Source organism: Saccharibacillus sacchari (assembly GCF_037722395.1).
In the GTDB taxonomy this organism is placed as follows: Bacteria; Bacillota; Bacilli; order Paenibacillales; family Paenibacillaceae; genus Saccharibacillus; species Saccharibacillus sacchari_A.
The window spans coordinates 1-57,671 of the sequence record NZ_JBBKAR010000035.1; the positions used below are offsets into that span (position 1 = coordinate 1).

53 protein-coding genes and 1 tRNA gene (1 of these 54 running past the window's edge) are annotated in these 57,671 nt (G+C 52.6%); 45 read left to right on the forward strand and 9 right to left on the reverse strand.

Annotation, left to right across the window (positions count from 1 at the left end; genetic code table 11):
• Window positions 1–366: 366 nt before the first annotated feature.
• The 8 genes from WKI47_RS13525 to dnaA all read right to left on the reverse strand — a co-directional run bounded on the left by WKI47_RS13525 (window position 367) and on the right by dnaA (window position 11,401).
• A complete protein-coding gene (locus WKI47_RS13525; protein WP_340227674.1) occupies window positions 367–1,458 on the reverse strand; it encodes an HD-GYP domain-containing protein in 1,092 nt (363 codons plus the stop codon).
• Window positions 1,459–1,744: 286 nt separating this feature from the next.
• Window positions 1,745–4,285, reverse strand: a complete 2,541-nt coding sequence (gyrA, locus tag WKI47_RS13530) for a DNA gyrase subunit A (protein WP_340227676.1) — start codon at window positions 4,283–4,285, stop codon at window positions 1,745–1,747.
• 467 nt (window positions 4,286–4,752) lie between these two features.
• Window positions 4,753–6,669 carry a DNA topoisomerase (ATP-hydrolyzing) subunit B gene (gene gyrB, locus WKI47_RS13535; RefSeq protein WP_340227678.1) on the reverse strand — a complete coding sequence of 639 codons (1,917 nt, stop codon included), beginning with the start codon at window positions 6,667–6,669 and terminating at the stop codon, window positions 4,753–4,755.
• A gap of 161 nt (window positions 6,670–6,830) precedes the next feature.
• Window positions 6,831–7,082 carry an extracellular matrix regulator RemB gene (remB, locus tag WKI47_RS13540; RefSeq protein WP_340227679.1) on the reverse strand — a complete coding sequence of 84 codons (252 nt, stop codon included), beginning with the start codon at window positions 7,080–7,082 and terminating at the stop codon, window positions 6,831–6,833.
• Between the two features lie 29 nt (window positions 7,083–7,111).
• A complete protein-coding gene (recF, locus tag WKI47_RS13545) occupies window positions 7,112–8,221 on the reverse strand; it encodes a DNA replication/repair protein RecF (RefSeq protein ID WP_037286088.1) in 1,110 nt (369 codons plus the stop codon).
• Window positions 8,222–8,377: 156 nt separating this feature from the next.
• A complete protein-coding gene (gene yaaA / locus WKI47_RS13550) occupies window positions 8,378–8,596 on the reverse strand; it encodes a S4 domain-containing protein YaaA (RefSeq protein ID WP_340227680.1) in 219 nt (72 codons plus the stop codon).
• Between the two features lie 149 nt (window positions 8,597–8,745).
• Complete coding sequence (dnaN, locus tag WKI47_RS13555; RefSeq protein ID WP_340227681.1) at window positions 8,746–9,888, reverse strand: DNA polymerase III subunit beta; 1,143 nt, start codon at window positions 9,886–9,888, stop codon at window positions 8,746–8,748.
• 157 nt (window positions 9,889–10,045) lie between these two features.
• On the reverse strand, window positions 10,046–11,401 hold the full coding sequence (gene dnaA / locus WKI47_RS13560; protein ID WP_340227682.1) for a chromosomal replication initiator protein DnaA: 1,356 nt from the start codon (window positions 11,399–11,401) through the stop codon (window positions 10,046–10,048).
• Window positions 11,402–12,122: 721 nt separating this feature from the next.
• On the opposite strand from dnaA, the gene WKI47_RS13565 reads away from it, so the two are divergent.
• The 43 genes from WKI47_RS13565 to greA all read left to right on the forward strand — a co-directional run bounded on the left by WKI47_RS13565 (window position 12,123) and on the right by greA (window position 55,228).
• The gene (locus WKI47_RS13565; RefSeq protein ID WP_340227683.1) at window positions 12,123–12,368 is read left to right on the forward strand and encodes a hypothetical protein; all 246 of its coding nucleotides are present in this window, start codon (window positions 12,123–12,125) and stop codon (window positions 12,366–12,368) included.
• A gap of 108 nt (window positions 12,369–12,476) precedes the next feature.
• Window positions 12,477–12,611, forward strand: a complete 135-nt coding sequence (gene rpmH, locus WKI47_RS13570) for a 50S ribosomal protein L34 (RefSeq protein ID WP_018976936.1) — start codon at window positions 12,477–12,479, stop codon at window positions 12,609–12,611.
• 69 nt (window positions 12,612–12,680) lie between these two features.
• Window positions 12,681–13,058, forward strand: coding sequence for a ribonuclease P protein component (gene rnpA / locus WKI47_RS13575; protein ID WP_340227684.1), 378 nt, complete (start codon window positions 12,681–12,683; stop codon window positions 13,056–13,058).
• 129 nt (window positions 13,059–13,187) lie between these two features.
• A complete protein-coding gene (locus WKI47_RS13580) occupies window positions 13,188–14,075 on the forward strand; it encodes a YidC/Oxa1 family membrane protein insertase (RefSeq protein ID WP_340227685.1) in 888 nt (295 codons plus the stop codon).
• A 76-nt stretch (window positions 14,076–14,151) separates the two neighbouring features.
• Window positions 14,152–15,009, forward strand: coding sequence for an RNA-binding cell elongation regulator Jag/EloR (jag, locus tag WKI47_RS13585; protein WP_340227686.1), 858 nt, complete (start codon window positions 14,152–14,154; stop codon window positions 15,007–15,009).
• 207 nt (window positions 15,010–15,216) lie between these two features.
• Entirely contained in the window at window positions 15,217–16,593 is a 1,377-nt protein-coding gene (mnmE, locus tag WKI47_RS13590) for a tRNA uridine-5-carboxymethylaminomethyl(34) synthesis GTPase MnmE (RefSeq protein WP_340227687.1), read from the forward strand.
• A gap of 357 nt (window positions 16,594–16,950) precedes the next feature.
• Entirely contained in the window at window positions 16,951–18,837 is a 1,887-nt protein-coding gene (gene mnmG, locus WKI47_RS13595) for a tRNA uridine-5-carboxymethylaminomethyl(34) synthesis enzyme MnmG (RefSeq protein ID WP_340227688.1), read from the forward strand.
• A 2-nt stretch (window positions 18,838–18,839) separates the two neighbouring features.
• Window positions 18,840–19,562 (forward strand): 16S rRNA (guanine(527)-N(7))-methyltransferase RsmG, encoded by a 723-nt coding sequence (gene rsmG / locus WKI47_RS13600; RefSeq protein WP_340227689.1) that lies wholly within the window; start codon window positions 18,840–18,842, stop codon window positions 19,560–19,562.
• A gap of 387 nt (window positions 19,563–19,949) precedes the next feature.
• Window positions 19,950–20,774: a nucleoid occlusion protein gene (gene noc, locus WKI47_RS13605; protein ID WP_340227690.1), complete on the forward strand. Its 825-nt coding sequence runs from the start codon at window positions 19,950–19,952 to the stop codon at window positions 20,772–20,774.
• 34 nt (window positions 20,775–20,808) lie between these two features.
• Entirely contained in the window at window positions 20,809–21,570 is a 762-nt protein-coding gene (locus tag WKI47_RS13610; protein WP_340227691.1) for an AAA family ATPase, read from the forward strand.
• Window positions 21,571–21,574: 4 nt separating this feature from the next.
• Window positions 21,575–22,417 carry a ParB/RepB/Spo0J family partition protein gene (locus WKI47_RS13615; RefSeq protein ID WP_340227757.1) on the forward strand — a complete coding sequence of 281 codons (843 nt, stop codon included), beginning with the start codon at window positions 21,575–21,577 and terminating at the stop codon, window positions 22,415–22,417.
• Between the two features lie 43 nt (window positions 22,418–22,460).
• Window positions 22,461–23,630 (forward strand): aminotransferase class V-fold PLP-dependent enzyme, encoded by a 1,170-nt coding sequence (locus WKI47_RS13620; RefSeq protein WP_340227692.1) that lies wholly within the window; start codon window positions 22,461–22,463, stop codon window positions 23,628–23,630.
• A 227-nt stretch (window positions 23,631–23,857) separates the two neighbouring features.
• A complete protein-coding gene (locus tag WKI47_RS13625; protein WP_340227693.1) occupies window positions 23,858–24,364 on the forward strand; it encodes a DUF4446 family protein in 507 nt (168 codons plus the stop codon).
• A gap of 14 nt (window positions 24,365–24,378) precedes the next feature.
• The gene (locus WKI47_RS13630) at window positions 24,379–24,621 is read left to right on the forward strand and encodes a DUF3343 domain-containing protein (RefSeq protein ID WP_425355463.1); all 243 of its coding nucleotides are present in this window, start codon (window positions 24,379–24,381) and stop codon (window positions 24,619–24,621) included.
• Between the two features lie 134 nt (window positions 24,622–24,755).
• Entirely contained in the window at window positions 24,756–25,883 is a 1,128-nt protein-coding gene (locus tag WKI47_RS13635) for a mechanosensitive ion channel family protein (RefSeq protein ID WP_340227695.1), read from the forward strand.
• An 18-nt stretch (window positions 25,884–25,901) separates the two neighbouring features.
• Entirely contained in the window at window positions 25,902–26,108 is a 207-nt protein-coding gene (locus tag WKI47_RS13640) for a DUF951 domain-containing protein (protein ID WP_340227696.1), read from the forward strand.
• Window positions 26,109–26,149: 41 nt separating this feature from the next.
• Window positions 26,150–26,806 carry a hypothetical protein gene (locus tag WKI47_RS13645; RefSeq protein WP_340227697.1) on the forward strand — a complete coding sequence of 219 codons (657 nt, stop codon included), beginning with the start codon at window positions 26,150–26,152 and terminating at the stop codon, window positions 26,804–26,806.
• Window positions 26,775–26,865, forward strand: a tRNA-Ser gene (locus WKI47_RS13650). The genes WKI47_RS13645 and WKI47_RS13650 overlap by 32 nt, the downstream gene beginning before the upstream one ends.
• Before the next feature lie 166 nt (window positions 26,866–27,031).
• Window positions 27,032–27,322, forward strand: coding sequence for a 30S ribosomal protein S6 (gene rpsF, locus WKI47_RS13655; protein WP_037286125.1), 291 nt, complete (start codon window positions 27,032–27,034; stop codon window positions 27,320–27,322).
• Window positions 27,323–27,355: 33 nt separating this feature from the next.
• A complete protein-coding gene (ssb, locus tag WKI47_RS13660) occupies window positions 27,356–27,913 on the forward strand; it encodes a single-stranded DNA-binding protein (RefSeq protein ID WP_340227698.1) in 558 nt (185 codons plus the stop codon).
• A gap of 21 nt (window positions 27,914–27,934) precedes the next feature.
• The gene (gene rpsR / locus WKI47_RS13665) at window positions 27,935–28,210 is read left to right on the forward strand and encodes a 30S ribosomal protein S18 (protein ID WP_018976953.1); all 276 of its coding nucleotides are present in this window, start codon (window positions 27,935–27,937) and stop codon (window positions 28,208–28,210) included.
• Window positions 28,211–28,932: 722 nt separating this feature from the next.
• A complete protein-coding gene (locus tag WKI47_RS13670) occupies window positions 28,933–30,699 on the forward strand; it encodes an ABC transporter substrate-binding protein (RefSeq protein WP_340227699.1) in 1,767 nt (588 codons plus the stop codon).
• Between the two features lie 91 nt (window positions 30,700–30,790).
• Complete coding sequence (locus WKI47_RS13675) at window positions 30,791–31,753, forward strand: ABC transporter permease (protein WP_340227700.1); 963 nt, start codon at window positions 30,791–30,793, stop codon at window positions 31,751–31,753.
• A gap of 64 nt (window positions 31,754–31,817) precedes the next feature.
• A complete protein-coding gene (opp4C, locus tag WKI47_RS13680; protein ID WP_340227758.1) occupies window positions 31,818–32,699 on the forward strand; it encodes an oligopeptide ABC transporter permease in 882 nt (293 codons plus the stop codon).
• A gap of 34 nt (window positions 32,700–32,733) precedes the next feature.
• Window positions 32,734–33,720 carry an ABC transporter ATP-binding protein gene (locus WKI47_RS13685; RefSeq protein WP_340227701.1) on the forward strand — a complete coding sequence of 329 codons (987 nt, stop codon included), beginning with the start codon at window positions 32,734–32,736 and terminating at the stop codon, window positions 33,718–33,720.
• Window positions 33,717–34,727, forward strand: coding sequence for a dipeptide ABC transporter ATP-binding protein (locus WKI47_RS13690; protein WP_340227702.1), 1,011 nt, complete (start codon window positions 33,717–33,719; stop codon window positions 34,725–34,727). The genes WKI47_RS13685 and WKI47_RS13690 overlap by 4 nt, the downstream gene beginning before the upstream one ends.
• Before the next feature lie 248 nt (window positions 34,728–34,975).
• The gene (locus WKI47_RS13695) at window positions 34,976–35,929 is read left to right on the forward strand and encodes a D-alanyl-D-alanine carboxypeptidase family protein (protein ID WP_340227703.1); all 954 of its coding nucleotides are present in this window, start codon (window positions 34,976–34,978) and stop codon (window positions 35,927–35,929) included.
• Window positions 35,930–36,219: 290 nt separating this feature from the next.
• Window positions 36,220–36,651 carry a CBS domain-containing protein gene (locus tag WKI47_RS13700; protein WP_340227704.1) on the forward strand — a complete coding sequence of 144 codons (432 nt, stop codon included), beginning with the start codon at window positions 36,220–36,222 and terminating at the stop codon, window positions 36,649–36,651.
• A gap of 86 nt (window positions 36,652–36,737) precedes the next feature.
• Window positions 36,738–37,664 (forward strand): DUF2232 domain-containing protein, encoded by a 927-nt coding sequence (locus WKI47_RS13705; protein ID WP_340227705.1) that lies wholly within the window; start codon window positions 36,738–36,740, stop codon window positions 37,662–37,664.
• A gap of 12 nt (window positions 37,665–37,676) precedes the next feature.
• Window positions 37,677–39,668 (forward strand): DHH family phosphoesterase, encoded by a 1,992-nt coding sequence (locus tag WKI47_RS13710; RefSeq protein WP_340227706.1) that lies wholly within the window; start codon window positions 37,677–37,679, stop codon window positions 39,666–39,668.
• Entirely contained in the window at window positions 39,665–40,108 is a 444-nt protein-coding gene (gene rplI, locus WKI47_RS13715) for a 50S ribosomal protein L9 (protein WP_340227707.1), read from the forward strand. The genes WKI47_RS13710 and rplI overlap by 4 nt, the downstream gene beginning before the upstream one ends.
• Window position 40,109: 1 nt before the next feature.
• A complete protein-coding gene (gene dnaB / locus WKI47_RS13720; RefSeq protein WP_340227708.1) occupies window positions 40,110–41,474 on the forward strand; it encodes a replicative DNA helicase in 1,365 nt (454 codons plus the stop codon).
• Window positions 41,475–42,291: 817 nt separating this feature from the next.
• Window positions 42,292–43,578 (forward strand): adenylosuccinate synthase, encoded by a 1,287-nt coding sequence (locus WKI47_RS13725; RefSeq protein WP_340227709.1) that lies wholly within the window; start codon window positions 42,292–42,294, stop codon window positions 43,576–43,578.
• A 227-nt stretch (window positions 43,579–43,805) separates the two neighbouring features.
• Window positions 43,806–45,464 carry a M23 family metallopeptidase gene (locus WKI47_RS13730; protein WP_340227710.1) on the forward strand — a complete coding sequence of 553 codons (1,659 nt, stop codon included), beginning with the start codon at window positions 43,806–43,808 and terminating at the stop codon, window positions 45,462–45,464.
• Window positions 45,465–45,993: 529 nt separating this feature from the next.
• Window positions 45,994–46,737, forward strand: a complete 744-nt coding sequence (gene yycF, locus WKI47_RS13735) for a response regulator YycF (RefSeq protein WP_340227711.1) — start codon at window positions 45,994–45,996, stop codon at window positions 46,735–46,737.
• Window positions 46,738–46,740: 3 nt separating this feature from the next.
• Window positions 46,741–48,603 carry a cell wall metabolism sensor histidine kinase WalK gene (walK, locus tag WKI47_RS13740; RefSeq protein WP_425355462.1) on the forward strand — a complete coding sequence of 621 codons (1,863 nt, stop codon included), beginning with the start codon at window positions 46,741–46,743 and terminating at the stop codon, window positions 48,601–48,603.
• Window position 48,604: 1 nt separating this feature from the next.
• The gene (locus WKI47_RS13745; protein WP_340227712.1) at window positions 48,605–49,903 is read left to right on the forward strand and encodes a YycH family regulatory protein; all 1,299 of its coding nucleotides are present in this window, start codon (window positions 48,605–48,607) and stop codon (window positions 49,901–49,903) included.
• Window positions 49,904–49,948: 45 nt separating this feature from the next.
• Window positions 49,949–50,686 carry a two-component system regulatory protein YycI gene (yycI, locus tag WKI47_RS13750; RefSeq protein WP_340227713.1) on the forward strand — a complete coding sequence of 246 codons (738 nt, stop codon included), beginning with the start codon at window positions 49,949–49,951 and terminating at the stop codon, window positions 50,684–50,686.
• A gap of 38 nt (window positions 50,687–50,724) precedes the next feature.
• On the forward strand, window positions 50,725–51,540 hold the full coding sequence (locus WKI47_RS13755; RefSeq protein ID WP_340227760.1) for an MBL fold metallo-hydrolase: 816 nt from the start codon (window positions 50,725–50,727) through the stop codon (window positions 51,538–51,540).
• Between the two features lie 157 nt (window positions 51,541–51,697).
• On the forward strand, window positions 51,698–52,927 hold the full coding sequence (locus tag WKI47_RS13760) for a S1C family serine protease (RefSeq protein WP_340227714.1): 1,230 nt from the start codon (window positions 51,698–51,700) through the stop codon (window positions 52,925–52,927).
• A gap of 333 nt (window positions 52,928–53,260) precedes the next feature.
• Window positions 53,261–53,431: a CxxH/CxxC protein gene (locus WKI47_RS13765; protein WP_340227715.1), complete on the forward strand. Its 171-nt coding sequence runs from the start codon at window positions 53,261–53,263 to the stop codon at window positions 53,429–53,431.
• 174 nt (window positions 53,432–53,605) lie between these two features.
• On the forward strand, window positions 53,606–54,673 hold the full coding sequence (locus tag WKI47_RS13770) for a YdcF family protein (RefSeq protein ID WP_340227716.1): 1,068 nt from the start codon (window positions 53,606–53,608) through the stop codon (window positions 54,671–54,673).
• Window positions 54,674–54,748: 75 nt separating this feature from the next.
• Window positions 54,749–55,228 carry a transcription elongation factor GreA gene (gene greA, locus WKI47_RS13775; RefSeq protein WP_340227717.1) on the forward strand — a complete coding sequence of 160 codons (480 nt, stop codon included), beginning with the start codon at window positions 54,749–54,751 and terminating at the stop codon, window positions 55,226–55,228.
• A gap of 99 nt (window positions 55,229–55,327) precedes the next feature.
• On the opposite strand, the gene WKI47_RS13780 is transcribed toward greA, so the two are convergent.
• Window positions 55,328–55,795, reverse strand: a complete 468-nt coding sequence (locus tag WKI47_RS13780; RefSeq protein WP_340227718.1) for a MarR family transcriptional regulator — start codon at window positions 55,793–55,795, stop codon at window positions 55,328–55,330.
• 235 nt (window positions 55,796–56,030) lie between these two features.
• On the opposite strand from WKI47_RS13780, the gene WKI47_RS13785 reads away from it, so the two are divergent.
• Both WKI47_RS13785 and rlmH read left to right on the forward strand, forming a co-directional pair.
• Complete coding sequence (locus WKI47_RS13785; protein ID WP_340227719.1) at window positions 56,031–56,990, forward strand: zinc-binding alcohol dehydrogenase family protein; 960 nt, start codon at window positions 56,031–56,033, stop codon at window positions 56,988–56,990.
• Window positions 56,991–57,219: 229 nt separating this feature from the next.
• Window positions 57,220–57,671: the 5' portion of a 23S rRNA (pseudouridine(1915)-N(3))-methyltransferase RlmH gene (gene rlmH / locus WKI47_RS13790; RefSeq protein ID WP_340227720.1), read on the forward strand. It continues 28 nt past the right edge of the window; 452 of the gene's 480 nt are visible here — the first part of the coding sequence; its start codon is at window positions 57,220–57,222; its stop codon lies off the right edge, out of view.

Genomic DNA, 57,671 nt, shown 5'->3' on the forward strand with positions numbered 1-57,671 from the left:
CTCAAGAACCTTTATTCTCACGATGATCTTCATCATCGCGACTCACTTACTGTTCAGTTTTCAAGGAGCAAACTGTGTTTCTCGTTTCTGCCGCTCAGTGTTTCGCTCGCAGCAGCAACTCTTATATATTAGCATGTTCGTTTTCGTTTTGCAAGTCTTTTTTGAAATCTTTTTTTCAGCTTCTTGCGAAGCTTAATTTCCGACTTCATTTCGACCCGCTCACTTGTTCGAACCGCACCGGCGCTCTCTCAAGGCCGTTCCTAGAATATATCATGCTGGTATTCAGATAGCAAGCTTTTTTTCAATAAAAACCTCTTTTCTATGAAAAAAGGCTCCTGATCGCTCAGAAAGCCTCATTATATGGCGCTATAGCACTTCCAGGATGAATAGTTTGCGTTCCTGGATTAGGTTGATGATCTCTCCATTGATAGAAACAATCGGTCTTGTTGGCTGGTGAGCATCGGCATACACGATCTCGCCCATCTTGCGGTTACTCAGCTTCACACGGGTGCCCAGCGACAACTGCGTGGTGTGCTTGATCAAGGTACGTACAATCGCAGGGTCCAGCTTCCCGAAAGAATCTTGCTCCAATTGCTCAAGCACCAAATAAGGCGACGTAGAGCCTTGGTAGCGTCGATCAAGCGTCATAGCATGGAAGATATCGGCTACCGCTACGATTTTCGCATAGATGTGCAGCTTCTCTCCTGTTGATCCGAATGGGTATCCGCTGCCGTCGATACGTTCATGATGCTGCAAGGCTGCCAGTAGAACCCCTTCTTGCAACGCGGTTGCATTTTTCAGCATTTGATAGCCGTACGTCGTATGGTTGTTCATCTCTGCTTTTTCTTCCGGACCGAGTTGATCTGGTTTATGCAGAATGCTAGGCGGAATTTTGACTTTGCCAATATCATGCAGCAGTCCAGCCAATGCGACTTGAATCCAGTTCTTCTGCGGAATATCAAGCCAGCGTGCAAGCATATATGAAGTCAATGCACACAATACGGCGTGATGGTACACATAATCGTGCTTGTCCGGCATACGCGGGGTAAAGCCCAGAATCCGATACCCTTGAATCTGATCGATCAACTTTTCCAGCTGTGCGCGCCATTGAAAGATTGGCATCTCCATCGCCAGGACAGACGGAAATCCTGTTTTAATTAACGCGACCATCTGCTCGTATTCCTCGATAAAGCTTTGTTCCCTACGGCTAGGAATATTTCGGCCCGCTTCAACATTTGGAGTTGCGGAGGACTTGCCATTTTGTTCTGAAGCCGTTTTCTCGCTGTCCCCTGCGACGCCTTGAAGCTCTACGTAGTCGATCATAAATGCTTGTAAAACTTCTAGATCTTTCGGAAGCAGCACTCTTCCTTTTTGAAAAAGCAGATTGCCTTTATCCGTATAAACATTGGCTACGATTCTTTTCCCTGCTTCAAGCTCGCTCACGGGTGTACTCACCATGGCATTGCACCTCCTCTATTGCGGTCGTTCGATTTTTCCGAATTGAATAGTTTTCCTGACTACAGGCTTTTCTCCCTGTTTCGGATTAAGCGTGGCAGCCAGCAATATTCGTTTGCTTGTCGCCGTATACCGCTTGCTTACCATTTCGATTATATGCCGTGATACCAAGCGCAACAATACCAAAAATATCCGAAATCGGTCTTGCGTCCATTTTTTTATGGAAAAGGGGTTTTTTATACAAAAAAAGAAGGTTCAACAGAACCTTCTTTTTTACTACCGGTTTAAATTATTCAGCTGACTCTTCATCGGTCTCAGCCGCGTTTTCCGTAACTTCGTCCGAAATCACTTCTCCCGCTTCGCCTTCGACAAATTCACCGTCAACCAATTCGTCTTCGTCGACTTCTTCGCTTTTATCGATCCGACAAACGGTCGCTACCGCTTCATCTTCGCGAATATTGATCAACTTAACGCCTTGTGCATAACGACCCATCGAAGAAATGCCGTCCATGCTCGTACGAATCAATGTGCCGCCATTTGTGATAATCATCAGATCCTCTTCCGATTTCACGACCTTCAAGCTGGCAACCGGTCCGTTTTTGTCCGTAACGTTGATGGTTTTGATCCCTTTGCCGCCACGGGTCTGAACGCGGTACTCGCTGATCGGCGTACGCTTGCCGTAGCCTTTGCCTGTTACGATGAGTACTTCGCGATCAGGCTTCACGACGTCCATGCCGATTACGGTATCTTCGTCTTCGAGCGAGATGCCTTTGACGCCGGTCGCGCCGCGTCCCATCGAACGAACGTTGCTTTCTTTGAAACGAATCGACAGACCCGAAGCCGTACCCATGATGATCTCCTGCTCGCCGTCCGTCAGCTTGGCTCCAATCAGCGAATCATCTTCACGCAGCGTGATCGCGATTAGGCCACCTTTGCGGATATTGCCATAGTCGGTCAGCGGCGTCTTTTTCACAATGCCTCGGCACGTCGCAAAGAACAGGAAGCGGTCTTCCTTGAACTCATTCACCGGGATAACGGCATTGATCGATTCGCCTTGCTCGATCTGGATCAAGTTGATGACAGGTGTTCCCCGCGCCGTACGGCTGAGTTCCGGAATCTCGTAAGCCTTGATCCGGTAAACTTTGCCGCGATCCGTGAAGAACAGCAGGTGATTATGGGAGTTGGTTGCGAAAAGATGCTCGACAAAGTCTTCATCTTTCGTGCCCATGCCCATAACGCCGCGTCCACCGCGCTTCTGGCTACGGTATGTGCTTGCAGGCAGACGCTTGATATAACCGGTATGGGAAATGGTAATCACCACTTCTTCCTGCGGAATCAAGTCTTCGTCCAAAATGCTGTCTTCGCCGATCGTGATCTCCGAACGACGTTCGTCCGCATAACGCTCCTTGATATCGTTCAGCTCGTCGCTAATGATTTGAAGCAACAGCACTTCGTCGGCGAGAATCGCTTTGTATTCGCTGATTCTGGCCAACAGCTCGTTGTATTCCGCTTCGATCTTCTCGCGTTCCAGACCGGTCAGACGTTGCAGACGCATATCGAGAATCGCCTGCGTCTGTTCCTGGCTCAGCGAGAAGCGCTCCGTCAGTTGTTCGCGGGCGGCATCTGCTGTTTGCGAACCGCGGATGATCGAAATAACCTCGTCCAGATGATCAAGAGCTTTGCGCAAACCGTCCAGAATATGGGCGCGAGCTTCGGCTTTTTTCAGATCAAACTCGGTACGGCGGCGCACGACCACTTTCTGGTGCTCCAGATAGTGGTATAGCACCTCTTTCAGATTGAGAATCTTCGGCTCGTTGTTCACGATCGCCAGCATGTTCACGCCGAACGTCGATTGCATCGCCGTATGACGGTACAAGTTGTTCAGCACCACGCTAGGGTTGACGTCACGACGAAGCTCAACGACAATACGCATCCCGTTGCGGTCCGATTCGTCCCGCAGGTCGGTGATGCCGTCCAGACGCTTCTCACGCACCAGCTCGGCGATCTTCTCTACCAGACGGGCTTTGTTGACCTGATAAGGAATCTCGGTTACGACGATGCGCGCTTTGTTGCCGATTTCTTCGATCTCCGCTTTGGCACGCATCGTGATCGAACCGCGACCTGTCTGATACGCTTGGCGAATGCCCGAACGTCCCAGAATGTATCCGGCAGTCGGGAAGTCCGGGCCTTGAATATATTCCATCAAATCGAGCGGCGTGAGGTCCGGGTCCTGAATCAGAGCCTGTACGCCATCGATGACTTCGCCCAGGTTATGCGGAGGAATGTTCGTTGCCATACCCACCGCGATCCCCGATACGCCGTTAACCAGCAAGTTCGGATAGCGAGCCGGCAACACGACAGGTTCTTGTTCTTCGCCGTCGTAGTTATCCTGGAAATCAATCGTTTCTTTGTTGATATCGCGCAGCAGTTCCATCGCAAGCTTCGACAAACGAGCTTCCGTGTAACGCATTGCGGCCGCGCCGTCACCGTCTACAGAACCGAAGTTGCCGTGACCGTTAACAAGCATGTAGCGCATCGAGAAATCTTGCGCCATACGTACCATCGTTTCGTATACGGCAGAGTCACCGTGAGGGTGATACTTACCGATGACTTCGCCGACGATTCTCGCTGACTTTTTGTGAGGCTTATCCGGCGACATGCCCAGTTCCGACATTGCGTACAATACGCGACGGTGAACCGGCTTCAATCCGTCCCTGACATCGGGCAGCGCGCGGCTGACGATAATACTCATTGCGTAGTCCATAAAGGATTCTTGCATCTCTACGCTTATATCCCGGTCTACGACCTGCGATTTTTGTTCTTCCGCCATGACGGCCTCCTTCTATCTTGGATACACTCCGATCTCTGTTTGGTGCCTGAGGGAATGGGGTGCATCATAGGTACCTGCATAAGCATGCGGTTCATTCTTTTGTTTGTATTTGAAAATAAATCTTGAAAACACCTTCCAAATGCCCGAAATCCGGGGCTTCCACATCCTTATTATTATACCATTAATCCAAACAAATGTCCGTATTTTATGGTGGAAAAGCACCTTGAAACTAGGGCGTGTTTGAAAACTCAACGACGTGCATCTTTTACCGCCTTTTCGCCCGCTATCGCGTCACGGTTTCTTGACGTGCCCCGGCACGACTGCGAAACCCTTCCTTGTTGCGAACGAAAATCCGGCAAAATCTGCTTCCTTCGGAGTTTTCAAACACGCCCTAAAAAGAAAAGGCGAACCCTCAGCGGGGTCGCCTCTTCTGAAAATCGTACCCTTTCAGCGGAAACGAACTTTCGTTAAATATCCAGGTTTTTCACGTAACGCGCATGTTCGTTGATGAAATCGCGACGTGGTTCGACATTGTCGCCCATCAGCGTATCAAACATCGTATCGGCAAGCATCGCATCGCCGATCGAGACTTGAAGCATCGTGCGGGCATCCGGGTCCATCGTCGTTTCCCACAGTTGTCCCGGGTTCATCTCGCCCAGACCTTTGTAGCGCTGCACGTTGACTTTCGCGCCTTCGCCGAAGCCTGCGATCATCTCGTCACGCTCTGCTTCGCTGCCTGCGTAGAGGACGGTTTTGTTACGCTCTACCTTGAACAGCGGCGGCTGTGCGATATAGACATAGCCCGCTTCGATGATCTGACGCATGTAGCGGTAGAAGAACGTCAACAGCAACGTACGAATGTGTGCGCCGTCGACATCGGCATCGGTCATGATCACGACTTTATGGTAACGAGCTTTCGAGATATCGAAGTCTTCCCCGATGCCTGTACCGATAGCCGTAATGATCGCACGAATTTCCGTACTCGACAGAATGCGGTCCAGGCGAGCCTTTTCCACGTTCAGGATCTTACCACGGATCGGCAGGATCGCTTGGAAGTGACGGTCGCGACCTTGCTTGGCCGAACCGCCCGCGGAGTCGCCTTCGACGATGTACATTTCGCAGATCGAAGCATCCTTGGAGGAGCAGTCCGCCAGTTTGCCCGGTAAGGCACTGACTTCGAGCACGCTTTTGCGTCGTGTCAGTTCGCGTGCGCGCTTGGCCGCTTCACGCGCTCTCGAAGCTTGCAGCGCTTTGTCGAGAATACGACGAGCGGAAGCCGGATTTTCGTTCATGAAATCCGTTAGCTTTTCCGAGAACAAGGATTCGACGATTCCGCGAACTTCGCTGTTGCCCAGCTTGGTCTTCGTCTGGCCTTCAAATTGAGGCTCCGGGATTTTGACGGAAATGATCGCCGTTAATCCTTCACGCACGTCGTCACCCGTCAGATTGCTGTTCGCATCCTTGATCACGCCCGCTTTTCGAGCGTAATCATTGATGATCCGAGTCAAAGCGCTTTTGAAGCCCGATTCGTGCGTACCGCCTTCGTGCGTATGGATATTATTCGCGAACGAATAAATATTTTCGTTGTAGCCATCGTTATACTGGATCGCGATCTCGACAGCAATCATATCGCGCTGCCCTTCGACGTAGATCGGCTGTTCCTGAATCACTTCTTTGTTCTCGTTCAGGAACGCGACATATTCGCTGATTCCGCCTTCGTAGTGGAACGAGGAATTTTCGCCTGTACGCTCATCCAGCAACGAGAGCATAATTCCTTTGTTCAAGAAAGCCAGCTCGCGAATTCTTTTCAGCAACGTCGGGTAGATAAAGACCGTCGTTTCCGTGAAAATCTGCGGGTCCGGTTGGAAAGTCGTCGTCGTGCCCGTATCGTCCTCGTCCGTCTCGCCGATGATGCGCAGATCGTATTGGGGAGCGCCGTAACGATATTCCTGTTCGTAGATCTTGCCGTCGCGTCTAACCTTAACGACAACTTTCTCCGACAGCGCGTTGACGACAGATACGCCGACACCATGCAGACCGCCGGAAACTTTATATCCACCGCCGCCGAATTTACCGCCTGCGTGCAGCACGGTCATAACGACTTCAAGGGCGGGACGTTTCAGCTTCGGATGTTCGCCAACCGGGATGCCCCGGCCGTTGTCGATCACGGTAACGCTGTTGTTCTCATGTACGATGACCTGAATATGATCGCAGTAGCCGGCGAGCGCTTCGTCGATACTGTTGTCCACGACTTCCCACACGAGATGGTGAAGGCCTCTTTCGCTTGTGGAACCAATATACATACCCGGCCGTTTGCGTACCGCTTCAAGTCCTTCGAGAACCTGTATCTGACTGGCATCATACGATTGTTGATCCATTGACATGCTTCGTTCACCCACTCCTGTAAGTTGTGAAATTGTGAGAAAAGAATACGAAACGCCCGCTCCCGGAGCCTAGCGAGGCTACAGCGGGAAGGGCGGCGTATAGTACCTTATCAACGTTAAAGGTAATAGATCGCGATCGCTATAAGCCGGATTATCCGGCATTATAGACCCGACACGAACGACTTCGAACGCTTTTTGAGCGTTGCGGAGGAGATCGGCGAATAATAGACGACAGACTTGGTGACCACGATCGATTTGGCTTCCTCTTCGCCGATCGTTTCCACCACTTTGTTTTCTTTCGCGGCGGTAACAAACTGCTTGGAGATGCGCGAAGACTTTTCGATCGAAACGTCGAAAATGGCGACCAGTTCCGAAGAACGGATAATTTTCTCGCCGCCGAGATGGATATACATAAGAACTCGAAGCCTCCTTGAGAACGCCTTTAGGATTCGACATGCCCTTCGCTGACCTGATAAATATGTGCGCCTTGCAGCTTCTCCGCATGAATCGTTTCGATTCCCGTTGCGGTAATGAAAGTCTGCACCCGGCTCTGGAACGTCTCGATCAGCTGGGTTTGTCGGTACGGATCGAGTTCGGACAATACGTCGTCGAGCAGAAGTATCGGATATTCGCCGATTTCTTCATGGATGAGTTCGATCTCTGCCAACTTCAGCGAGAGCGCTGTCGTTCGCTGTTGGCCTTGAGAACCGAAATTATGCACTTCTTTTTCGTTGATGAAAAAGCTGAGGTCGTCCCGATGAGGGCCTGCAAGGGTTGTTCCCCGACGGATTTCCTGTTCGCGCACTTGTGATAATTTTATCATAAATTGCTCCAATAAGACAGCTTCATCTTCCTCCTCGGCTTCGCCGAACGAAGGGACATAGCGCAAAACGAGCTGTTCCTTTCCGCCGGTTATCCCCTTGTGGATATCTTCTGCCCAGACTTGCAGCTTGCGGATAAATCGCTTGCGACGCCGTACGATGTTAGCCCCGTGCTCGGCCAGCTGCTCATTCCAGATTTCCATCATGACCGGGTCTGGAGTCTTGCCGTAGGACTGCTTCAGCATGTTGTTGCGTTGGAGCAAAACCTTTTGATACTGCTGGAGGTGGAACAGATAACTCGGCTGAACCTGACCGATCTCCATATCGAGAAAACGCCGACGTATCCCCGGCGTGCCTTTGACGATCTCCAGATCTTCGGGAGCGAACATCACCGCGTTCAGCGTGCCGATAAAATCGCTCAGCTTCCGCTGCTCCAGACCGTTGATTTTCGCTTTTTTTCCTTTGGGCGAAAGCGATAGTTCCAAGTGAACGTTGCCGTATTTTTTCTCCACATGACAGCTTGCATAAGCGGCGTCTTGACCGAACGCAATCAGCTCGCGATCTTTGGACGTACGGTGCGATTTGGTCAGTGCGAGAACAAACAAGGACTCCAGCATATTCGTTTTTCCCTGGGCATTCCGGCCGATCATCAGGTTCACGCTTCCGAAGTTTTCCAGTTTCAATTCGTCATAGTTGCGGTAATTTTTGAGTGCGATGTCTCTAACTTGCACGTGATTTCGATGCCTCCTGTGCGCCCGCCGCAAAATGAAGACGAGGCCGCTTTTGCATCCTGCAAAGCCGCCCCGTCTGCTGTGGATTGTGGATAACCCGCTTTTTGCGGATGGTGTACGCTGCTCGTATTTGCCGCCGCCAAGTACGGAAAACTTTTAGGCTTCCCGAATGACTTTGTAGGTGCCTTCTCCGTCGACTTCGACGGTATCTCCCGGATACAACTTGCGCCCGCGGCGCTCTTCGCTTTCTCCGTTGACCTTGATCAAGCCTTCGGCGATCAGCATTTTGGCGCTGCCTCCGGTGGAGATGCAGTCGGCGAGTTTTAAAAAGGTATCCAGCTTGATATATTCGGTGCGGATAGAGATTTCATTCATGTATTGGGCCTTCCTTTCGGGGGAGGTGTCTTGAGAAAAAGGCTTGGCGGCTGCCGGGAAGTTTCGTTACGAGCGCTATCGCTTCTTCACTGAAACTTTCCCGCAGCCTTTGGCCTTTTCCTCAGGACTGGGTAACTGTATTTTAGAGATTAGTTGGTCGTGCGGTAAGGCAGGATGATGTAGAGGCTATTGCTGTCGTCGGTTGGTTCGATGATGATTGGGCTCATGACGCCGGTGAAGCGGATCGTCAGTTGTTCGCTTTCGATGACTTTGAGCACGTCGAGCATGTATTTGGAGTTGAACGACAAACGAAGTTGTTCGCCTTCGAATTCCGCTAACTGAATTTCTTCTTGTACGCGGCCCAGTTCCGTGGAGCTGGACGAGATTTCGATGCCGCCTTGTTCCAGCGTCTGCATGCGCACGATGTTTGTTTTTTCTTCGCGGGACAGCAGGTAGGCGCGGTCGATCGAATCGCTCAGGTTTTTGGTGTCGAGCAGAAGTCTTGTTTTGTGGCTCGACGGAATGATTTTCGATGTGTCCGGGTACAGGCCGTCCAGGATGCGCGAGTAGAACAGGACGCGATCGACTTTAAACAGCACTTGGTTATCGGCGACGACGATATCGACCAGGGTGTTTTGATCCGGAATGATTTTGCTCAGCTCGTTCAGCGTTTTGCCGGAAATGACGATGTTGTTGAATTCGAGTTCTTCCGCGCCTTCGAGTCGAACGGTACGCGTCGCCAGGCGGTGACGGTCGGTTGCGACGAATTTGAGTTGTCCTTCTTTCAAACTCCACATCACGCCGGTCAGAATCGGAGTCGTCTCCTGGGTCGAAATGGAGAATACCGTTTGGCGGATCATATGACGCAGCAGATCGCCGGGTACGGAAAGTACGCGGTTTTCTTCAATGTTCGGCAATACCGGGAATTCTTCAGGGTCCAAGCCTACGAGTTGAATATCGGTTGCGCCTGCACGGATAAAGGTCTGGAACCCGCTGCCTACTTCCATCTCGATTTCCGAGGTTGGAAGTTTTTTGATGATTTCTACGAAAAACTTGGCCGGCAATACAACGCTGCCCACTTTTTCTACGGTCACGACGGTTTTGTTGCCTTCTTCTGCCGGAATAAAAGATTGGATGGAAATGTCGGTATCGCTTGCGGTTAACGTTACGCCGTGATAAGCCACGTCGAATTTAATCCCGCCGAGAATCGGAATCGTCGTTCGGCTGGAAATGGCTTTGGATACATGTTGAATGGCTTCGCTGAGGTGGGATTTGGAAATGCTGATTTTCATCTCGTCACTCCTGTAATAGATAATATATTCTTTAAGATCTTTATAGTAAAAGTAGTAGGGGCACTGAATATGTGGATAAACTGAGAAAAGACCCGAAAAACATAACAAACTAAGCCTATCCACATGTGTATAAGTTGTGCATAGGCTTTTCGTTTATTCAGGTAGGGTTTTTTATTTTCTCCGTTAGGCTGTGGACAACTTTTGACAGCTCTTGGTCCACTTTCAGCGAGTGTGTGATCTTTTCGTGCGCGTGAATGACTGTCGTATGGTCGCGTCCGCCGAATGCTTCGCCGATCTTCGGCAGCGAGTAGTCGGTCAATTCGCGAGACAGATACATGGCGACTTGGCGTGGGAAGGCGATAGCCTTGGTCCGTTTTCTCGCCTTAAAGTCTTCCATTTTCAAATTATAGTACTCGCCGACCCGCTGCTGGATGTCCTGGATCGTAATGATCCGCGGACGGCTGGACGGAATAATGTCTTTCAGCGCTTCGGCTGCCAGATGGGCGGTCACGTCCTGATTGGTTAACGACGAATAAGCCACCACGCGAATCAGCGCACCTTCAAGCTCGCGAATGTTGGTGTCGATCTGGTTCGCAATGTACATCATCGCTTCGTTTGGCACATCAAGCTTCTCCGCACGTGCTTTTTTCCGCAAAATCGCAATCCGCGTCTCCAAATCCGGCGGCTGAATGTCGGTAATCAACCCCCATTCGAATCTCGAACGCAGACGTTCTTCCAGGGTCGGGATCTCTTTCGGAGGCCGGTCACTGGAGATAATGATCTGTTTGCTTTCCTCATGCAGCGCATTGAACGTATGGAAGAACTCTTCCTGCGTCGACTCTTTTCCCGCAATGAACTGAATATCGTCAATCAGCAGGATATCGATATTGCGATACTTGTTCCGGAAGCTTTCCCCGCGGTTGTCGCGAATCGAGTTGATGAACTCATTCGTGAATTTCTCCGAAGAGATATAAACGACGCGGCTGCTCGGATTATGTTGCAAAATGTAATGGCCGATCGCATGCATCAAGTGTGTTTTTCCGAGCCCGACGCCCCCGTACAGAAACAAAGGGTTGTAAGCTTTTGCCGGCGCCTCGGCGACGGCGAGCGATGCGGCGTGCGCGAAACGGTTACCCGAGCCGATGACGAATGTGTCGAATGTATACTTGGGATTGAGCATATTGGCGTTCGCTTCGACGTTAACTTGAACCGGAGCCGGCGGAGGAGTCGCTTGTTTTTGGAGCGACTCTTCTTCGTGTCCGGGTTCTTCGATCACAAACTTAACCGTGACGCTGCGTCCGAGCACGTCAAAAGCGACCTGCGCCACCAGTTTGGTATATCGGCTTTCCAACCATTCCACGGCAAAAGTCGTCGGCGCCGATACGGTCAGTGCTCCATTCGTAAGCTGAATGACTTGAGTCGCTTTGAACCAAGTGTCGAAGCTGGGTTTGCTCAGCTTAGTTTGGATGATAGATAAAATTTGTTGCCACAATTGAGCGGTATGGCTGTCCACAAACTGTCACTCCTTTGAAAATCGTACGATGTGGCTTAAGCCGGAGCGTCCGCCGAGAGTTTTCGGGATTGCAGGTTGTCTTCAAACGACTCAGTCGAATCTGATGCTTCACTTCCGCCGCCGCGCCCACTCAGGCCGGAAGCCAATCAAGAAGCGGAGTTCGCGAAACGAGGAGCATAACGAAGACAAAACCCAGGGAAGCCGGGAAGGGTTATCCCCACGATCCATAATTATGGGAACAAAAAAAGAAGGATAAACAGAACTTGTTCACAACGTTATCCACAGACTGTTGATAATATAGAGGCTAAAACCGAATATTCACACCGAAAAGTAATCTAATCATAGCAAAAGAAGCCGTTCATTTCAACGGTTCATACTATTTTATCCACAAAACCAAGACCTTGTGCATAAAACATATCCACACCACTAGATATTGTTCATAACATGTTTAAAATTGACCTGTGAATAAAATGGCTCCGTAAAAATATACACAGGCCAAAAGGCAATACGGTGGAAAAGTGGGTTACGCAAAAACGTGTCTTTCGTATAGCTGCCAAGCTGGGAAGGGGAACAGAACTGTGGATAACTTTGAGAACGTTTGAAAGTGAAATTCGGGTTGCGAATCGGAAAAAAGCCAAAGTCCGAAGGGATGAAAAATGAAGAGGGGTAGGCGAAGGTCGAAGAAAATCGAAAAAGAGGGGGAAGGAAGAATACGTGATTTTTGAAAAAACGCACGGAAATGATCGAGGGGAAAACGCATCTCGACCTTTCAGCCAAAAAGAGATGCGAAATTGGCGGAAAGGTCGGAATAGAGCCATTTCCAGCCGGTTTAAGTCTGGTTCGCAGCTTCATGAATTGCCCTGCGAAATTGCCTTTCCTTATATATAAGCATTCCATGCCGCTTTTTTTCGGTAAAAAAGAGGAAGGATTACGAAGAACTTTGCTTGACTTTGCTGGAAACGCGTGATTAAATGATAAAAGGCATGTTCTGCGAGAAGAAGAACGAATGTGTGTAATTATATTGGTTTAGCATATTGCAAAACCTGTACTACCCGTAAAAGGAGGTGCTATTGTAATGGGTCCTACTTTCAAACCAAACACCCGCAAGCGCAAAAAGGTGCACGGATTCCGTAAAAGAATGAGCACGAAAAACGGCCGCAAGGTGCTGGCTGCTCGTCGTCTCAAAGGCAGAAAAGTGCTGAGCGCGTAAGCTTGGGCACATGAGCGAAGACCACCTGGAGGTGGTCTTTTTTTCTTAATAAAGGGGACGCGAGAAAAGGTGCAAAAGAAGCTACGATTACGGAACCGTGCCGAGTTTACCCGCGTATACCGTCACGGCAAATCCTTCGCGAACCGTCAGCTGGTCCTGTATTGGTTTCACAAACGGGATGTCGAACAGTTTCGGATGGGCGTGTCGGTCAGTAAAAAGGTAGGCAATGCGGTCGTCCGAAACCGGATACGCCGTTTAATGAAAGAAATCGTTCGGCATCATGCCGGCGAAATCGCGGATCATGTCGATCTTGTTTTCATTATCCGAAAAGGCGCGGTCGATCTCGATTACAAGGAACTGGAGAAGAGCGTGCTGCACGTGCTTCGCAAATCCTTGCTGCTCAAGCGTAAAGGTCGGCAAGACCGGCCGGGGGAGACCTCGAAGTGAAGCGCTTTTTTGCGTTTCAAATGAAGGGCTAATTATGGTATGATTTTCACAACTGCAAGCGGTTTGCCCGATGCGGGAGGAAGTCCTGCGGGAGTGCAGGTACATGAAGGTTAAGAGAGGGGTTATCTAGTGTCTCATTTGTTCAAACGCAGAGGCAAGTGGGTGATGGTTATCGCCGCTGTTCTGCTGATTGCCGTCCTTGCGGGCTGTACACCAGCCACGACGCTGCATACGACGGAAGACTTGAAAAATAGCGGCAGCTTCTGGCAGAGTAACGTCGTCTACTGGTTCGCGCTGGCGCTTGACTCGTTCGCAAGATGGTTTGGCGGCGAATACGGCCTGGCCGTCCTGCTGCTCGTACTGATCGTACGTACGCTGATCCTGCCGTTGACAATCAAATCCGTTAAGAGTTCGAAAGCGATGCAAGCGATCCAACCGGAAATGCAGAAGCTGAGAGAACAATACAAAGACGATCCGCAACGTATGCAGCAGGAGCAAATGCGCCTGTTCCAAGAGAACAAAGTTAATCCGGCCGCAGGCTGTCTGCCTTTGATTATTCAGATGCCGATCTTTATCGCGCTGTATAACGCGATCATTTATAACAGTGACTTGGCTCAACACTCCTTCCTCTGGATGGAACTTGGCAAACCGGACATTCCGTTGACGTTGTTTGCAGCCGCTACGACATTCCTGCAAACGTGGTTGATGATGCGTCAAAACCCGGCACAACAACAAGGACCGATGAAGTTCATGTTGTTCGTATACCCGGTACTGATCTTCTTCATGGGTTATCAATTCCCGTCCGCTCTCCCGCTCTACTGGGCAATGAGTAACGTGTACACGATTGTGCAAAACTACTTCCTGTACCGCAACAAAGACGCGAAAGCCGCAGCGGTCATCGCCCAACAAGGCGGAGCAAAGCCTGCTGGCAAAAACGGTACTTCCGGTGGCGGCGTAAGCTTGTCCAAAGGCGCAGGCCCGGTATCGAGCCGCAAAAAGAAAAAGAAAAAACGTTAAGTTTACAAGTATAGAAGATAGCTGAATAACGAGCGTGTGCAAAAGACGAAGCGTAACATGAGGGGGCGCGGATTCGATGACGAGCAAAGTGACGGCTGTAGGGAAAACAGTAGACGAAGCCATCTCGCTGGGACTTGGGCAGCTTGGCGTAACAAGGGATCAGGTTGAAGTAAATGTGCTGGAGCACCCTTCAAAAAAATTCCTTGGTCTGTTCGGTGGGCGCGATGCCAAAGTCGAGCTATCCTTGGTTCGTTCTGGCCGCGTTCCGACAGAGACGGCACCGCAGGTTGCTCCGATTGTCGAAGCCGGGGACAACCCGTCCGCGACTACTCGACTGGAGAGCCCGAATGCTGCGACGCCGGGGCCGATGAAAGCTGACGCCTTGGCGCATACGGAATCCGCACCAAGGCGCGAACAGCCTAATCCGGTCGTGCTTGCGCCGGATGAAGCCGACTTGTCCTCCGATGAGACAGCAGGTGCTCGCCCAATGGAACGTTACCATGAGGCCGCCGATTTTATTCGTGAGGTTGCCGGAGCCATGGGACTTGATGTGGAGGTCGACGTTCGAAAAAATCGGGATGGCGGTCTGCTGGATATTTCGGGTCCCGAGCTGGGCATGCTGATCGGACGTCGGGGTCAGACGTTGGATGCTCTTCAACTTCTGGCTGGCGTCGTCGCGAATAAAGGGTCCGATAAGTTTGTAAGACTGACGCTGGATGCGGAAAACTTCCGTCGTCGTCGAGCCAAAACATTGGAAGACCTGGCTGACCGGCTGGCGGAACGTGTCGTTCGAACCCGTAAAGAAGTCGTGTTGGAGCCTATGCCTCCGCAGGAGCGCAAGGTCATTCATGCCCGGTTGCAAAACCACTCTGAAGTCGATACGGGAAGCCGTGGCGAAGAACCGAATCGCCGCGTCGTCATCACGCTCAAATAACGACTGTTCCAAAGTGAGCATTCAGGCGAGCGCCCTCTTTGCCCATGCGGCGAAGAGGGCCTCTGCCGTTTGCGCTATAGTCGCATCCTTAAATTTGAAATCGAAAGAAACGGGGAATCGAAGCTTGGGGTCTACCGACCGAAGCCTCCCGTTTTTTCTTGTATATAAGACAGGCAAAAGTCAGGCTTGGAAAGAGAGGCATATGTGATGATTAGCGATACAATTGCGGCTATTTCTACAGCGGTGGGGGAAGGCGGGATCGCCGTGATCCGCGTCAGCGGTCCGGAAGCGGTCGGCGAAGTAAGCCGTTTGTTCCGAGGCGCTGCCCCGCTGACGGAAGTACCGACGCATACCGTACATTATGGATTCATTATCGATCCGGAAACGAAAGAAAAAATGGAAGAAGTGCTGGTTACGCTTATGCTTGCCCCCAAGTCTTTTACGACCGAGGACGTCGTGGAGATCAGCGCGCACGGCGGCGTCGTATCCGTTCGTCGGATCATGGAGCTGTTGCTGAAGCAACGTATCCGTCTGGCCGAACCGGGCGAATTCACGAAGCGGGCCTTTTTGAACGGTCGTATCGACTTGTCGCAAGCGGAAGGCGTGATCGACCTGATCCGTTCGAAATCCGACAAAGCGTTCTCCGTCGCGTTCAAACAGGTGGAAGGCGATCTGTCACGCCGGATTCAGGAGCTGCGGCAGACATTGATCGAGACGCTCGCGCATATCGAAGTGAATATCGACTATCCCGAGCATGACGTGGAGTCGATGACCTCGCTGTTTATTCAGGAAAAATGCGGCTCCGTGCTGGCGGAAATCGAGCGGTTGCTGCATACCTCGAACCAGGGCAAAATCCTGCGAGAAGGGATCACCACCGCGATCGTCGGACGTCCCAACGTCGGGAAGTCTTCGCTGCTTAACGCATTGTCCGGTCAAAACCGTGCGATCGTCACCGATATTCCGGGCACGACCCGCGACGTGATCGAAGAGTTTATTACGATCAATAATATCCCGCTCAAGCTGCTCGATACCGCCGGGATTCGCGAGACGTTGGACGTGGTTGAAAAAATCGGCGTCGAACGTTCGCGCACCGCGCTGAACGAAGCGGATCTGATTCTGCTCGTGCTCAACAACGGCGACGAATTGAACGAAGAAGAACAGCAGTTGATGGAGCAGATCAGCGGCCGGCAATCCATTGTCATCCTGAATAAAATGGATTTGCCGCAAAAAGTGGAAACAGAAAAAGTGCGTCAGTTCTACAAAGAAGAGCTGATTGTGCCGATGACCGTTAAAGAGGGAGAAGGCGTTGACCGACTGGAAGAAGCTATCTCTTCTCTGTTCTTCGCCGGTAAGCTCGAAAGCGCCGACCTCACCTATGTATCCAACGTGCGCCATATCGCGCTGTTGCACCAGACCAAGCGCTCGCTGATCGACGCGATCGAAGCCGCCGAGATGTTCGTCCCGATCGACATGATCCAGATCGACGTCCGCCTGGCTTGGGAACAACTCGGCGAGATTGTCGGCGATACCGCCCAAGACTCGTTGATCGACCAGATTTTCTCGCAATTCTGTCTGGGCAAATAAAGTCGACCGACTATTTGATCCACCCTTATATCGGCCCTATATAGATGAAGCAATTTTTCAGGCCCCTACCCCTGAAGCTTCCCTAATCTTTTTCTTTGCCTTTAAAATCCTTTTCCTTGCCTTTAAAAAGCGATGTTCAACCGAACAAAGCAGCCCTTTTCTTTTACCAAAACCACAAGCGAAGCCGGTGAACGAGGGAAGTGGAATGTCCTGAAGAAGCGTAGCGCTCGCCTCTGTTTTCGGAATGCCACCTTAGTTAACTTCCAATCAGGCATTCCGAAAACAGCACGCGATCGTAAGGATATTCCGCGCAGCGAGTTCACCCCAGGCGACGCCCCCACAATCAGGAGGATCAACATGACATACACAGGCGGAGAATTCGACGTCATCGTCGTCGGCGCCGGACATGCCGGCGTCGAGTCGGCATTGGCCGCGGCCCGGATGGGCTGCAAAACACTGATGGTCACCATCAACCTCGATATGGTCGCGTTTATGCCCTGTAACCCGTCGATCGGCGGCCCGGCAAAAGGTCACGTCGTGCGCGAGATCGACGCGCTTGGCGGCGAAATGGGACGCAATATCGACAAGACTTTTATTCAAATGCGCATGCTGAACACGGGCAAAGGTCCGGCCGTTCACGCGCTGCGTGCCCAAGCGGACAAATTCTCGTATCAGCAAACGATGAAAGAAACGATGGAAAAAGAACCAAACCTGACGATGCGTCAGGGGATGGTGGAAGAACTGATCGTCGAAGACGGCAAATGCGTCGGCGTCGTGACCAAAACAGGCACGCGTTATATGGCAAAATCGGTCGTGATCACAACGGGCACTTACCTGCGCGGCAAGATCATTATGGGCGAACTGACGTACGAAAGCGGCCCGAACAACCAACAGCCCTCCGTTCGCCTTTCCGAAAATCTGCGCGAGCTGGGCTTCCAACTGGTTCGATTCAAAACAGGTACGCCTCCGCGCGTGCACAAAGATACGATCGACTTTTCCAAAACGGAAATCCAACCGGGCGACGACAAGCCGAAGTTCTTTTCTTATGAAACGAAAGGTTCGAGCAATGAGCAACTTCCTTGCTGGCTAACGTATACGTCGCCGGAAACGCATCAGATCATCAACGACAACCTGCACCGCGCGCCGATGTTCTCGGGTCTGATCGAAGGTACGGGTCCGCGCTACTGTCCGTCTATCGAGGACAAAGTGGTGCGCTTCAGCGACAAGTCGAAGCATCAAATTTTCCTGGAACCGGAAGGCAAAAACACGTCCGAGTATTATGTGCAAGGACTGTCGACAAGCTTGCCGGAAGACGTACAATTGAGCATGCTGCGCACGATCGCGGGGATGGAAAAAGTCGAAATCATGCGTAACGGCTATGCGATCGAATACGATGCCATGGTCCCTACGCAACTGTGGCCGACGCTGGAAACGAAACTGCTGCCGGGTCTGTTCACGGCTGGACAAATCAACGGAACATCGGGCTACGAAGAAGCGGCGGGTCAAGGCATTATGGCGGGCATTAACGCGGCGCGCAAAGCGCAAGGCCGCGAAGGCGTCGTGCTGGACCGTTCGCAAGGCTATATTGGCGTGCTGATCGACGATCTGGTTACAAAAGGTACCAACGAACCGTACCGCCTGCTGACTTCGCGCGCGGAATACCGTTTGCTGCTCCGTCACGACAATGCCGATCTGCGTCTGACGCCTATCGGTCACGAGATTGGACTGATCGCCGACGAGCGTTACGACCTTTTCCTGGATAAAAAGGCCAAAGTCGAAGCAGAGATCAAACGTCTGAGCAAAGCGAAAGTTCACCCGGATCAAGTGAATCCTATGCTGGAGCGTTTGGAGTCGGCAACCATCAACAATGGCTCCGATCTGTTGACCATCTTACGTCGTCCAGAAGTCTCATACGCCGATATTCAAGATATCATTCCAACGGACGTCGAGCTGGATGAAGAAATGAAGGAACAAGTCGAGATCCAAGTGAAGTACGCGGGCTATATCGAGAAGCAGCTTGCCCATGTGGAACGACTGAAAAAGATGGAACAGAAAAAGCTTCCCGAAGACCTGGCTTACGAAGAAGTCCGCGGCTTGGCTATGGAAGCGAAGCAAAAGCTGTCGTCGATTCGACCGCTGTCGATCGGACAGGCTTCACGCATTTCGGGCGTTACGCCCGCTGATATTTCGATTCTGCTCGTTTACCTGGAACAGTATAACCGGGTAGCGGCCGCACGGGGGTAAGCATGGACGATATTCAACAACGTTTCAGCGATCGGTTAAAAGAAAAAGGAATAGAGTTAAACGAGACGCAGCTTGAGCAGTTTGAGACGTATTACAAGCTGCTGGTCGAGTGGAACGAGAAGATGAACCTGACCGGCATCACCGAGCGTGAACAGGTGTATGAAAAGCACTTTTACGATTCGCTGACGCTGGCCTTTTATGTCGATATGAAAAAAGTGACCAGCCTCGCCGATATCGGCTCGGGCGCGGGATTCCCGGGAGTACCGCTGAAAATCGCGTTCCCGCATGTGAAGCTGTGCATTATCGACTCGCTTAACAAGCGTATCACCTTCCTCAAAGCGGTATCGGACGGAATCGGGCTGAAAGGCGCCGAGTTCCTGCATGGCCGTGCCGAGGAATGGGGACACAAGCGCGGCTACCGCGATTCGTTCGATCTCGTTACCGCACGCGCCGTGGCGCGCCTTGCCGTGCTGAACGAATTTTGTCTGCCGTTCGTTAAGCCGGATGGCGTGTTTGCCGCAATGAAAGGAACGGACCCTACGGAAGAAATCGCCGACTCGCAAAAGAGCCTGCGCGAGCTGCGGGGGGAGATCACGAATGTCGACGCGTTCCGGTTGCCGTTCGACGATTCCGACCGTCATATCATCCGTGTGCTGAAATTCGCGATTACGCCTTACAAGTATCCGCGCACGCCGGGTCTTCCGTTGAAGAAACCGCTGGTATAATCGTGTTTCACGTGGAACAGACTTCAGCATGATCTGTGGAATGTTCAAAAACGTCGCCTTCGGGCGGCGTTTTTTGATATGGATTTTTCATTTTCGAAAAGAGTCCGAGGGGATTTCAGGATAGGATTCAGATGGAAAAAGTGATAAACTGAAGTTGTCTGTCTATAGACTTTTTTGAGTTTAATCAGTAGAGAATCCCGTTTCAAATAGCTGAAAGAACAGGTTTTGCGGATGTTGGCTAAAGCGGAATGCGACGGTTGTCCGAAAATGCGGGGGGAACGCAGCGGCACCGAAAGTTCGCCGAGCCATTTTGCAAAGTCGGGAGTTGAAATTTCTTGAGAAAGACGGCGTATAGCCGACTTCCCGGAATAGGTGGTCATGTTCGGAATGAAAGAGCAATTTTCCAAATTATTCGGGCTGACGGAGCGTTCGGCCGGAGACGAGGTCAAGCAGATTCCGGTAGACGATATCGTTGGCAGTCCTTACCAGCCGCGAACGATTTTCGACGAAGAGAAGATCGAGGAGTTGTGCCAAACGATTCGAACACACGGGATCATCCAACCGATCGTGGTTCGTCTGCGCGGCGGCAAACATGAGATTATCGCGGGTGAGCGTCGCTGGCGTGCCGTGCGCAAATTGGGGCTGCCTACGATACCAGCGATTGTCCGTGAGTTTAATGATTCGCAGACGGCTTCGATTGCGCTGATCGAGAACTTGCAGCGCGAAGGTCTGACGGCTGTCGAAGAAGCGATTGCTTATGAGAAGCTGATCGAGCTGCATCAATTGACGCAGGAAAGTCTGGCTCAACGGCTAGGCAAAAGTCAGTCGACGATTGCCAATAAGCTTCGTTTGCTTCAGCTTTCGGAACAAGTCAAGCTGGCTCTGATGGAGCGCAAAATTACGGAGCGTCACGCGCGGGCCTTGTTATCGCTAGGCGGCGAGGAGCTTCAATTGCACGTGCTCAAAGAAGTGGTCGACAAAGAGCTGAACGTCAAACAGACAGAAGCACGGGTTGCCTTTTACAAAGAAAAAGAAGCGGTATCGTCCCAAAAGTCCAAGCGAGTCTCGTATACGAAAGATGTCCGGCTCGCACTGAATACGATTCGTCATTCGATCGATATGGTATCGGGATCGGGAATGAATATTCAGACGACGGAAGCGGACCAGGGAGACCATTACGAGATCGTGATTCGGATTCCGAAGAAGTCCTGACGGAATCATCAAAAGCCAACCGAGGTGAATCCGATTGTCCAAAATTATTGCAATTGCCAACCAGAAGGGCGGCGTCGGTAAAACAACGACTTCCGTTAACCTGAGCGCAGGCCTGGCCAAGCTGGGTAAGCGCGTGCTTCTGATCGACATCGACCCGCAGGGGAACACGACAAGCGGCGTCGGAATCAACAAAGCCGACGTGGAGCATTGCATTTACGACATTCTCATCAACGAAGTGCATCCGAAGGAAGTCATCGTGTCGACGCATATCGAAGGACTCGACGTTATTCCGGCGACGATTCAATTGGCAGGAGCCGAGATCGAACTGGTGCCGGTCGTCACGCGGGAGCTTCGGCTGAAGAAGAACATCCACCTGGTCAAAAACGATTACGATTATATCCTCATCGATTGTCCGCCTTCCTTGGGCATTCTGACCATCAACTCGCTAACGGCGGCCGACTCGGTCATCATTCCGATCCAATGCGAATATTACGCGTTGGAAGGGTTGAGCCAACTGCTGAACACGGTGCGCCTCGTACAGAAACATCTCAACACGGAGCTTCAGATCGAAGGCGTGCTGCTGACGATGCTGGACGCGCGAACGAATCTCGGTATCCAAGTGATCGAAGAAGTGAAAAAGTATTTCCAGGATAAAGTGTACGGTACGATTATTCCGCGCAATGTGCGTCTAAGCGAAGCGCCGTCGCACGGCCAGACGATCATGACCTACGATCCGCGTTCCAAAGGGGCGGAAGTCTACATGGAGCTGGCAAAGGAAGTGGTTATCGGTGAATAAGAAATTGGGCAAAGGACTCGGAAAAGGTTTGGATGCCCTGATTCCTTCGCTATCGGTCGGGGAAAACGATAAAGTCGTCGATATACCGTTGAATCGGCTTCGCGCCAATCCGTATCAGCCCCGGCATTCTTTTGATGAGGAAGGACTACGCGAACTGGCCGAGTCGATCCGTCAGCACGGCGTCATCCAACCGATTATCGTTCGAAGCGTGTTAAAAGGGTATGAGATCATCGCGGGCGAACGTCGCACGCGAGCTTCCGCTTTGGCGGGCCGAACCGATATTCCGGCTGTCGTCCGCGAGTTTACCGATCAGCAGGTGATGGAGATCGCGTTGATCGAAAACGTTCAGCGCGAAAACCTTAACGCGATGGAGATTGCGGTGGCGTATCAGTCGTTGATGAACGAGTTCAAGATGACGCAGGAAGATCTGTCTGTCAAAGTCGGAAAGTCCCGTTCCCATATCGCGAACTTTTTGCGTCTGCTGACGCTTCCGGAGGAAGTGAAAGACTTTGTTTCACGTGGAACGCTATCGATGGGCCACGCGAAAGCGATCGTCGGATTGAAACATCCGTCGGTCCAGATCCAACTGGCCGAGCAGGCGATCCGCGAAGGCTGGAGTGTTCGGGATCTTGAAGAAGCGGTTCAAGAAGCCGGAAACAAGGCGAAAAGCAAAGCGAAAAACAAGCTCAAAAAACGCGATCCCTACATTGAAAATGTCGAGGAGTCGCTGCGGGAGCATTTTAAAACAACCGTTAAGATCAAGCCGGGCAGCCAGGAAAAAGGCAAGATCGAATTGAGCTATTATAATCAGCAGGATTTGCAGCGTTTGTTGGACCTGCTTCAATAGAAGGTTCCATGTCCGGCGGACGCGTAAGGAAGGAGAAGCGAACATGAACAGAGCAAGCGACAAACCCGTTATTTATCTCGATCATGCCGCGACTTCCTGGCCAAAGCCGGATTCGGTACTTGAAGCGATGCAGCATTGTATGCTGGAAGAAGCGGCCAACCCCGGTCGCGGCGGACACCGTATGGCGATTGCCGCAGGGCGGGTGCTGATGCGGACACGGATAGAGCTTGCTCGCCTGTTCGGCATTTCGAATCCAAGCGATATTGCGTTTATGCCCAACACGACGGTTGCACTCAATCAAGCGATCAAAGGGCTGCTGCGACCAGGGGATCATGTCGTCGCGACGATGATCGAGCACAATTCCGTTCGCCGTCCTTTGGAATACATGCGTCGGGAGCAAGGCGTGCAAGTGGATTATGTTCAGGTGGACGAGACAGGTCAGATCGATCTGTTCCTATTAAACTCGCTTTGTCGCGCCAATACCCGCCTGATCGTATGCAACCATAGTTCGAACTTGCTTGGTAACATATTGCCGTTAGCGGAGATTGCCGATATCGCTCGAAGCTGTGGCGCTTTGCTGTTGGTAGATGCCGCTCAGAGCGCAGGGGTTATGGATATTGACGTAGCCGCTGCGGGAATTGACATGTTGGCTTTTCCCGGACATAAAGGGCTGCTGGGTCCACAGGGTACAGGCGGGTTATATATCCATCCGTCGATCGATCTTGCACCCTTAGTTCATGGAGGAACAGGAAGCCAGTCCGAAGAAGCGAACCAACCTTCCGTGCGTCCTGATCGATACGAGTCGGGAACGCCCAATACAGTAGGCATTGCCGGATTGGGCGCGGGAGTTCGTTATGTTCGTCGGGAAGGTTCATCTGCTATCGGTCTTCACGAGTGGGAATTGACGCAATCTCTTATGGGACAATTGTCCACCGTAGAAGGACTTCGCTTGCTAGGTCCAAAACTTGGTGAGCCGCGCACCGGCATTGTTTCTTTTACAATAGAAGGAATCGATTCGGCCGAGATTGCTTTCCGGTTGGATCGGGATTACGGCATCGCGGTTCGAGCCGGTTATCACTGTACGCCTCTGGCACATCGTTCGGCGAACACTTCGGCCAGTGGCGCAGTACGCAGCAGCTTTGGCCATACAACGACGCGGGCAGATATCGAAGCGCTGGCTAGAGCCGTACGGGATCTTGCAGCCTCCGTGTAAAGCGGCTCAAAATCGGGTAAATACCGAAAATGCACCCGCTTATGGTTTGTCTCACCTTGATTATGGAGTTACGTTTATCTGAAACGCGCACGGTTCTGGTGCGTTTCAGATAAACGTAATCCTACAGCGATCTGAGACAAACCGCTCACATACCGCTTTTACGCATTTCCAATACATCGGCGCGCATGCGCGCCGCAGATAAGCGACAGAAGGGAAAGAGTCAAAGCATGACAGAATTGAATCAACTAATTTCCGAGCAAATATTCGTAATCGTGTCCGCCCTGACGGTACTGGTGCTTATCCTTCTGATTATTGCGATCTCGCAATCGGTCAAGCTGGGCCGACTGCGCAAGCGGTATGAACGTATGATGGCGGGTGCGGGAGTCGAAGACCTGGAATCGCTGCTGCTGAATTTGAAAATGCAGACGGATTCCGTCGAAGACGAGCAGGAAAAGCAGCGTCGTACGCTTATGATGATCGAACAGCGCCAGCGGATGTCGAAGTCGAAGCTCGGCATCAAGCGCTACAATGCCTTTTCCGATCAAGGGAGCGACCTCAGTTTTTCCTTCGCGTTGTTGGATGATCTGGATAACGGTATCGTTCTGAGTGGTCTGCATAACCGGGATAGCTCTTACGTCTACGCCAAGCCGCTCGAACAAGGGACATCGAAATACGCGTTGTCCCCGGAAGAAAAAGAAGCGGTTGAGCTGGCACGTAAAGAGGGACAACAGTGAGCGGCGTACTTGTTATGGCATTTGACTCTTCCCAGCAGGCGCTTCGCGCCGAAATGCTGTTGGAAGAGCAGGACATTGCTTTTGACATGATTCCCACTCCCGGAGCCATTACGGCGGGATGTGCGTTAAGCCTTTCTTTTTCGACAGAGGAGCTTGAACGTGTGATGGCAGTTGTGCAAAAAGAACATATCGAGATCCGCGGAATTTTCCGGGCTGGCGATTCTTCCGGCGAAGGCTCCTTCGAACAATTGGTGTGATTGACTACAACGAATAGGAACAAGATCTGTGCCCGAGTCGCAAAGTGTCGATCCAAGACGCTGATGCGATTCGGGCGTTGTGCCAGTATGCGGTCTTGACCGGCTGAAACGACGCAAAAGGAAGGAGTGTTAGCATGTTTGAAGGATTTTTGATTGCGGCAACGACGAATACAGCGACAGACGGGACAGAGAGCGGAAATACGCCTGCACCGGAAACACCAGCGGGCGATCCGGCGGAAACGGTCCAAGAGGCGTTATCGTTTACCGCAAAACTTTGGGATCAGGTGACGGACCCCGCGATGTGGTGGGGACTTGCCGATACGGCGATTCGCATTGTGCTGATTATTCTTTTGGCACAGGTCGCGATCCGGATTGCTTACAAGGTGATCGATCGGGCCTTACTGAAGCAGAAGCAGGATAGCGGGGAAAACAAATTCCGCGTCAAGCCGCGACGGTTCGTGACGATCGGCAAGCTGCTCAAAAATATGGTCGTGATCGTGCTTAACTTCATGATGTTGATGCTGATCATTTCCGAACTCGGCTATGACCTGGCTCCTCTGATTGCCGGTGCGGGGGTCATCGGGCTTGCGATCGGCTTCGGCGCGCAAAGTTTGGTCAAAGACGTCATTACCGGATTTTTCATCGTGTTTGAGGATCAATTCGCGGTAGGCGACGTCGTGCAGATTGCCACTTTCAAAGGTACGGTCGAAGTGATCGGTCTGCGAACAACACGGCTGCGTAATTGGAACGGCGAAGTCTATGCGATTCCGAACGGAACGATCACGAATGTAACGAACTTCTCGTTGGCCGATGCCAAAGCCGTGATCGATATTCCGATGAGCGCCGATCGTGCGCTGGACGAAGCGACCCATCTGGTGGCTAAATCCTTGGAAAAGGTCCGTGATGAAAATACGAAGGTGCTGGGCGATCCGAAAATTCACGGCGTGCAAACGATGACAACCGGCGAATATACGCTCCGCGTTACCGTAAGCTGCTCGCCGAATGCTCAAGCGGAAGTAGAAAGCTTGATCCGGGGCGAGGTTAAACGGGCGATGGAGCGAAGCGACGCTTTGAAGCAGGCACTGGCCGAAGAGGCCGAGCGCAAAGCTCAAGCCGCAGAAGAAGAACAAGCCCGCAAATCCGCCGCCGCGTCTTCCGAGATCGCGGAGACAAAAACGGAAGGGCCGGGCAAGCCGGAATCGGAAAAAATCGATGCGGAGAAAACGCCGAATACGGAAGACAAACCGCATTCGGCACAGTAAGCGAAGGAGGTGGCCCGGTTGGAACGCAAAGTATTCGGCCTGGGAGACATCGTACAGATGAAAAAGCCGCATCCGTGCGGCAGCAACGAAATGGAGATCATTCGCATGGGCATGGACATTCGGATTAAGTGTGTCGGCTGCCAGCATAGCGTATTGATCCCAAGGGTGAAGTTCGAGAAAAACATGAAGAAGGTACTGAAGTCTGCGGCAGTGGATGAGCAGTAAGCAAGACGCCCGATCAATTCATATCAAAGAAGGTTTAGGCCATGATCACGATCAACAGTCAAAGGCTTTACGATAATGAATGGATTCGTTTCGACTTTTTGCAAAAGAATTACGGAGAGCGCTCGTCTTTTTCGGACCGGGCTTACGTCATGTCTTTTGACAGCGAGGTTGTTTTTGCGAGCATATCGAGCGCGATCCCCGTTTTCGACGAAGAGTATAAGCGTTTCGCGAACTGGGTGCGCATGACGTTTCCTTACGAAGCGGATAGAGGCAGAAGCGAAGAGCCGAATTACGTCGAAACATTCGGCGTCGGCATTTGTTCGTACGCGTCCGGGGAAAACATTTATTTCGAACTGGATATTCGCGAAATCGAGAGCGGGACTCCGTCGGAAGCGAGAATGCAGCTTGAAGCATTGCTGGATTATTTGGAGCACGATTTTTTCCGCAATCCTCGTATTCTCGCCGCTTTGCCGCGAAAAGCAGGATTGAAAGCGAATCGGCGAAAAGAAAAGCCGCACGGCAAAAAGAATGACGAAAGCGGGCCGGAATCAAGCTTGATTCCGGCCCGCTTTACCGCTTGGGAATATTTTTTCGCGAAATCCGATAAAGCGCTTGATTTTCTTTTGAGCCTGCTATATAATAAATTCTGTTGTGACACTTATTTATGGAGAGGTACCCAAGAGGCCCAAGGGGGCTGACTCGAAATCAGTTAGGCGTGTCAAAGCGTGCGTGGGTTCGAATCCCACCCTCTCCGCCATATTGTTACTCAGACTAACGACCGAGGGTCGTTTTTTTGTTTTTATAGCTGGAAATTTTTATTGATGCCATACGCAAAGTCTGATATAATAATACGGTCCGGGCTTAACGCCCGTTCCTTGCTCCCAACCCGATTGGGGGCCTTAGTCCAAGAGGAGGTGAAATATATGCGTAACTATGAAGTGATGTACATCATTCGTCCAGACGTTGAACAAGAAGCGGTAGACGCTGCAATCAATAGATTCTCGGGCATCATCACTGACGGTAACGGCGAAATTACCAAGCACGATGCTATGGGTAAGCGTCGCCTCGCGTATGAGATCAAGAAACATCGTGACGGATTCTACGTTCTGACTAACTTCACAGCTGAACCAGCTGTCGTTACAGAGCTTGAGCGCGTCATGAAGATTTCCGATGATGTCATCCGCTACCTGATTACCGCAGTACCAACGAAGTAACAGTCGATCTAATCGGCAAAGGAGGGGACCGAGATGTTGAACCGAGTCATTTTGATCGGCCGGCTGACACGTGACCCTGAGCTGCGGTACACGCCTGCGGGCGTAGCCGTAACCCAGTTTACGATTGCAGTCGACCGTCCGTTTACGAGCCAGGGTGGAGAACGCGAAGCGGACTTCATTCCGGTAGTCACCTGGCGCCAACTGGCTGAGACTTGTGCAAACTATTTGCGCAAAGGACGCCTGACGGCGGTAGAAGGCCGTATTCAAGTACGGAACTACGACAATAATGAAGGAAAGCGTGTATACGTGACTGAAGTTATTGCCGATAATGTCCGTTTCCTGGAATCGCCGAATCGCGAAGGCGGCGGCGGATCGGGCCGCGACGAGTCGTCCTCTTACGGAGGCGGCAACAGTGGTGGCAATAGCAACGGTGGTGGAAATCGCCCTGAACCCTCTTACGGTGGTAACGGTGGCGGCGGAAACCGCGGAGGCGGTAGCCAAGCTCCTCGCGGAGGCGGCAGCAATAATCAGGATCCTTTTTCCGATGACGGAAGACCGATCGATATTTCGGATGATGACCTGCCATTCTAATTATAGAAAGGAATGAATCGAATGAGCTTTAGACAACGTGATGCTGGAGACGGCGAAAGACGTCCTAGCGGCGGCCGTCGTGGTCGCAACAAGCGCCGTAAAGTGTGCTATTTCACTGTAAATAAAATCACTTTCATCGACTATAAAGATACGGACCTGCTTCGTAAATTTATCAGTGAGCGCGGCAAAATTTTGCCACGTCGTGTAACAGGCACAAGCGCGAAATACCAACGCATGCTGACTGTTGCTATCAAACGTTCGCGTCAGGTAGCCCTGCTGCCTTACACAACGGAATAGTACAATTCCTAAGAGACGATTGGCCTTTGGCCGGTCGTCTCTTTTTTTCTTTTCGAAAAGAACGTTAACTGAGACAAAAAAAGCTGTACAAATGTGAAAACGTTCTTATAATAGAAGGAAAATAAAAAAGCCTGGGTGTAACAAAAAAAGCTATTCTTTTGCCCACGATATGCTAAAATGAAAAAACTCCCTATTTTAAGGGCTTCTTCCTTCAAATTTTGAATACCTATCGTATATATTTGTTAAATAACCTCACACAAAAAGAAAGTCGGATTACATATCTTTTCTGAAAAGGCTTGATTTTGATACGCCTCTTTGTGTATTTATACATATTAAAGAGATAAAATACACTATTTAGCTTAAAATGAAACTAAAAAAGGTGTTTTTTCTCAAAAAAAGTATTGACGTGAGTATAATTTACACGTATTATTGACATTAAATTTACCGCTGGTTCATTAAGCCGACGCTTTAATGCAAGTCATTGCGCCGCTTGAAATCGACCAAAGGTTAAATGCCAAGGTACAACATGCATTTATGCATGGATACCGGAGATGAAAGAACCCGATGCGTGAGCGGCTTGCCAAAGCTGACGAAATGCACGAGGCTCAATCATCCCAATGTCGATCGCCGTAAAGTTTGTTTAAAATAATCTGAACGCTCTGCGATTTCCGATTATTTTTATAGCTTTTGCTGCTTTTAAACTTCGAATTAGGGGGATCTACATGAAAAAGAGACTGTCTTTGATGCTTGTGACACTTATGGCCTTCGGTTCTATCCTGGCTGCTTGCGGTGGCGGTGAAGAAGCTGCTTCCACGGATACGACCACGCCGACGGAAACAGCTACGGATACGACGACACCTGACGAAACGGCAACGGAAGAAACGGGTACGGATTCCGAAAGCGCGATCGGATTCACGGAAGCAACGGACGTAGCAACCAACAACGACGTAGCGCTTGCCCGTACGGATTCCGCCATCATCGGTACCGTGGCTCCGCAAGGCGTATTCAATCCGTTGTTCCACCAGACCTCTTACGACTATTATGTAGACTATCTCGTGTTCCCTTCTTTGACCAAAGTGAAAACGGACGGCACTTACGAAAACGATCTTGCCGACGATATCAAAATTTCCGACGACAACAAAACATACACTTTCCATATTCGCGACGACGCGAACTACAGCGACGGCACGCCTGTGACGGCCAGCGACTACTTATTCGCATTGAAAATCTACCTGGACTCCAGCTACGACGGTCAAGCCGACCCGCTGAGCTGGAACATCGTAGGCGGCAAAGAGTACAACGAAGGCACCGCAACCGACATTTCCGGCGTCAAAGTCATCGATGACAAAACCGTCGAAGTAACGGTTAGCGATTACGACGCGATGACCCAAGTCAATCTGGGCGGCGTTACGCCTTTGTCCGAAGCCTATTACGGCAAAGACTACAAACAAGGCGACGTGTCCAGCATCAAAGCGTTCAACGGCAAGCCTATGGGCGCGGGTCCGTACAAAGTAACGAAATACACGGCTGGTCAAGAAGTCGACTTCGAAGCGAACGAAGGGTACTACGACGGCGCTCCGAAGATTCCGAAGCTGATCTACAAAGTAACGACCGATACGACCAACCTGGCGATGCTGCAAGCCGGCGAGACCGATCTGGACAATATTACGGTCAACGAAGACAACGTGGAAGAGTTGAAAGCAACAGGCTTCCTCGACGTCGATATCCTCAAAAACAATGGTTACGGCTATGTCGCCATGAACAACAACAATCCGCTGTTCTCCGACGTTAAAGTCCGTCAGGCTTTGACTTACGGCTTGAACCGCGCGGAAGTGGTAGAAGCGGCTTACGGTCCTTACGCCGAAGTCATCAACATCCCGCAATCCGACGTATCGTGGGCATACACGGACGAAAATATCGATCCTTACGATTACGACGTGGAAAAAGCGAAATCGCTGTTGGATGAAGCCGGTTGGGTCGAAGGCGCAGACGGCATCCGCGAAAAAGACGGCAAGAAATTCGAAGTCAATTTCTCCGCGACTGCGGATAACCCGGTCGTGGACGCCCTGATTCCGATCATGACCGAGAACTACGAGCAACTGGGCATCAAGCTCGTTGTCGAAACGCTTGATTTCAACGCGATCATGGAGAAAAAAGACAAAGGCGACTACGATATGTTCTTCGCCGCTTGGGGCTTGACGCCTGACCCGGATTCGACCGTGTATATCACGGACGGCGCGCAAAACAACTCCGGTTACTCCAATCCCGAAGTCGATGCTCTGTACGCAAAAGGCAAGAAAGAGCTGGACATCAACGAACGCAAAAAGATTTACGCCGAAGCTTACCAAAAGATCAACGCCGACGCTCCTGAAATCCTGATGTATCAAAGAACGAATATGCTGGCGATCAACGGCAGACTCGACGGCTGGGATATCAGCCCGTACAAAGATTTCCCATTGAGCCTGCACCAAGTCGAAATCGCTGAGTAATTCCTTTTAATCAGATATTCGGTTATCCGATATGCTCAGCTCATTCTATGAGCTGAGCATATCGATTTATATGCCAGGAGGAGACGTGTCAATGAGTCAGTACATCATCCGGCGTTTGTTGCAGATGATCCCGACTTTGATCGGTATTTCGATCATCGTTTTTGCCATTTCCCAGATGGTTCCGGGAGATTACATCACTGCGTCGCAGAACCCGAACATGACCGCGGAAAGAGCGGACCAATTGCGGGCGCTTTACGGTCTCGATTTGCCACCTGTTCAACAATATTTTATTTGGGCCAAAAATATGCTTGTCGGCAATCTGGGCGATTCGTTCCAGCATAAGATGCCGGTTACCGAAGTCATCAATACCTATGTATGGAATTCGTTCGTTATCGCTTTCGCCACTTTGATTTTAAGTTGGGTGATCGCCGCGTTCGTGGGCGTTTTCTCCGCACAGTTCCAATATTCCTTTTTCGATAAAGTCGTCACGCTGCTCGTCTTCTTGCTGATGTCGCTGCCTTCGTTCTTTATCGGTCTTCTCGCGATCAAGTATTTCGCGCTCGATACGAAATTATTGCCGACCGGAGGGATGACCACGGCCGGATTGAACGCAAGCGGCTTCGAGTATCTCAAAGATGTCGGCTTGCATATGATTATGCCAGTAGCCGTTATGACGACATTGAGCGTAGGCGGATTAACGCGGTATTTCCGGACGGGGATGCTGGAAGTTATCCGTCAAGACTATATCCGTACGGCACGGGCAAAAGGACTCAAAGAACGTACCGTTATTTTCAAACACGCTTTCCGCAACGCTCTGCTTCCCGCAATTACGCTGCTGGGCTTCGAACTTCCGGGACTTTTCGGCGGCGCGATGATTCTGGAACGCGTCTTCAACTGGCCGGGGATCGGGCAGATTTACCTGGCTTCGCTTAACTTGCGCGATTATCCGCTGATGCTCGGATTCACGATGTTTCTGGCGGTACTGACGCTTCTCGGAAACTTGATTTCCGATATTTTGTACGGGGTCGCCGACCCGAGAATTCGTCTAAAGTAGGAGGAGATTCATAGTGGAACAGCCGTCGTTAAACCGAACCGAGCAGCTTCAAGAACAGCTCAAAATCGTTAAAGTCGAATCTCCGTGGAGAATCGCGATTCGTCGCTTTGCCAAAAACCGTCTGGCTTTGATCGGACTCATTATTTTGTTCTTGATGTTTGTGCTTTGTTTTCTGGGGCCCGTATTTTCGCCTTACGAATTGAACCAAACCAGCGTGAAAAACAAAAACTTGGCTCCAAGCGCCGAATATTGGCTTGGAACCGATAAGCTCGGCCGGGACGTATTGCTGCGCGTGATGCTGGCAGGACGCATCTCGTTGACCGTAGGGCTCGTCGCGACGGCAATCTCCGTCGTAATCGGTGCCACGTTAGGCGCCGTGGCCGGTTTTTACCGTCGCTTCGCCGATACGCTGATCATGCGCATCGCCGATATCTTCCTGGCTCTGCCTACGCTGCCGATCCTGATCACGCTCGGCGCGATTTTGTCCGACCTTAAGATCGAGCCGTCGAAACGTATTTATTTCTTAATGCTGATCATCGGCATCTTGGGCTGGGTCGGATTGGCGCGCTTGGTGCGAAGCCAGATCCTTACGCTGCGCGAGCAAGAGTTCATGCAAGCGACCGAAGCGCTCGGCCTGCGCGATTCGCGCAAAATTTTCCGGCATCTGATGCCAAACACCATTCCGATCATTATCGTTTCCGCGACGCTTGGCGTAGCCGGCGCGATCTTGACCGAATCCGCGCTCAGCTTCCTGGGCCTGGGCGTCGTGCCTCCGACCCCTTCATGGGGAAACATGATCAATGCGGCCAACAACCTGATCGATTTCCGCAAACGCCCGTGGATCTGGATTCCGCCCGGCGTATGTATCCTCGTTACCGTAACGGCGATCAACCTGATCGGCGACGGCTTGCGCGATGCGCTCGATCCGAAGATGAAAAGTCGATAAGGCCCGCAAATAATGAAGAAGTAGGAGAGACGAAATGGCAAAAGAATTAGTCGAATTCCGAAACCTCGAGACCCATTTTAAAACGTCCGCAGGTACCGTCAAAGCCGTAAACGACGTTAGCTTTTCGATTCGCGAAGGCGAGACGCTTTGCGTGGTCGGCGAGTCCGGCTGCGGCAAAAGCGTGACCGCGATGTCGTTGATGCAATTGATCGAATCGCCTCCCGGCAAAATCGTCGGCGGAGAGATCTTTTTCGAAGGCAAAGACCTGCTCAAACTCAATAAAAAAGACATGGGCCGATTGCGCGGCAAAGAAATCGCCATGATCTTCCAAGAGCCGATGTCTTCGTTGAACCCCGTGTTCACGATCGGCAAACAGATCACCGAGCCGCTGCTGTACCATCTGAACATGACGCAAAAAGAAGCCAAAGCGCGCGCGATCGAATTGATTACGATGGTCGGCATTCCGCGCCCGGAAAAGATTTTCCATTCCTACCCGCACGAACTGAGCGGCGGCATGCGCCAGCGGATCATGATCGCGATCGCGCTGAGCTGCAATCCGAAGTTGCTGATTGCGGACGAACCGACAACGGCGCTCGATGTCACGATCCAGGCTCAGATTCTTGACCTGATGCGCGATATCAAGACCAAAATGAATACGGCGATCATGATGATCACGCACGATCTTGGCGTCGTGGCCGAGATGGCGGACTTCGTTGTCGTCATGTACGCGGGCAAAGTGATCGAAGAAGCGTCGGTGCTGGAACTGTTCCGTGAGCCAAGACACCCGTATACGCAAGGCTTGCTGAAAGCCAAACCGGTCATCAACCAGCGTCAGGAGCGTTTGTATTCGATCCCGGGCCAAGTACCGAATCCGGTGGATCTGGGCGAAAACTGCCATTTCCATGACCGTTGCGAGTTCTGCATGGAAATCTGCAAGGCCAAAGCACCGCCGCTGCGCGCGCATATCGACGGGCATAAAACGGCGTGTTGGCTGTATGAAGAGGAGGGGAAAGCACAATGAGCGAATCGGTAGTCCAGGTGGACACTAGACACAGCGGCGGAACCGGCGAACCCCTCGTTCAAGTAGAGAATTTGAAAAAATATTTCCCGATCACAGGCGGAGTTTTCCAGCGTCGAGTCGGCGATGTGAAGGCTGTCGACGGCGTGTCCTTTACGATTAATAAAGGGGAGTCGTTCGGTCTGGTCGGCGAGTCCGGCTGCGGCAAAAGCACGATCGGTCGCACGCTGCTTCGTCTGAACGACAAGACGGACGGAAGCGTACATTTCGAAGGCCGGGATCTGCATAAGCTTTCCAAGTCCGAATTGCGCAATATGCGGACCAAGATGCAGATCGTATTCCAAGACCCGTTCAGTTCGCTCAACCCGCGGATCAAAGTGGGAGAAGCGATCGGCGAAGCGCTGCTCGATCACGGTTTGGTCAGTCGAAAAGACGTGAAAGAGCGAGTGATCGAAACGATGAAGCTTTGCGGATTGGCCGAATACCATTATGACCGTTTCCCGCACGAATTCTCAGGCGGTCAGCGTCAGCGGATCGGCATCGCGCGCGCGTTGATCATGAACCCGGATTTCATCGTGGCCGACGAACCGGTATCCGCGCTCGACGTGTCGATTCAGGCTCAAATCATTAACTTGCTGAGCGATCTGCAAAGCGAGAAGCAGCTGACCTACCTGTTCATTTCCCATGATCTCAGCGTCGTCGAGCACTTATGCAACCGCGTAGGCGTGATGTACCTCGGCACGATGATGGAAATGGCGCCGACAGACGAGCTGTTCAGCAATCCGCTGCATCCTTATACGAAAGCGTTGATGTCGGCGATTCCGGTTCCGGACCCAACGTTGAAGCGCGAACGCATCGTGCTTCAAGGCGATATTCCGAGTCCGGCAAACCCGCCTTCCGGCTGCAAGTTCCATACCCGCTGCCCGATGGCGTCGGATATTTGCAAACAGCAAATCCCAGAGTACCGCAACGTAGGCAACGAGCATTTTGTAGCCTGCCACTTTGCTTAACGGCTTCCGGTCTGTTTTTAAAAAGTCGAGATCGAACGATCAGTTCGAATCTCGGCTTTTTTTGCGTTTTCACGACGATTCGCTTCTTTTTCATGGTGCATTTCAAGGGTAGATTGGTTACTTTTCTTATGAAAGAATCATGCAGAAAAAAGAAAGTTCATAAAAAAGTTAAATTTTTTTAACTTTTTGCAGACTAAAATCATTTTTCGCACGTCTATAAGAGTAATGGAAGAAGGGAGCGGATCGATTTGAAGAACGGGGGCTTTTGGAAAAAGAGTATATTGATCGTCGTTGCTGTCTTGTTGCTGCTAATTCCCCAGCAGTTACTGGCCAGCCGTCCAAAAGTCGAAGCGGCAGCAGCCGTTCTGATCGATGCGCAGACGGGAGAAATATTATGGCAAGCCGAAGGCGACCGGGTCGTCGAAGCTCCTGCCATGGCGCAGCTCATGACCGAATGGTTGGTGCTGGATGCCGTTCGCGGCGGTCACGTGGATTGGGAAGATTCAGTGCGTGTCGGCGGTGACGAAAAGGTAACGCAAGCATCGATTACGCCTAAGCCCGATACAGGAAAAGGAAGAATTTCGTTACGAGCCGATGATCAGATTCCGCTGAACGAGCTATTTATGGGCCTTGCCGTTTCTTCGTCGACTGAAGCGGAGCAGGTGCTGGCACGTTACACGGGCGGCTCGGAAGAATCTTTTGCCTGGATGATGAATGAAAAAGCACGTCGAATCGGCATGTCATCCTCCACATTGTTCAAGCCGAGCGACGCTGCGAAAGTGCCCGCGACTTCAACAAACGGCAGCCTGCCGAACGGGAGCCGAATGACTGCCAAAGACGCAGCGGTGTTATGCCGGGCTTTGATCGAGTCGCATCCCGAAGTGCTGCGGATGTCGTCGGTCGCGCAGACCGAGATCAGCTCAAGAGGCATTTATATGACGAACACCAATGCGATGCTGCCTGAATTCGCAGGGCCTCACGCTTATCGCGGAATGGACGGACTGAAGGCTTACGGTTCGGAAAAAGAGGGCTATTCCGTTGCCGGCACGGCGCAGCGCGACGGACAGCGACTGATCGTAGTCATTTTGGGAGCGGACAGCCGGGAAAAAAGTTTCCAAGCTGCCGGACGTTTGCTCGACTACGGATACGCGAGATCGGGTTCGTTTGCGGAACGGGCGACTTCCTGGTTGAAGCTCGTATGATCATGGGAAAATAAAACCAGCGACCGATCATTGGGTCGCTTTTTTTATTTTCCCGCTCAGTCTTATGGTACGAACGAATTTATTCGAACATAAACCTGCTTTTTGAACGTGGTGAATGTAAGAGTTTAAGCTATAATAGAAATGAGGCTTACCGGATTGAAGTTCCTTTTTTCCGGGTGATGAACAGAAGAATGCCTATCCGCCGAAGCGTTTACCAATAGTGCGTTGCTTAAATGCGAGCTGATGCTTGCAATCGTGAAGACAACGTAATAAAGAAGGAGAAATCCGTTATGAATATTGCTTTTTTCCTGCTTCCGAAGCATGAAGTTGCGTTTGTGACGCTTGACGCCACACTTCGTCAGGTCATCGAGCGCATGGAGCACCATCAGTACACAGCCATTCCGATCATCGATAAGGAAGGCCAATATGCCGGAACCGTGACTGAAGGAGACCTTTTGTGGCATATGAAACGTTCCGAAGGACGCATTACTTTTGAGAACGCTTCACGTTTTATGTTAAAAGAACTTCCGCTTCGGATGAATAATAAGCCTGTATCGATCGAATCGGACATGGCGGACTTGATTAACCTTTCCAAAATGCAAAACTTCGTTCCGGTTGTCGATGACCGGGGTCGCTTTATCGGGATCGTGCGTCGCAGCCAGATTATCGAATATTGCGCAGGCTTTGTTCCCAGACAAAACGTAGAATCGCAAAGCACATAACGCGCTGGTCGCTCGGTATCGGGCGCCACTCCGAATATGCTATAATGATTGTTAAACTTTCATATCCGCACAAGAGGTGAATCTACTTGAAATTGCGTTTGTCTTCGGCGATGTGGGCGATCCTGTACCTGCTGGTCCTGCTGTCGCTGTTAACGCCGCTGTCCGCGATCACGCTGCTGGTTATGGTCGTTCCGGTAGCCGTGCTTTATGCCTCGTTGCGTGTAAATGTATTTTGGCTGCACATCGTGCCCGTACTGGCAGTTCTCGGTATTCTATCGGGCTCGCTTGCGCCTTATACGCTTATTTTGGCTGGTTATTTTTTGATCGTCGGTATTGTGATGGGGCATCTGTACAAGAAACGCGCTCCCGCGCTCCAAACGATCATGTACGGTATGGGAACATTGCTCGGTCTGCTGTTGGTGCTGCTTGCCGTAGCTAAATTGATCCTCGGCTTCAATCTGTCCGACTACGTTAGCGATTTCGTGCACACCACGTTCGATCCGTTGCTGGTTGTCGCAGAGATGAGCCCGATACTAAGAGAGCAATGGACGCCGGATCTAATCTTCGCTTTGGCAAACCAGACGGTGATGATGATTCCGCTGGGTATGGTGGTGAGTTCGTTCGTGCTTGCGGTGGTTACCCATGCGATCGTTCGTCCAACTTTGTCGTCGATGGGCGTAGCTGCACCGAAACTTCGCGCTGCCCACGAATGGAAACTGCCGCGTGCCTTGATTTTCTACTATTTCGTCGTATTGATTGTGGACATGGTGACTTACGATCAAGGGGACGGATTCTGGAAAATGGCTGCTGTTAACCTGCTTCCGCTGCTGCAATTCTGCTTTATTATCCAGGCGATCGGGTTCTGGTTCTTTATCGGGCACGTCAAAAAGTGGCATCGAGCCATTTGTATTCTGATGGCGGTCGTGACGGTCGTATTTCCTCCGATGCGGATCATCGGGATTATCGATCTGGCCTTCCCGCTGCGTGAGTTCATTACAAGACCGAAACGATAGGGTGAGGAAACCATGCCAAACTTTTTGTTGAAACGCTGGTACGGTTACCGGACCGTTTGGGCGTTTCTTCTGCTGCTGACGCTAACGGCATTTGTCACCGCGTACAACTGGCCGATCGGTCTGCTCTCGTTGTGCCTGGTTTTTGTCGTCGTTTTCGTCATGCTTCGGGCAGAGATGCAATTCAGGCGGGAATTGGCCGAATACACCACGACGCTCTCTTACCGCGTGAATAGCATTGAAGGAGAAATTACGAGCCGCTTGCCATTCGGCTTGCTGCTGTATGATGCTGAGCGCACGATAGAATGGCATAACCGCCAAGTCGCCCAGTTGTTTAAAATGGACAGCGTAGTCGGTACTCCGCTGGTTGAACTGCTGCCGGGACTGCCTCCGCTGACCCGTGACAAAAAAGACGGATCGAAAGAACCGTTAAGCCTCGTACGCGCGGAAATCGAAGTCGGAACCGAAACCTACGATGTTCGCGTGTACCCGGAAGAACGGCTGATCTATCTGCAAAAAATGACCGAAATGGCCGAGCTGCGCGAACGTTACGAAAAAGAAAGTCTGGCGCTCGGCATTCTGTTGTTCGACAATCTGGACGAGGCTTTTCAGGGAATGGACGATCAGCAGCGCACGTTGACGATCGCTCGCGCTACCAGCCTGATCAACGGTTGGGCGCGTCAGTATGACGTGTATTTGCGCCGTCTGTCCAGCGAACGGTATATGATGCTGCTTAATCAAGCGGCACTCGACAAACTGGAACACAGCCGCTTTGTTATTTTGGACGAAGTGCGCGAAGCGACAAGCGATCTGAAGGTTCCGATGACGCTCAGCATAGGACTGGCCTGCGGCAACGAAAAGATCGGCGAATTAGGCGCTTTGGCGCAATCCAGCCTGGATATGGCGCTGGGACGCGGCGGCGATCAGGCTGCGGTCAAGGTCGGACAGCGACTGTCGTTCTATGGCGGCCGATCCAACGCGGTCGAGAAACGGACTCGCGTTCGGGCGCGCGTAATCGCTCATGCGCTTCGCGATTTGATGAAACGCAGCGATCGCGTGCTGATCATGGGCCACCAAAACCCGGATATGGACGTGATCGGCGCCGCAATCGGTATGCTCAAAGCTGCCGATCGGCTGGAGGTCGAAGCGAGTATCGTGCTGGATGGAGACAATCCGTCGATCAGCAAAATGATGGAGCGTATTCGCGCGGATCTTACGCTGGCCGACCGTTTTGTAGGACCTGAGGAAGCGCTGGCGCAAATGACCGAGCGAACGCTGCTTGTCGTTGTCGATACGCATAAGCAGTCGCTGACGATCGAACCCAAGCTGGTGCAAAAAGCGAAGCAAGTCGTGGTCATTGACCATCATCGGCGCAGCGAGGAATTTATTAATGAAGCGGTCATCGTTTATTTGGAGCCGTATGCTTCTTCCGCCAGCGAATTGGTGACGGAGCTGCTCCAGTATATTCACGACAATATGACATTAACTCCTTTGGAAGCCACTTCATTATTAGCCGGTATTACGATGGACACCAAACATTTTACGCTGCATACCGGTTCCCGGACGTTCGAAGCCGCAGGCTTCCTGCGCCGAAGCGGAGCAGATACGATTCTTGTTCAGCGGATGCTGAAAGAGGATTTGAGCGAGTACATCTCGAAAGCAGACATTATCAAAAATGCTCGCGTCGTGCTGGGCGGGGTTGCGATTGCCGTCACTGACGAGGGGCGCCAGTTCCCGCAGCTATTGATCGCGCAGGCGGCCGATACGCTGCTCAATATGACGGACGTGAACGCGTCGTTCGTCATTGGCAGCCGTCCCGACGGACTGACCGCCATAAGCGCCCGCTCGTTCGGCAAGATCAACGTGCAGGTCGTGATGGAACGCCTGGGCGGCGGCGGGCATTTGACCAACGCGGCGGTACAGCTTGATATTTCTCCGCGCGAGGCCGAGAAAAAGCTGATGGCCGTGCTTGAAGATATTGAAAAGGAAGAGGGGCTATTCGAATGAAAGTAATTTTTCTGAAAGACGTTAAAGGTCAAGGCAAAAAAGGCGACGTGAAGGAAGTATCGGAAGGATACGCACAGAACTTCCTGTTTAAAAACGGAGTGGCAAAGCCAGCTACCGACGGCAACGTAAAAACGCTTGAGAATCAGCATGCGGCCGAAGAAAAGCGTAAAGAGAACGAAAAGCAAGAAGCGGTTGAGCTTGGCAAAAAGCTTGAAGAAGTCACCGTGCAAATCAAAGCTAAATCCGGCGAAGGCGGTCGTTTGTTTGGCGCGATCACAAGCAAACAGATCGGCGAAGCCTTGTCCAAGCAAGGCTTCAAAGTCGACAAACGCAAAATCGAACTGGAAGAGCCGATCCGTACTCTTGGTGTAACTCAAGTTCCCGTTAAATTGCACAAAGACGTCAAAGCGACGCTCAAGGTCCAGGTTTCGGAGGAATAAGATGAGCGAGGATCTCTTTTTCGACCGGATTCCGCCGCAAAATCTGGAAGCGGAGCAGGCCGTGCTGGGCGCGGTATTGCTTCAGGCCGAGGCACTGATTACCGTCATGGAAAAGATCACGGCCGACGATTTCTACGACAAGTCGCACCAGATGATATTCGAGGCTATGGTCCAGCTCGGGGAAGAGAGTCAGCCGATCGATCTGGTGACGCTAACCTCGCTGCTCAAGGATAAAGGACAGCTGGAAGATCTCGGCGGGGTCAGTTATTTGTCCAAGCTGGCACACGGCGTTCCGACAGCCGCTAACGTTGAGTATTATGCGCAGATGATCGAGGAAAAAGCGATGCTGCGCAGATTGATTCGTACGGCAACGCAAATCGTCAGCGAAGGCTATACCGGCGGCGAAGATGTCGGCGCGATGCTGAGCGACGCGGAACGTAAAATTCTCGAAATTTCGAACCGCCGCTCAAGCGGCGGTTTTATCGCGATTCGCGACGTACTGATGGAAGTATTCGACCGTATCGAAATTCTTAGCCAAACAGCGGGCAACACCGGAACGACGGGCATACCTTCGGGCTTCGTCGATCTGGACGGCATGACCGCCGGATTCCAACGCAACGACTTGATCATCCTGGCTGCGCGTCCTTCCGTTGGAAAGACGGCTTTTGCGCTCAATGTCGCGCAGAACGTCTCGGTTCGCGCCGGCGAAACGGTCGCCATTTTCAGTCTGGAAATGTCGGCGGCCCAGCTTGTTCAGCGGATGATCTGTGCCGAAGCTAACCTGGACGCAAGCGTCATGCGGACAGGCGAGTTCAAGAACGACGAAGACTGGACCAAGCTCACGATGGGGATTGCGTCCTTATCGGAAGCCGAGATTTATATCGACGATACGCCGGGCATCACGGTAGCGGATATTCGCTCCAAATGCCGCCGTCTCAAAAAAGAGCGCGGACTCGGCATGATCGTGATCGACTACTTGCAGTTGATTCAAGGCCGCGGCAAAGCGGGCGAGAACCGTCAGCAGGAAGTCTCCGATATCTCGCGTACCTTGAAGCAGATCGCCCGGGAACTGGAAGTGCCGGTTATCGCCCTTTCCCAGCTCAGCCGGGGCGTCGAGCAGCGTCAGGACAAACGCCCGATGATGTCCGACCTTCGGGAATCCGGCTCGATCGAGCAGGATGCCGATATCGTCGCGTTTTTGTACCGGGACGATTATTACAATGCCGATACGGAAAAAAAGAACATTATCGAGATCATTATCGCCAAACAGCGGAACGGGCCGGTCGGCACGGTGGAGCTGGTGTTCTTGAAAAACTTCAACAAGTTCGTCAATTATGAGCGGGCGCACGATTCATTCGCCGGGTGAATTTGAGGTCTCCGATTGCCGAAAAAGTTTACGTAGGCGCGGGAAGCGAGAAGCCTCCGAGAGAAATTCGTTCAAGCCGCTGTCTCACTCGGAAAAGGGATTAGATTTTAATAAGGAATTTTCCGAGTTCAAAGGCGTCTTTCACTGAATTTCTCTCTCCGGCTTCTCGCTTCCAGCTACGTTGGACTTTGTCGGCACTTTGAGACCAACAATAACCCGGCTTTTTTAAATAAGGGTAGAAAAAGGCACCGGACATCAATCGTCCGGTGCCTTTTCGCTGCGCGCCGAAAAGTAATCCTCCAGCTTTCAAAGAATTGGTGATTTTTCTTGTTAAATGCTGAGCCGCAAAAGCGGCGAAGCCATTGTCTTCTCCCGCTTATTTACCGCCGAGGGAAAGCCTAGCGGAGGGAGAGTTCTGTAGAGGAAGCCTTTGAAACCGGGGAATCTCCTTTTTTATTCTAATCAGAAATTCCCCGGTTGAGACAGCGCCCGACACAGAACTCTCCCGCAGCGCCTCTTTCCCTCCCACCCCCACCTTTTTCCGAACATTAAATTTACATCATCCCTGATTTGTTCGTTATTTATTTGACTTTGAAAAAACGGGCTGGTACACTATTACTGCTGCGTTAAAGCAGCATAAGGAGCGTTTTTCCCTTTTTCATGGATGGTAACGAGGTACGAAAAAGCGCGAAAAGGCCGTCTCCGCTCGTCCGTTAGCACGCTTCTCTGTTGGTATTTTCCACTGACGAAATTCCTGCCGGGATAGAGGACGGACGACCAAAACAAAGGTGCAAAGGCACCCACGGAGGAATGTAAAATGTCAACAGTAGTTGTAGTGGGAACGCAGTGGGGAGACGAAGGAAAAGGCAAGATCACGGATTATTTGGCGGAAGGCGCCGACGTTGTCGCTCGTTACCAAGGCGGTAACAACGCGGGCCACACCATCTTGATCGAAGGCAAAAAATACAAATTGACGATGATTCCTTCGGGCATTTTCTATACGGATAAAGCCTGCGTGATCGGCAACGGGATGGTCATCAACCCGAAAGCGCTGATCGAGGAAATCAATTATATTCACGATAACGACTTCACGACGAAAAACCTGTCGATCAGCGATCGCGCGCATATCATCATGCCGTACCACATGGTGCTGGACGCGTTGGAAGAAGAGCGCAAAGGCCCGAACAAGATCGGCACGACAGGCAAAGGCATCGGCCCTTGTTACATGGACAAAGCCGCTCGCACGGGTATCCGTATGGCGGACCTGATGGATGCGGAAGAGTTCGAATTGAAGCTGCGCCATCTGGTGAAAGAAAAGAACCATATTATCGAGCAAGTTTACGGCGGCGGTACTGTCGACGTGGAAGAAATCCTCAAAAACTATCTGGAATATGCCGAAATCCTGCGTCCTTACGTTTGCGATACTTCGGTTGTCCTGAACGAATATATCGATGAAGACAAAAAAGTGCTGTTCGAAGGCGCTCAAGGCGTGATGCTCGATATCGACCAAGGTACGTATCCGTTCGTCACTTCGTCCAACCCGTCCGCGGGCGGCGTGTGCATCGGATCGGGCGTAGGCCCGGCGCGCATCAACCAAGTGATCGGCGTGGCAAAAGCGTATACGACGCGTGTCGGCGACGGTCCTTTCCCAACCGAGCTGCATGATGCAATTGGCGATACCATTCGCGAAACGGGTCACGAGTACGGTACCGTTACCGGCCGTCCACGTCGCGTCGGCTGGTTCGACACCGTTGTGGTTCGTCACGCAAGACGCGTCAGCGGCATCACGGGACTGTCCCTGAACTCGCTCGACGTGCTGACGGGTCTGGATACGGTCAAAATCTGCACCGGCTACAAATTCCGCGGCGAGATCATTTCGCACTATCCGGCAAGCCTGAAGCAACTGGCAGAATGCGAAGCGGTCTATGAAGAAATGCCAGGTTGGAGCGAGGATATCACAGGCGCGAAAACGCTGGAAGACCTCCCGGAAACGACTCGTAATTACGTTAACCGCGTCAGCGAACTGACAGGCATTCCGATTGCGATCTTCTCCGTTGGTCGTAACCGCGAACAAACAAATCCGGTCCTGCCGATCTACGTATAAACCGGACGAGCTTGCCTGAGTGTCACGTTTTGTCCGTAAAAAAGTTGGTTAGAAAACTCCAAACCCGCGCCCGGCGCGGGTTTTTTGCTATTTAGCAAAGTTGAATTGTTCGCTAGCCCTGTGGTACAGTAGACAAAGGTTTTGAAAAGGTTAAAATTTTGACACTATTTGAGCGTAATGTTGAAGATGCGCAGTATAAAGTAAGTTGCCATTCAAAGGAGAAGATCATGAACAGTTCGAACAATAAAAGCCAGGGCGAGGCGGCAGCTTCCGAGAAGTCGGAAATGCAGCAGGAAAGCAAAATCGTCGTGGTCGGGGGAAGATCGAAAAGGACTCGTCGCTGGGCAGCGGGGATCGTCGGCGGCGTTGTGCTCGCGGGCGGACTGACCTTCGGCGGATTCAAATACGTAGAAGCGAATACGTACACCTACTATACCGTTTACTCGGGAGATACGGTGATCGGAACGATTGCCGACAAAACCGAACTCGACGAGCTGATCGCGAAAAAGCAAAAGGCGTTCTCGGAACAATACCCGGGCGCGGATATGAAGCTTTACGCAGATAGCATTCGCACCGAGGAGATGCAGGGCTATAAAGCCGTGCCGGATACCGAAGCGACGCTAAGCAAACTGGACGGCACGATCAAAGCTTACGCTACAGGTGCCGAACTTGTCGTGAACGGAAAAGTCGTAGGAATCGTCAAAGACGAAGCCACGGCGAAAAAGCTGGTCGAAAAAGCGAAAAACTCCTACATCGAAGAAGGCACGCAAACCGACGGAACGGCTACGAAAAAGCTCGCTTCCACCGGAAGCGCATCTTCGAGCGACGGTTCGACGTCCAAGCTGAATTCGATCAAGATCAACGACAAGATCACGTATACCGAAACGAAAACGTCGCCGACGCGCATCCTGAGCGAAGACGAAGCCTATAAATTGCTGACGATCGGCGAAAAAGATCCGATCACCTACACGGTCGCCGAAGGCGATACCGTCAGCTCGATCGCCGCGCAATTCGGCATCACGCAAGACGAGATCTACGCCAACAATTCGGATATCAAAGAGTTCACGCTTCAGATCGGCGAAGTGCTGCGGATTACGCTGCCGGACCCGGCGATGACGGTCACGACGGTCGAGTCCGTGTCCGAACTGATCCCGACCGCGCCGGAAATGGTCATTCGCCATAACTCCGAACTGGCCGCAGGCAAACGCATCGTCGCTTCCCAAGGCAAAAGCGGTTCGAAGCGCGTCGATTACCGTTTGACCAAAGAAAACGGCGAGATCGTGCGCGAAGAATGGATCGGCCAGGAAGTCGTACGCCGTTCGGCTCCGATCATTATCGTCAAAGGCACGAAAGTAATCGTCGAAGAAAAGCCGGTAGTTGAAGAGCAGGTCGAAGAAGCCGTATCGACAGCCTCTACCGAGTCGACAGAAGAATCTTCTTCCGAGTCCTCTTCGGATTCTTCCTCTTCCAACTCGTCCGACGATTCCTCAAGCTCCAATCAAGAGGAAGTCACATCAAGCGGCAGCGGCTTCAGCTGGCCCGTCAGCAGCGCTTCGATCTCCAGTACGTTCGGAACCCGCTGGGGCAAACTGCACGCCGGCATCGACCTGACAGGCCCATCCAACATCATGGCGTCCGCTCCGGGCACCGTTACCTACGCCGGACAAATGAATGGCTACGGCAACATTATCATCATCAGCCACGGCGACGGTTACGAGACCCGCTACGGCCACCTGAGCAGCATCGGCGTCAGCGTCGGCCAATCCGTTTCCCGCGGCCAATCGATCGGCGTCATGGGCAACACCGGCCGCTCGACCGGCACGCACTTGCACTTCGAGATCCGCCAAAGCGGCTCCCCTCAAAATCCTTTGTCTTACTTGCCTTAAAGGCGAGAATACATCGGCTAAGGGCATTCCAGGCTGATCATGATCTTGAACGAGAAACGAAGAAATACCATGAAATTCAATAGTAAGCATGACCAAAAGAGATAAACAGCCGAGCCTTATCCATTCGACGAAGCTATTCCTATCCCTTGATCTTCTCTTCTTCTCTCTTCTCTAAAACAAAGCGCCGCCGTCATTTTCCGGCGGTGCTTTTATGTCTTGGATTTTTTATTTAAAAAGGCTGCTAGCGGAGGGGAATTTCAGTGTAGGAGCTACAGTCTTTTCGAAGAAAAGGCGCTTCGGAAGCATATGCTTTAGTTCGCTTTTGCCTTGGGAAAGCTTCCTACTCATCCAATCAAAGCTTCCCCAAGGCAACACGCGACCGAAACGAAATTCCCCCGGAGCCCCCGCCTTTGTCCCATAAATAAGAAGTTCAAGACATCCCCGCGCCCCCGGAACCTTTTCCGTCGGCGCTTTTTCCCGTCTCCTATGGTAAAATAACGAAGAATCAAAGCAGGGGGGCTGAAAGAAAATGCAGGGTAAAATCCTGGTTGTCGACGATGAACAGCCGATTGCGGATATATTGAAATTCAATCTCGAAAAAGAAGGCTACCAAGTCACCTGCGCGTTCGACGGCATCACCGCCGTCGAGCTGGCGCTAAGCGAGCAGCCGGATCTGATCCTGCTCGACCTGATGCTGCCGGGCAAAGACGGCATGGACGTCTGCCGCGAAGTCCGCGCCAAGCTGCCCGTGCCGATCATCATGCTGACCGCTAAAGACGGCGAGATCGACAAAGTGCTCGGTCTGGAGCTGGGCGCCGACGATTACGTCACCAAGCCGTTCAGCACGCGCGAGCTGTTGGCGCGGGTCAAAGCCCAAATGCGTAGACACCAGCCGGGCGCGCCTTTGTACGCCGGAGCAGGCGGACCGGGCATGGTGGCCGAAGCGCCGAAGCGTCAGGGACTGACGGTAGACGCCCTTTTTATCGATACGGATATGTATATGGTATACAAAAACGGTGAGCAGCTTGATCTGACGCACCGCGAATACGAGCTCGTTTACTACATGGCGAAAAACGCGGGCAAAGTCATGACGCGCGAACATCTGCTGCAAGCGGTCTGGGGCTTCGAATATTTCGGCGACGTGCGCACGGTCGACGTGACCATTCGGCGGCTGCGCGAAAAGATCGAAGACGATCCGAGCAAACCGGAATATATTCTGACCCGGCGCGGACTCGGCTATATGATGCGTTCCAACAAGCCGGGAGGATTTTGACGGATGCTGCGCAAAGCGTCTTTTTTCCGTTCGGTACAAGCCAAGTTGATTATCGTCTACATGCTGCTGATCCTGATCGCGATGCAGCTGATCGGCGTGTACTTCGTCAGCGCGATGAAGACGTCGCTGACGAACAATTTTACCAACGATCTGAAAGAACAAGCCGAGCTTCTGTCCGTGTTGGCCGGGCAAAACTGGTCGGGCAGCGGAGAAGCGGCCGAAGACAAAGCGGCAAGCCTGCGTACGCTAGTGGACAACTTTTCCAGCATGAGTAGCGGCGAGATTCAGGTGCTCGACGTGAGCGGCCGGGTGCTGATCACGTCGTTGTCCACGCATGCCGATCTGGTCAACAGCAAAAACACGCAGACCGTCGTCAGCCGCGCGCTGCAAGGGATCGACGATAACGAAGAATATATTATCGACGAAGACAATCTGCGCAAAAAGGTCGTCGCCAAACCGGTGTTCAGCGGCGGCAAAATCGTCGGGGCGATCTATATCGTCGCTTCGATGCAAAGCCTGTACGACACGATGCAGCGGATCAACAGCATCTTTATCTCCGGCGTGCTGATCGCGCTTGGCCTGACCGCCGTGCTGGGCGTCATTTTGGCCCATACGGTCACGCAGCCGATCAAAGAAATGACCAAGCGGGCGACAGCGGTCGCGGAAGGTCGTTTCCATGTGCGCATGCCCGTGTTCGGCAACGACGAGATCGGGCAGCTCGGCGAAGCGTTCAACCATATGACGAGCCGTCTGCAAGGCGTGCTGTCGCTCAACGAAGAAGAAAAAGAAAAACTGGCGTCGATCCTCACCAACATGAGCGACGGCGTGATCGCGGCGGACGAATCCGGCTCGGTCATTTTGGTCAATCGGGTCGCCAGCGCGATGCTCGGAATGCGGGAGATGGACATCATCGGGCGAAGCATCTCGGAACTGCTGGATCTGCCGGAAGAAGACGAAGAGCTGCCGTCCGCCGGACTGCGCAGCATTATCCTCGGCGGCAGCGGCGGTACGCCCGATTCGCCCGGCGGACGCGACGGAATCGGCGATATGACGATCAAAGCGACGCTGAGCCCGATCCATCGCCGCGAAGGCGGCACGGAGATCGGCGTTAGCGGCACGATCGCGGTACTGCAAGACATTACGGAGCAGGAACGATTGGATACGCTGCGCCGCGAGTTCGTGGCCAACGTCTCGCACGAGCTGCGCACGCCGCTGACCACGATCAAAAGCTACACCGAAGCGCTGGAAGACGGAGCGCTCGACGACCGGGCTTTGGCGGGGCGTTTTGTCGGCGTGATCCAAAACGAAACGGAGCGCATGATTCGCCTCGTCACCGATCTGCTCCAACTGTCGCGCATGGATTCCAGGGAAACGCTCGTGCGGCGCAAAAAAGCGAACTTGTTCGAGCTGATCGAAGAAGTCGCCGAACGCTTCACGTTTCCGCTGCGGGACAAAGGGATCTCGGTATCGCTCAAAGCCTCGCCGCAGCTCGGTTCCGTCAATGTCGACCGCGACCAGATCGATCAGGTGCTCGACAATGTGGTGTCCAACGCGATGAAATATACGGCGGACGGCGGCAAAGTCACGCTGGACGCTTACCCGCTCGAAGACGGACAGCGTTACGCGGTCGTGATCGCGGATACCGGCATCGGCATTCCGAAGGAAGAGCTGGGACGGATCTTCGAACGTTTTTACCGGGTAGACAAAGCACGTTCTCGCGGCATGGGCGGCACGGGCCTCGGTCTGGCGATCGCGCGGGAAATCGTGGAAGCGCACGGCGGGGATATCGCGATCGAATCGGAGCTGGGACAAGGCACGCGGGTAACGTTCACCTTGCCTGCCCATATCGAAGGAGGCGGGGACTAACGTGAAAGAGCAGCTCAAAACGGCGGCACTCACCCTCCTCGTCGCCGTCAGCCTGGTGCAAAGTTATCTGTTGATCTACCGGTTGCCCGGCACGGGATCGGTCGTCGTCTCGTCGGCGGGCTACGTGCGAACCGACGAGATGGGCGAGCAGCTGAACGTGGAAGATACGCTGTATCCCGACCGGATGATCATTCATATGGGCGAGGACAAGCATACGATTTTTTATCCGAATTCGGCTTTTTACAAGCTGATCTATGCACGTATTCAGGCCCGGGACTTTGCGGCGTTTCAATTGCAACCGACATCCGGCGAAGACTGGGAAAAGATCGCGGCCGACAATCCGGGGATCGAGCTGTCGTTCGGAACGGGGCTTCCGGTACCTTTGCTGCAAAAAACGATGCGTTTGGCTGCCGATCCGACTTTCGAGACGGCCGATATCAATCGGATCTGGATATATACCGGAGCGGGCGAAGAGAAGCCGAGAGCCTTTTTCTTCAGTTCGAACGGTCAGGATATCTATGAAGCGAAGCAGCTCGACCTGACCGTGCAGGACGTGCTTCAGCATGTGGCGTTTGGCGAAGAATGGACCCCGTACACGCCGCTGAAAAAGCATACGCTATACGTTCCGTCCAAGCCGATCGTATTGGCGGAAGCGGTACTGGAGACCGATTCGTTCACCAGCGACCAGATGCAGCGCAATCTGTTCGCCGATCCGGCCGTGACGCGAAATATCCATGAACAGGACGGGTCGGAAATTTATACGGACAGCAAGCGGAGTCTTCAGATCGAGGACGAAGGGCGCTGGATGACGTACACCGATCCGGCGGCGGTTCCGGCGATCCGGGCGGACGCGACCGAAAGCGTGCTGTCCGCGGTCGACTTTATCAATCAACATGGCGGTTGGAACGGTACGTACCGGGCCGAACTGACGAAAGGCAGCGATCAGGATTCGAATGCGGATCTCAGCGTGCGTTTCCAGCAATATTACGGTTCGCTACCGATCTTCGGCAGTGGGACGGTCCGCTATGGGTATATGGATCTGGTGCTTCAGCAGGGTACGGTCTCGTTCTACGAGCGCTCGCTGCTGGAAACTCCGCAAGAAGGCGAACAAGGGCCGCAGTATACGTTGTCCGGCGGCCAGGATCTGATCGATCGGATCGCCAAAGTCGAAGAAGTGCACGGCTTGAAAGTGACCGACCTGTATCCGGCGTACACGCCGCGCATGAACGGCGATACGTTGCGGCTGGTGCCGGGTTGGGTAGCGGTGTTGTCCGACGGCACGAACGCGACATTTAACTAATCCTATAATCGGTCGGAGCCGGCCGGGTGAGAGGGGAGGCGGAACATGGATTGGGGAAGGGCCAAAAATGTCTTAATCTACGCATTCCTGCTGCTGAACCTGGTGCTCGGCTATCAGCTGTGGAGCGATTACCGCGAGCAGCAAGGGGCTAACCTGGGCTTCGATTCGCTCAGCGAAAGCACGCAGCGGGCGATGGAAGACAAAAATATCCAGGTGCTGACCTCCGTTCCGGCGGATACGCCGAGTTTGCCGAAAATCTCTTACCGATATACCGAGAAGCTTCCGGAAGGTCCGGTGCAGCTCGCGATTCCGGCGGACAGCAAGCTCATTTTCACCCCCGGAGAGTTGGTATCGGCATTGAAAAACGAAATCCCGCAGATCGGCGATTACAGCTACGACGCGTTTGCAGGCAGCAGCGAAGACGGATCTTTCACGCTGCATCCGCTGTTCGAAGGACAATGGCCGTTGTTCAACGCGGATCTGGAACTTTTTTATACCGATCAGAAGATTACGGCTTACCTCGGTTCCCCGGTACAGATTCAAAATGCCGGAGGCGAAACGGAAGTGCTGCCTGCGCAAAAAGCACTTGGGACGCTGGTCGAAAATTATTTGCCGGACGGCTCGGTAGTCAAAGAGATCACGCTGGGCTTTTACGGTCAGACGTTCGATTCGGAGACCCAGGTGGCTGCGCCGGTATGGCGGTTCACGGTCGAAAACGGCGATCCGTCCGCGTACAGCGTCTATTATGTGCAGGGAGCGAGCGGAGACGTCATCAGTCCCTGAAGCAGCAAGAGCAGGAGAAAAGGAGATCAACCATGAGTATGGGAATGCGTTTTACCGTTTTGTCGAGCGGATCGACAGGCAATGCGACCGTGATCGAGTTGGGCGGCACGTCGATTCTGGTCGATGCGGGCCTCAGCGCCAGAAGAGTCGAGGAGCTACTGCGCGAACGCGAAGTGTCGCCTGAGCAGCTTAGCGGCATTCTGGTCACGCACGAGCACACGGATCATATCAAAGGCGTCGGCGCGCTGGCGCGCAAATACAAAATGCCGATCTACGCGAACGAAAAAACGTGGGAAGGCATGAAAAAATACGTCGGACAGATCGAGCCGGAGCAGCGCAAAATTCTCGAAACCGGCGCGGCGATCGACTTCGGTTCGCTGCGCGCGGAATCGTTCGGTATCTCGCATGACGCGGCGGAGCCGGTCGGTTATACGTTCGACGACGGCGTCCACAAGCTGAGCCTGGCGACCGACCTCGGTTATATGAGCGAAAAGGTCAAGGAGGCGATCTACGATTCCGACGTGCTGGTGCTGGAATCGAACCATGATATCGAGATGCTGCGCATGGGACGTTACCCGTGGAACATCAAACGTCGCATCTTGAGCGATATCGGCCATTTGTCCAACAACGCGGCAGGCGAAGCGCTCAGCGAGCTGCTCAACGGCCGTTTGAAACGCACGTATCTGGCCCACCTCAGCCGCGACCACAATATGATGGATATCGCGAAAATGACGGTGCGCTGCTCGATGGAGGATTGCGGCATCTTTTTCAAAGATAGCGAGTTCGAACTGCGCGATACGTATTGGAACATGCCGACGCCTTGGGACGAGGTAGGCAGCAAAACGGGCGAGTAGGTCAACAAGACCGGGACGCGTCGGCGTTGCCGGATCGGCAAAGCTTGCGATACGTTTCGAAGTCGGCGGGAAAATCGGCGTCGGCATCGCGGCAATCGGTTTAATGAAGAACAGGCAGAAGAACATGCGGCGCATACGGATGGAAGGGTGAATGCTTATGGGGCTGTTTGACGATGAATATTATGGCGGGAGCGGAAAACGGCGCGGATTCAGCGAGCGCAGTCCTCGCCGCGGCCGGAGAAGTTCCGGCGGCTACGAGTCCAACGGTCGTCGCTCCGGCGGTACGCGCGCTGTCGCTTTTAGCGCGATTCTCGCTTCGCTGCTTACGGCTCTGCTGCTCAGCGGCTTGTTTGCGGGCTTTGTGTTGCCGCGAATGAATACGACAGCCATCTCGGCAGGCTCCAATCCTTACGATCGAATCGTACAGGCCGCAGCCGCGGTCCGGCCAGCGGTCGTCAGTATCGTGAGCCACCGAACCGCGGGCGATACGTCGCCGGACAACGCGGCGCTCGGTTCCGGCGTTATTTTTCAAAAAGAAGGCGGCAAAGCGTACGTGATTACCAATCACCACGTTGTCGCGGGCGCGGAAGAACTGCAAGCCGTACTGGTCGACGGAACAAGCCTGACCGCGAAGCTGGTCGGCTCCGACGTGATTACCGACGTGGCGGTACTGGAGATCGACAGCGCCAAAGTCGCCGCCGTCGCGCAGATCGGGGACTCCGACACGCTGGATCTCGGTGAGACGGTGATCGCGCTCGGCAATCCGCTCGGGCTCGGCGATACGCTGACCTCCGGCATCGTGAGCTATCCGAAGCGGGTCATGCCCGTGTCGCTCAACGAAGACGGCGTTTACGATTGGGAACAGCAGGTCATCCAGACCGACGCCGCGATCAACGAAGGCAACAGCGGCGGCGCTCTGGTCGACCTCGACGGCCGATTGATCGGCATCAACACGATGAAGATCGCCAGCACCGGCGTCGAAGGCATCGGCTTCGCCATCCCGATCAACCAGGTCATGAACGCGGCCGAAGAACTGCTGACGACCGGCAAAATCACCCGTCCTTACCTGGGCGTCTATTCGCTCGACCTGAACAACCCGTACTCCCCGATGGACGAGGACCAGGTCGAAGAATTGAAACTGCCGAGCGAAGTCGAAAAAGGCGTCGTCGTCCTCGAATCCCTCGGCCCCGCCAAAGACGCCGGCATCCAGCTCAACGACGTGATCGTAGGCTTCGACAACCAATCGATCGATTCTACCCTTATGCTCCGCAAATACCTTTACGGCTACAAAAAAATCGGCGAAAAAATGAAAATCAGCTACTACCGCGACGGTAAAAAACAAACCGCGACCGTGACGCTAAGCGAACGCCCGGAAGCGACGCAGTGAGCGTTGAAAACTCGGAAGAAGAGAGTTTTCAGATAAGAGATCGCAAGCGGAAAATAAAACAAATCATAAAGTATCTTGATCGTTAGATAGAAACGTAGTTCTATAATAGAAGTAATGAAATAATTCTCTTTTGTCTTAACGAGGGATTTTGCAAGAGTAAAGGCCAAGCGGCAGCGATAAAAATTCAGTGCAGGAACGAAGTGTTCGCCTTTGAAATTGGGAAAATACAACTTAAAGTATAATCATTTTTCCCAATTTCAACACGCGACCGAAACGAATTTTTATCGCAGTCGCCCACGGCCATTTTATCTAAAAAGTCAGGAGTGTCCTCTATTGTACTGTGTCTGCAAACAACATATCGAAACCGCGCTCGACCAATTTCTCGCCGAATACGAAGACGCCGCGCCCGATCTCGTGAACCTCAAAGAAACCGAGTTCTCCGACTGGGACCCGCCGCTCAAATGCGCGCATTGCGAAGAATCCGCCGAAGTGCTGGTCGTTTAAACGTCAGCTTGCCGTATCCGAAGTTCGGCGTTGTGCATGAAGCGTTCGCCGAACCGTTTTTCCGAATCCAACTTCATAAGATCGACGGACAGGCCGCCCGCGCAATCCGGCAACGCCGGTATTCAGCCGCGAGCGGTCTTTTCGCCGACTGAACGAAAGGAGCCTGAACGAACGATGATCCTCCTTTTTAGCTACGGGTTGACCACCCTGGTTTTGCTCGGTTTTGCTATCTCGTACGTGCGCGACAAGCGCCGAATCCGCGTCGGGATGCTGCTGACGTTCGGGCTTTTGCTGCTGGCGTTTTCCCTGATGATTAGCCTCATTCAGGTTGCCGACGATAATTCCGCTGTCCGATACGCGGCTGCGCTAGGTGCGCTAGGCTTGGTCGTGCTGCTGCCGCTGCTCGTCGTAGGCGCGGGAGCCGGACTGATCTACAACGCGCGCATTTTATGGAGAAAAGAAGGACTGAAGCCGAAAAACCTGCTCACGCTGGGACTGGGTTTGCTGATCTTTGTGTTTTTGGGCCTGATGATTACGACTCCGCTATGGACGACGCAGGGCGAACTTGCGCTCCCGATCGCGATCGTGGCGACGATTACGGCTTATTTGGGTTTTGTGTTCCTGTGTTACCTGGTCTCGTGCGTATTGTACAACCTGGTGCGCCCACGCGCTCCGCGCGATTATATCGTTGTGCTCGGCGCGGGGCTTAAAGGCGATAAAGTCACGCCGCTGCTCGCCGGACGGCTGAATCGCGGCATTGCCTTTTACAAGAAGCAGGAGGCTCTGCCGTACGTTCCGCCCAAGTTCGTCGTCTCCGGCGGCAAAGGCTCGGACGAAATGATCTCCGAGGCCGCCGCAATGCGCAATTATTTGCTGGAGCAGGGCATACCGGACGAGTGGATCATCATGGAGGATCAGTCGGTCAATACGCTGCAAAACATGAAATTTTCGAAAAAAATCATGGACGAGCAAAGCGGCGAAGGCAAGTATACGTGCGTGTTCGCGACCAACAACTTCCACCTGTTCCGGGCGGGGGTGTATGCGCGTAAAGCCGGACTTAAAGCCGACGGGATCGGTTCGAAAACAGCCTTTTACTACTTGCCGAACGCTTTTATCCGCGAGTATATCGCGATCTTGACCATGTACCGGAAATGGCATCTGTTTTTTATCGCCACGATCGTGTTGATGTATGCGGCCGCGGCCGGGCTGTTTTGGTGGGTCGAGCAGAAGGTGGACGTATAATTGACGAATGTTAGATTGTTGACGCGAAAAAGAGTACACTAGATAAATAAGAATTGTAGTGAGGTGAGCACAAGCATGGCAGAGGAAGAAGTAGTATTGACACAAGAAGGATTCGACAAGCTCCAAGCGGAGCTCGACGACCTCAAATACGTGAAACGCAAAGAGCTGGCGGCGCGCATCAAGCTTGCGATCAGCTACGGCGACTTGAAAGAAAACAGCGAGTACCATTCGGCCAAGGACGACCAAGGGTTTATGGAGACTCGCATTATGATCTTGGAGAAAATGCTGGTCAAAGCACGGATCGTGGATACAAGCGATAACGATTCCAGTGCGATCGGCGTCGGCTCGAACGTGGTGTTGAAAGACATCGAATTCGGCGACACGTTGGATTACCAAGTCGTCGGACCTGCGGAAGCAGACGTGGCAAACGGAAAAATCTCGTATGAAAGCCCGCTGGGTAAAGCCCTGATGGGCAAAGCGGTTGGCGACAAGATCGACGTCGAAGCGCCGATGGGCATGATTCATTACGAGTTGTTGGAGATTAAAGGGCTGTAAGCAGTGTGTTAAAGAGTTGCATCGGAAAAAGAAGACGGCCCGACCGCGCGTTTGCGCGAGGAGGTCGTCTTCTTTTTGCTGTCTTTCGGCATAAGCCGCTCAGCTCGGCCTGCTTCGTGCTTCGGCGACTTTGAGAGCCAGCGAAGCAAGCTGTTCGCGCTCGGTTTCCGTAAGTACCCCGGCCAGTTCGCCGATCCGGCGCTCGATCTCGCCGCCGATCTCGCGCGCAATCCGCCGTCCGTCTGGCGTCAGCCTAACGTTGAAGCCGCGCCGGTCTTCCGGCGAAGGAATGCGCTCGACCAGATGGCGGCGTTCGGCGCGGTCGATAAGGCCGGTGATACTGGATTTGTCGAGCTCCAGGCGTTCGGCCAGTTGCTTCATATTCGGCTCGCGGTCGCGCAGGATGCCGAGCAGACGAAGCTGGATCGGCGAGAGATCGTACATGGCGCCCGAACGGCCCAGCACCGATTGTATCACGTACGATAGCTGGGCGAGGCTGTCTACGATCAAAGAAGTGTTTTCAGGGCCGGACGGTTGCGAAGTAGGGTTGGAAGTCTCGTTATTCATAAGCGTTCACTCCGGATTGTGTAATGGGTTTGGCGGGTTCTTTCGTCATTATAACATAAAACAGTTGACTTAGTACGTGGAACAAACTATATTGTTTGTTAGACAAACTAAAATATGAGTTTCCGCCAGGAATGAGCTTCGAAACGCGAAACTCGGCGAAATTCAACCGGCGGAAAAAAGTAAAGCTTCGTCGACAGCGCCAACTAGACGTTACCTATCCAAGGAGGAATTATTGATGAATGCAGCCGTAGTAAGATCTTTTGGTTCGGCTCCAAAGTATGAAAGCTTTGAGGCGCCGCAGCCTTCGGACGACCACGAAATGCAGGTCGAAGTTCTGGCATCGGCTCTGCATCTGCGCGTTCGCGGGCAGGCGGACGGTTCGCACTATACCAGCACCGGCGAGCTGCCGCTGATCCCCGGTGTCGACGGGGTCTGCCGTTTGCCGGACGGAAGAACGGCGTATTTTGTTTCGCCTGATACGGCATACGGCGCGATGGCCGAGCAGACGGTCATCGATTTGCGCCGCTGCGTGCCATTGCCGGAAGGCATCGATCCGGTGCAGATCGCCGCGGCGATGAACCCGGCGATGTCCGCCTGGGTGGCGCTGCGCCGCCGCATCGACTTTCCGCCTGGTGGGCAGGTGCTGGTGCTAGGCGCAACCGGCAGTTCGGGGCAGATGGCGGTCCGGATCGCCAAGCTGTTCGGCGCAAGCCGGGTAATCGGCGCGGGTCGCAATCCAAAGCGCCTGCAGGAACTGCTCGGCATGGGAGCGGACGAAGTCGTGTCGCTGTCCGGCGACCCGGGGGAAGTGTCCGCCCGTCTCGCCGAAGCGGCGTCCGAAGTCGATATCGTTATCGACTATCTGTGGGGACACGTGGCGGAGCTTGCCATGCTTCCGTTACTGAAACGGCGCTCCGACCGTAGCCGGGCGCTGCATTGGATCGAGATCGGCTCAATGGCCGGCGCTTCGGCCTCGATTCCTTCCGCCGCGCTGCGCTCGGCCAATTTTCACCTGATCGGTAGCGGACAGGGTTCTGTCACCGCTGCCGGCTATCTCGCTGAATTCCCGGCACTGATTGAAGCAATCACGAGCGGCAAACTGTCTTTGAACACTCGGACCGTACCGCTATCTGAGGTTGAAGCGGTCTGGCAGGAGCCGGCCGACGCTGCGCGGCGTGTTGTGTTTGTGCCTTGAAGATGTCTGAATGACCCTTCAGGAAGGGCTTATAGAAATACGAAGCAAAAAGCTTTTACGCGGATCGTGCGTTCGGTAAAAGCTTTTTTGTCGTGGAGAAAAACGGCTAAGACATGCCGGCGTTTCGGTTGCTGCGGGAATGGCCCGCTGCCCTACAAAGAGCTTGGACAGCCCGTAGGCTAGACGGTATAGTGAAAGGTAGACAAATGAACGGATTACGGGAGGACTTATGTTTATTCAAATCATCGGAGTCGGCAAGTTAAAAGAAAAGTATCTGGTTCAGGGCATCGCGGAGTACAGCAAGCGGCTGACGCCGTATCTCAAGCTGCAAATTATCGAAGTACCGGACGAGAAAGCGCCGGACAGCTTGAGCGACGCGGAAGTGAAGATCGTGAAAGATAAGGAAGGCGAGCGGATTCTGAGCCAGATCAAGCCGGATGCCCACGTGATCGCGCTGGCACTGGACGGGAAAATGTGGAGCTCGGAAGATCTGGCGTCGGAGCTGGATAAGCTTGGGACGTATGGGAGCAGTCATGTGGTGTTCGTGATTGGTGGGAGTCATGGGATCGGGGATGAGGTACTCAAGCGTGCGCAGCAGAAGCTGTGTTTCGGGAAAATGACGTTGCCGCATCAGTTGATGAGGTTGGTGTTGGTGGAGCAGGTGTATCGGGCGGTGAAGAT

Coding starts and splice junctions, on each gene's coding strand:
- WKI47_RS13780 (WP_340227718.1), bottom strand. CDS start 55,795: ATGAATAACGAGACTTCCAACCCTACTTCGCAACCGTCCGGCCCTGAA.
- WKI47_RS13685 (WP_340227701.1), top strand. CDS start 32,734: ATGGCAAAAGAATTAGTCGAATTCCGAAACCTCGAGACCCATTTTAAA.
- gyrA (WP_340227676.1), bottom strand. CDS start 4,285: ATGGCGGAAGAACAAAAATCGCAGGTCGTAGACCGGGATATAAGCGTA.
- WKI47_RS13670 (WP_340227699.1), top strand. CDS start 28,933: ATGAAAAAGAGACTGTCTTTGATGCTTGTGACACTTATGGCCTTCGGT.
- yycI (WP_340227713.1), top strand. CDS start 49,949: ATGGATTGGGGAAGGGCCAAAAATGTCTTAATCTACGCATTCCTGCTG.
- noc (WP_340227690.1), top strand. CDS start 19,950: ATGAAAGAGCAATTTTCCAAATTATTCGGGCTGACGGAGCGTTCGGCC.
- WKI47_RS13675 (WP_340227700.1), top strand. CDS start 30,791: ATGAGTCAGTACATCATCCGGCGTTTGTTGCAGATGATCCCGACTTTG.
- rpsF (WP_037286125.1), top strand. CDS start 27,032: ATGCGTAACTATGAAGTGATGTACATCATTCGTCCAGACGTTGAACAA.
- WKI47_RS13630 (WP_425355463.1), top strand. CDS start 24,379: ATGGCATTTGACTCTTCCCAGCAGGCGCTTCGCGCCGAAATGCTGTTG.
- gyrB (WP_340227678.1), bottom strand. CDS start 6,669: ATGTCAATGGATCAACAATCGTATGATGCCAGTCAGATACAGGTTCTC.
- ssb (WP_340227698.1), top strand. CDS start 27,356: ATGTTGAACCGAGTCATTTTGATCGGCCGGCTGACACGTGACCCTGAG.
- dnaB (WP_340227708.1), top strand. CDS start 40,110: ATGAGCGAGGATCTCTTTTTCGACCGGATTCCGCCGCAAAATCTGGAA.
- WKI47_RS13730 (WP_340227710.1), top strand. CDS start 43,806: ATGAACAGTTCGAACAATAAAAGCCAGGGCGAGGCGGCAGCTTCCGAG.
- walK (WP_425355462.1), top strand. CDS start 46,741: ATGCTGCGCAAAGCGTCTTTTTTCCGTTCGGTACAAGCCAAGTTGATT.
- WKI47_RS13760 (WP_340227714.1), top strand. CDS start 51,698: ATGGGGCTGTTTGACGATGAATATTATGGCGGGAGCGGAAAACGGCGC.
- rpmH (WP_018976936.1), top strand. CDS start 12,477: ATGGGTCCTACTTTCAAACCAAACACCCGCAAGCGCAAAAAGGTGCAC.
- WKI47_RS13690 (WP_340227702.1), top strand. CDS start 33,717: ATGAGCGAATCGGTAGTCCAGGTGGACACTAGACACAGCGGCGGAACC.
- mnmE (WP_340227687.1), top strand. CDS start 15,217: ATGATTAGCGATACAATTGCGGCTATTTCTACAGCGGTGGGGGAAGGC.
- WKI47_RS13635 (WP_340227695.1), top strand. CDS start 24,756: ATGTTTGAAGGATTTTTGATTGCGGCAACGACGAATACAGCGACAGAC.
- WKI47_RS13755 (WP_340227760.1), top strand. CDS start 50,725: ATGGGAATGCGTTTTACCGTTTTGTCGAGCGGATCGACAGGCAATGCG.
- yycF (WP_340227711.1), top strand. CDS start 45,994: ATGCAGGGTAAAATCCTGGTTGTCGACGATGAACAGCCGATTGCGGAT.
- remB (WP_340227679.1), bottom strand. CDS start 7,082: ATGTATATCCATCTCGGCGGCGAGAAAATTATCCGTTCTTCGGAACTG.
- WKI47_RS13710 (WP_340227706.1), top strand. CDS start 37,677: ATGCCAAACTTTTTGTTGAAACGCTGGTACGGTTACCGGACCGTTTGG.
- mnmG (WP_340227688.1), top strand. CDS start 16,951: ATGACATACACAGGCGGAGAATTCGACGTCATCGTCGTCGGCGCCGGA.
- dnaN (WP_340227681.1), bottom strand. CDS start 9,888: ATGAAAATCAGCATTTCCAAATCCCACCTCAGCGAAGCCATTCAACAT.
- WKI47_RS13645 (WP_340227697.1), top strand. CDS start 26,150: ATGATCACGATCAACAGTCAAAGGCTTTACGATAATGAATGGATTCGT.
- WKI47_RS13770 (WP_340227716.1), top strand. CDS start 53,606: ATGATCCTCCTTTTTAGCTACGGGTTGACCACCCTGGTTTTGCTCGGT.
- greA (WP_340227717.1), top strand. CDS start 54,749: ATGGCAGAGGAAGAAGTAGTATTGACACAAGAAGGATTCGACAAGCTC.
- yaaA (WP_340227680.1), bottom strand. CDS start 8,596: ATGAATGAAATCTCTATCCGCACCGAATATATCAAGCTGGATACCTTT.
- jag (WP_340227686.1), top strand. CDS start 14,152: ATGACGAGCAAAGTGACGGCTGTAGGGAAAACAGTAGACGAAGCCATC.
- rpsR (WP_018976953.1), top strand. CDS start 27,935: ATGAGCTTTAGACAACGTGATGCTGGAGACGGCGAAAGACGTCCTAGC.
- WKI47_RS13700 (WP_340227704.1), top strand. CDS start 36,220: ATGAATATTGCTTTTTTCCTGCTTCCGAAGCATGAAGTTGCGTTTGTG.
- WKI47_RS13725 (WP_340227709.1), top strand. CDS start 42,292: ATGTCAACAGTAGTTGTAGTGGGAACGCAGTGGGGAGACGAAGGAAAA.
- WKI47_RS13525 (WP_340227674.1), bottom strand. CDS start 1,458: ATGGTGAGTACACCCGTGAGCGAGCTTGAAGCAGGGAAAAGAATCGTA.
- rsmG (WP_340227689.1), top strand. CDS start 18,840: ATGGACGATATTCAACAACGTTTCAGCGATCGGTTAAAAGAAAAAGGA.
- rplI (WP_340227707.1), top strand. CDS start 39,665: ATGAAAGTAATTTTTCTGAAAGACGTTAAAGGTCAAGGCAAAAAAGGC.
- WKI47_RS13625 (WP_340227693.1), top strand. CDS start 23,858: ATGACAGAATTGAATCAACTAATTTCCGAGCAAATATTCGTAATCGTG.
- WKI47_RS13620 (WP_340227692.1), top strand. CDS start 22,461: ATGAACAGAGCAAGCGACAAACCCGTTATTTATCTCGATCATGCCGCG.
- WKI47_RS13785 (WP_340227719.1), top strand. CDS start 56,031: ATGAATGCAGCCGTAGTAAGATCTTTTGGTTCGGCTCCAAAGTATGAA.